Annotated in this window: 44 protein-coding genes, 2 tRNA genes, 2 rRNA genes and 1 pseudogene (2 of these 49 cut by a window edge); 20 read left to right on the top strand and 29 right to left on the bottom strand. The window is 60.0% G+C overall.

Annotated elements, in window-relative coordinates:
* The 5 genes from NF676_RS22815 to NF676_RS22795 form a co-directional block, all read left to right on the top strand.
* A 23S ribosomal RNA gene (locus NF676_RS22815) occupies window positions 1-2,013 on the top strand; it begins 881 nt to the left of the window's first position.
* Window positions 2,014-2,167: 154 nt separating this feature from the next.
* Window positions 2,168-2,283 (top strand): 5S ribosomal RNA (gene rrf, locus NF676_RS22810).
* A 148-nt stretch (window positions 2,284-2,431) separates the two neighbouring features.
* Complete coding sequence (locus tag NF676_RS22805) at window positions 2,432-3,091, top strand: paraquat-inducible protein A (RefSeq protein WP_056790348.1); 660 nt, start codon at window positions 2,432-2,434, stop codon at window positions 3,089-3,091.
* The gene (locus NF676_RS22800; RefSeq protein ID WP_056790346.1) at window positions 3,078-3,701 is read left to right on the top strand and encodes a paraquat-inducible protein A; all 624 of its coding nucleotides are present in this window, start codon (window positions 3,078-3,080) and stop codon (window positions 3,699-3,701) included. Before NF676_RS22805 ends, NF676_RS22800 begins: the two co-directional genes overlap by 14 nt.
* A complete protein-coding gene (locus tag NF676_RS22795; RefSeq protein WP_041480022.1) occupies window positions 3,694-5,997 on the top strand; it encodes a PqiB family protein in 2,304 nt (767 codons plus the stop codon). Before NF676_RS22800 ends, NF676_RS22795 begins: the two co-directional genes overlap by 8 nt.
* Before the next feature lie 176 nt (window positions 5,998-6,173).
* On the opposite strand, the gene mksF is transcribed toward NF676_RS22795, so the two are convergent.
* Genes mksF through mksB form a run of 3 tightly spaced genes read right to left on the bottom strand, consistent with a single transcriptional unit; the run spans window position 6,174 to window position 10,982 of the window.
* On the bottom strand, window positions 6,174-9,014 hold the full coding sequence (gene mksF / locus NF676_RS22790) for an Mks condensin complex protein MksF (RefSeq protein ID WP_041480021.1): 2,841 nt from the start codon (window positions 9,012-9,014) through the stop codon (window positions 6,174-6,176).
* Window positions 9,011-9,712, bottom strand: coding sequence for an Mks condensin complex protein MksE (mksE, locus tag NF676_RS22785; protein WP_016773189.1), 702 nt, complete (start codon window positions 9,710-9,712; stop codon window positions 9,011-9,013). Before mksE ends, mksF begins: the two co-directional genes overlap by 4 nt.
* Entirely contained in the window at window positions 9,702-10,982 is a 1,281-nt protein-coding gene (gene mksB, locus NF676_RS22780) for an Mks condensin complex protein MksB (protein ID WP_160768349.1), read from the bottom strand. Before mksB ends, mksE begins: the two co-directional genes overlap by 11 nt.
* Window positions 10,983-11,224: 242 nt before the next feature.
* Here mksB and NF676_RS22775 point away from each other — a divergent pair, with 242 nt between their 5' ends.
* The gene (locus tag NF676_RS22775) at window positions 11,225-11,971 is read left to right on the top strand and encodes an energy transducer TonB (RefSeq protein WP_252887986.1); all 747 of its coding nucleotides are present in this window, start codon (window positions 11,225-11,227) and stop codon (window positions 11,969-11,971) included.
* A complete protein-coding gene (rimI, locus tag NF676_RS22770; RefSeq protein WP_039761243.1) occupies window positions 11,964-12,416 on the top strand; it encodes a ribosomal protein S18-alanine N-acetyltransferase in 453 nt (150 codons plus the stop codon). Before NF676_RS22775 ends, rimI begins: the two co-directional genes overlap by 8 nt.
* A gap of 119 nt (window positions 12,417-12,535) precedes the next feature.
* Here rimI and NF676_RS22765 read toward each other — a convergent pair whose 3' ends face one another.
* The gene (locus NF676_RS22765) at window positions 12,536-12,940 is read right to left on the bottom strand and encodes a serine kinase/phosphatase (protein WP_252886803.1); all 405 of its coding nucleotides are present in this window, start codon (window positions 12,938-12,940) and stop codon (window positions 12,536-12,538) included.
* A gap of 140 nt (window positions 12,941-13,080) precedes the next feature.
* Between NF676_RS22765 and can the strand changes: the two genes are divergently transcribed.
* Entirely contained in the window at window positions 13,081-13,725 is a 645-nt protein-coding gene (can, locus tag NF676_RS22760; RefSeq protein WP_039761245.1) for a carbonate dehydratase, read from the top strand.
* A 9-nt stretch (window positions 13,726-13,734) separates the two neighbouring features.
* Here the strand turns inward: can and NF676_RS22755 are convergent, their stop codons facing one another.
* Both NF676_RS22755 and NF676_RS22750 read right to left on the bottom strand, forming a co-directional pair.
* Entirely contained in the window at window positions 13,735-14,259 is a 525-nt protein-coding gene (locus NF676_RS22755; RefSeq protein ID WP_095181644.1) for an SET domain-containing protein-lysine N-methyltransferase, read from the bottom strand.
* Between the two features lie 174 nt (window positions 14,260-14,433).
* On the bottom strand, window positions 14,434-15,606 hold the full coding sequence (locus tag NF676_RS22750; protein WP_252886802.1) for a hypothetical protein: 1,173 nt from the start codon (window positions 15,604-15,606) through the stop codon (window positions 14,434-14,436).
* 217 nt (window positions 15,607-15,823) lie between these two features.
* On the opposite strand from NF676_RS22750, the gene NF676_RS22745 reads away from it, so the two are divergent.
* Window positions 15,824-16,114 carry a nucleotidyltransferase family protein gene (locus NF676_RS22745; RefSeq protein WP_042609686.1) on the top strand — a complete coding sequence of 97 codons (291 nt, stop codon included), beginning with the start codon at window positions 15,824-15,826 and terminating at the stop codon, window positions 16,112-16,114.
* 60 nt (window positions 16,115-16,174) lie between these two features.
* Here NF676_RS22745 and NF676_RS22740 read toward each other — a convergent pair whose 3' ends face one another.
* Window positions 16,175-17,593 carry a short-chain fatty acid transporter gene (locus NF676_RS22740; RefSeq protein WP_252886801.1) on the bottom strand — a complete coding sequence of 473 codons (1,419 nt, stop codon included), beginning with the start codon at window positions 17,591-17,593 and terminating at the stop codon, window positions 16,175-16,177.
* A gap of 342 nt (window positions 17,594-17,935) precedes the next feature.
* On the opposite strand from NF676_RS22740, the gene NF676_RS22735 reads away from it, so the two are divergent.
* From NF676_RS22735 to NF676_RS22725, 4 genes and pseudogenes are all read left to right on the top strand, one after another.
* On the top strand, window positions 17,936-19,249 hold the full coding sequence (locus tag NF676_RS22735; protein WP_056790330.1) for an MFS transporter: 1,314 nt from the start codon (window positions 17,936-17,938) through the stop codon (window positions 19,247-19,249).
* Between the two features lie 114 nt (window positions 19,250-19,363).
* Window positions 19,364-20,092, top strand: a pseudogene (locus NF676_RS27885) (PAS domain-containing protein); the annotation flags it as partial.
* Window positions 20,072-20,680, top strand: a complete 609-nt coding sequence (locus NF676_RS27880) for a methyl-accepting chemotaxis protein (protein WP_431078563.1) — start codon at window positions 20,072-20,074, stop codon at window positions 20,678-20,680. The pseudogene NF676_RS27885 and the gene NF676_RS27880, both read left to right, overlap by 21 nt.
* A gap of 216 nt (window positions 20,681-20,896) precedes the next feature.
* A complete protein-coding gene (locus NF676_RS22725; protein ID WP_252886800.1) occupies window positions 20,897-21,496 on the top strand; it encodes a flavin reductase family protein in 600 nt (199 codons plus the stop codon).
* 54 nt (window positions 21,497-21,550) lie between these two features.
* Here NF676_RS22725 and ggt read toward each other — a convergent pair whose 3' ends face one another.
* The 6 genes from ggt to NF676_RS22695 all read right to left on the bottom strand — a co-directional run bounded on the left by ggt (window position 21,551) and on the right by NF676_RS22695 (window position 27,901).
* A complete protein-coding gene (gene ggt / locus NF676_RS22720; protein WP_252886799.1) occupies window positions 21,551-23,383 on the bottom strand; it encodes a gamma-glutamyltransferase in 1,833 nt (610 codons plus the stop codon).
* A 216-nt stretch (window positions 23,384-23,599) separates the two neighbouring features.
* Window positions 23,600-23,848 carry a bacteriocin immunity protein gene (locus tag NF676_RS22715; RefSeq protein ID WP_217851556.1) on the bottom strand — a complete coding sequence of 83 codons (249 nt, stop codon included), beginning with the start codon at window positions 23,846-23,848 and terminating at the stop codon, window positions 23,600-23,602.
* Window positions 23,849-23,898: 50 nt separating this feature from the next.
* A complete protein-coding gene (locus tag NF676_RS22710) occupies window positions 23,899-24,168 on the bottom strand; it encodes a bacteriocin immunity protein (protein WP_095181649.1) in 270 nt (89 codons plus the stop codon).
* Window positions 24,169-24,177: 9 nt separating this feature from the next.
* The gene (locus NF676_RS22705) at window positions 24,178-25,425 is read right to left on the bottom strand and encodes an S-type pyocin domain-containing protein (RefSeq protein WP_150638766.1); all 1,248 of its coding nucleotides are present in this window, start codon (window positions 25,423-25,425) and stop codon (window positions 24,178-24,180) included.
* A gap of 226 nt (window positions 25,426-25,651) precedes the next feature.
* Window positions 25,652-25,728: transfer RNA gene (locus tag NF676_RS22700), tRNA-Met, on the bottom strand.
* A 115-nt stretch (window positions 25,729-25,843) separates the two neighbouring features.
* A complete protein-coding gene (locus NF676_RS22695) occupies window positions 25,844-27,901 on the bottom strand; it encodes a methyl-accepting chemotaxis protein (RefSeq protein WP_252882683.1) in 2,058 nt (685 codons plus the stop codon).
* 347 nt (window positions 27,902-28,248) lie between these two features.
* Here NF676_RS22695 and NF676_RS22690 point away from each other — a divergent pair, with 347 nt between their 5' ends.
* Window positions 28,249-29,466: an MFS transporter gene (locus NF676_RS22690; RefSeq protein WP_039761258.1), complete on the top strand. Its 1,218-nt coding sequence runs from the start codon at window positions 28,249-28,251 to the stop codon at window positions 29,464-29,466.
* Between the two features lie 144 nt (window positions 29,467-29,610).
* Here the strand turns inward: NF676_RS22690 and ychF are convergent, their stop codons facing one another.
* The 8 genes from ychF to NF676_RS22650 all read right to left on the bottom strand — a co-directional run bounded on the left by ychF (window position 29,611) and on the right by NF676_RS22650 (window position 36,533).
* Window positions 29,611-30,711, bottom strand: coding sequence for a redox-regulated ATPase YchF (gene ychF / locus NF676_RS22685; RefSeq protein ID WP_016773202.1), 1,101 nt, complete (start codon window positions 30,709-30,711; stop codon window positions 29,611-29,613).
* A gap of 22 nt (window positions 30,712-30,733) precedes the next feature.
* Window positions 30,734-31,318, bottom strand: a complete 585-nt coding sequence (pth, locus tag NF676_RS22680; protein ID WP_016773203.1) for an aminoacyl-tRNA hydrolase — start codon at window positions 31,316-31,318, stop codon at window positions 30,734-30,736.
* Window positions 31,319-31,489: 171 nt separating this feature from the next.
* On the bottom strand, window positions 31,490-32,092 hold the full coding sequence (locus tag NF676_RS22675) for a 50S ribosomal protein L25/general stress protein Ctc (protein ID WP_056790308.1): 603 nt from the start codon (window positions 32,090-32,092) through the stop codon (window positions 31,490-31,492).
* A gap of 141 nt (window positions 32,093-32,233) precedes the next feature.
* Window positions 32,234-33,175 carry a ribose-phosphate pyrophosphokinase gene (locus NF676_RS22670; RefSeq protein ID WP_003171603.1) on the bottom strand — a complete coding sequence of 314 codons (942 nt, stop codon included), beginning with the start codon at window positions 33,173-33,175 and terminating at the stop codon, window positions 32,234-32,236.
* Between the two features lie 45 nt (window positions 33,176-33,220).
* Window positions 33,221-33,295 (bottom strand) — tRNA-Gln (locus tag NF676_RS22665).
* 37 nt (window positions 33,296-33,332) lie between these two features.
* Window positions 33,333-34,184, bottom strand: a complete 852-nt coding sequence (ispE, locus tag NF676_RS22660) for a 4-(cytidine 5'-diphospho)-2-C-methyl-D-erythritol kinase (protein ID WP_252886798.1) — start codon at window positions 34,182-34,184, stop codon at window positions 33,333-33,335.
* A gap of 3 nt (window positions 34,185-34,187) precedes the next feature.
* On the bottom strand, window positions 34,188-34,805 hold the full coding sequence (gene lolB / locus NF676_RS22655; protein ID WP_016773207.1) for a lipoprotein insertase outer membrane protein LolB: 618 nt from the start codon (window positions 34,803-34,805) through the stop codon (window positions 34,188-34,190).
* A gap of 3 nt (window positions 34,806-34,808) precedes the next feature.
* Complete coding sequence (locus NF676_RS22650; protein WP_130928618.1) at window positions 34,809-36,533, bottom strand: tetratricopeptide repeat protein; 1,725 nt, start codon at window positions 36,531-36,533, stop codon at window positions 34,809-34,811.
* Between the two features lie 182 nt (window positions 36,534-36,715).
* Between NF676_RS22650 and hemA the strand changes: the two genes are divergently transcribed.
* The 6 genes from hemA to NF676_RS22620 all read left to right on the top strand — a co-directional run bounded on the left by hemA (window position 36,716) and on the right by NF676_RS22620 (window position 42,075).
* Entirely contained in the window at window positions 36,716-38,002 is a 1,287-nt protein-coding gene (hemA, locus tag NF676_RS22645) for a glutamyl-tRNA reductase (protein WP_252886797.1), read from the top strand.
* Window positions 37,999-39,081 carry a peptide chain release factor 1 gene (gene prfA / locus NF676_RS22640; RefSeq protein ID WP_016773210.1) on the top strand — a complete coding sequence of 361 codons (1,083 nt, stop codon included), beginning with the start codon at window positions 37,999-38,001 and terminating at the stop codon, window positions 39,079-39,081. The genes hemA and prfA overlap by 4 nt, the downstream gene beginning before the upstream one ends.
* Window positions 39,082-39,912 carry a peptide chain release factor N(5)-glutamine methyltransferase gene (gene prmC, locus NF676_RS22635; protein ID WP_252886796.1) on the top strand — a complete coding sequence of 277 codons (831 nt, stop codon included), beginning with the start codon at window positions 39,082-39,084 and terminating at the stop codon, window positions 39,910-39,912.
* Window positions 39,906-40,661, top strand: coding sequence for a molybdopterin-synthase adenylyltransferase MoeB (locus NF676_RS22630; protein ID WP_252886795.1), 756 nt, complete (start codon window positions 39,906-39,908; stop codon window positions 40,659-40,661). Before prmC ends, NF676_RS22630 begins: the two co-directional genes overlap by 7 nt.
* Window positions 40,654-41,445, top strand: coding sequence for a glutamate racemase (gene murI, locus NF676_RS22625; RefSeq protein ID WP_252886794.1), 792 nt, complete (start codon window positions 40,654-40,656; stop codon window positions 41,443-41,445). The genes NF676_RS22630 and murI overlap by 8 nt, the downstream gene beginning before the upstream one ends.
* A gap of 111 nt (window positions 41,446-41,556) precedes the next feature.
* The gene (locus NF676_RS22620) at window positions 41,557-42,075 is read left to right on the top strand and encodes an acyloxyacyl hydrolase (protein ID WP_041480001.1); all 519 of its coding nucleotides are present in this window, start codon (window positions 41,557-41,559) and stop codon (window positions 42,073-42,075) included.
* A gap of 133 nt (window positions 42,076-42,208) precedes the next feature.
* Here the strand turns inward: NF676_RS22620 and NF676_RS22615 are convergent, their stop codons facing one another.
* The 8 genes in view from NF676_RS22615 to phrB are tightly spaced (at most 52 nt apart) and all read right to left on the bottom strand, a layout consistent with a single transcriptional unit that may run on beyond the window.
* Window positions 42,209-42,514, bottom strand: coding sequence for a YkgJ family cysteine cluster protein (locus NF676_RS22615; protein WP_024014290.1), 306 nt, complete (start codon window positions 42,512-42,514; stop codon window positions 42,209-42,211).
* Between the two features lie 52 nt (window positions 42,515-42,566).
* Window positions 42,567-43,058, bottom strand: a complete 492-nt coding sequence (locus NF676_RS22610) for a DUF2878 domain-containing protein (RefSeq protein ID WP_150741822.1) — start codon at window positions 43,056-43,058, stop codon at window positions 42,567-42,569.
* Entirely contained in the window at window positions 43,051-44,316 is a 1,266-nt protein-coding gene (locus NF676_RS22605) for an SAM-dependent methyltransferase (protein WP_236168897.1), read from the bottom strand. Before NF676_RS22605 ends, NF676_RS22610 begins: the two co-directional genes overlap by 8 nt.
* Window positions 44,303-45,118: a DUF1365 domain-containing protein gene (locus NF676_RS22600; protein ID WP_056790285.1), complete on the bottom strand. Its 816-nt coding sequence runs from the start codon at window positions 45,116-45,118 to the stop codon at window positions 44,303-44,305. Before NF676_RS22600 ends, NF676_RS22605 begins: the two co-directional genes overlap by 14 nt.
* Window positions 45,115-46,362 (bottom strand): NAD(P)/FAD-dependent oxidoreductase, encoded by a 1,248-nt coding sequence (locus NF676_RS22595; protein ID WP_252886793.1) that lies wholly within the window; start codon window positions 46,360-46,362, stop codon window positions 45,115-45,117. The genes NF676_RS22600 and NF676_RS22595 overlap by 4 nt, the downstream gene beginning before the upstream one ends.
* A complete protein-coding gene (locus NF676_RS22590) occupies window positions 46,359-47,141 on the bottom strand; it encodes an SDR family NAD(P)-dependent oxidoreductase (protein ID WP_252886792.1) in 783 nt (260 codons plus the stop codon). Before NF676_RS22590 ends, NF676_RS22595 begins: the two co-directional genes overlap by 4 nt.
* Window positions 47,138-47,560, bottom strand: coding sequence for a nuclear transport factor 2 family protein (locus NF676_RS22585; protein ID WP_071173575.1), 423 nt, complete (start codon window positions 47,558-47,560; stop codon window positions 47,138-47,140). The genes NF676_RS22590 and NF676_RS22585 overlap by 4 nt, the downstream gene beginning before the upstream one ends.
* Window positions 47,553-48,449, bottom strand: partial view of a deoxyribodipyrimidine photo-lyase gene (gene phrB, locus NF676_RS22580; RefSeq protein ID WP_252886791.1) — the 3' portion only. Its footprint extends 549 nt past the window's final position; 897 of the gene's 1,446 nt are visible here — the last part of the coding sequence; its start codon lies beyond the right edge, outside the window — the gene reads right to left on this strand; it ends in the stop codon at window positions 47,553-47,555. The genes NF676_RS22585 and phrB overlap by 8 nt, the downstream gene beginning before the upstream one ends.

Genomic DNA, 48,449 nt, shown 5'->3' with positions numbered 1-48,449 from the left:
ACTTACCAAACCGATGCAAACTCCGAATACCTACAAGTGCCGAGCATGGGAGACACACGGCGGGTGCTAACGTCCGTCGTGAAAAGGGAAACAACCCAGACCGTCAGCTAAGGTCCCAAAGTTATGGTTAAGTGGGAAACGATGTGGGAAGGCTTAGACAGCTAGGAGGTTGGCTTAGAAGCAGCCACCCTTTAAAGAAAGCGTAATAGCTCACTAGTCGAGTCGGCCTGCGCGGAAGATGTAACGGGGCTCAAACCATACACCGAAGCTACGGGTATCATCTTAGGATGATGCGGTAGAGGAGCGTTCTGTAAGCCTGTGAAGGTGAGTTGAGAAGCTTGCTGGAGGTATCAGAAGTGCGAATGCTGACATGAGTAACGACAATGGGTGTGAAAAACACCCACGCCGAAAGACCAAGGTTTCCTGCGCAACGTTAATCGACGCAGGGTTAGTCGGTCCCTAAGGCGAGGCTGAAAAGCGTAGTCGATGGAAAACAGGTTAATATTCCTGTACTTCTGGTTATTGCGATGGAGGGACGGAGAAGGCTAGGCCAGCTTGGCGTTGGTTGTCCAAGTTTAAGGTGGTAGGCTGAGATCTTAGGTAAATCCGGGATCTTAAGGCCGAGAGCTGATGACGAGTGTTCTTTTAGAACACGAAGTGGTTGATGCCATGCTTCCAAGAAAAGCTTCTAAGCTTCAGGTAACCAGGAACCGTACCCCAAACCGACACAGGTGGTTGGGTAGAGAATACCAAGGCGCTTGAGAGAACTCGGGTGAAGGAACTAGGCAAAATGGCACCGTAACTTCGGGAGAAGGTGCGCCGGTGAGGGTGAAGGACTTGCTCCGTAAGCTCATGCCGGTCGAAGATACCAGGCCGCTGCGACTGTTTATTAAAAACACAGCACTCTGCAAACACGAAAGTGGACGTATAGGGTGTGACGCCTGCCCGGTGCCGGAAGGTTAATTGATGGGGTTAGCTAACGCGAAGCTCTTGATCGAAGCCCCGGTAAACGGCGGCCGTAACTATAACGGTCCTAAGGTAGCGAAATTCCTTGTCGGGTAAGTTCCGACCTGCACGAATGGCGTAACGATGGCGGCGCTGTCTCCACCCGAGACTCAGTGAAATTGAAATCGCTGTGAAGATGCAGTGTATCCGCGGCTAGACGGAAAGACCCCGTGAACCTTTACTATAGCTTTGCACTGGACTTTGAATTTGCTTGTGTAGGATAGGTGGGAGGCTTTGAAGCGTGGACGCCAGTTCGCGTGGAGCCATCCTTGAAATACCACCCTGGCAACTTTGAGGTTCTAACTCAGGTCCGTTATCCGGATCGAGGACAGTGTATGGTGGGTAGTTTGACTGGGGCGGTCTCCTCCTAAAGAGTAACGGAGGAGTACGAAGGTGCGCTCAGACCGGTCGGAAATCGGTCGTAGAGTATAAAGGCAAAAGCGCGCTTGACTGCGAGACAGACACGTCGAGCAGGTACGAAAGTAGGTCTTAGTGATCCGGTGGTTCTGTATGGAAGGGCCATCGCTCAACGGATAAAAGGTACTCCGGGGATAACAGGCTGATACCGCCCAAGAGTTCATATCGACGGCGGTGTTTGGCACCTCGATGTCGGCTCATCACATCCTGGGGCTGAAGCCGGTCCCAAGGGTATGGCTGTTCGCCATTTAAAGTGGTACGCGAGCTGGGTTTAGAACGTCGTGAGACAGTTCGGTCCCTATCTGCCGTGGACGTTTGAGATTTGAGAGGGGCTGCTCCTAGTACGAGAGGACCGGAGTGGACGAACCTCTGGTGTTCCGGTTGTCACGCCAGTGGCATTGCCGGGTAGCTATGTTCGGGAAAGATAACCGCTGAAAGCATCTAAGCGGGAAACTTGCCTCAAGATGAGATCTCACTGGAACCTTGAGTTCCCTGAAGGGCCGTCGAAGACTACGACGTTGATAGGTTGGGTGTGTAAGCGCTGTGAGGCGTTGAGCTAACCAATACTAATTGCCCGTGAGGCTTGACCATATAACACCCAAGCAATTTGCTGACCTGAAAAGGCACCAGATTGCGGTGTGTGAAGACGAAACGAACCGAAAGTTCGAAATTCACAAACACCTAGCTGTCACATACCCAATTTGCTGAAGCGAGGCCATCTGGTCACGAGTCAGTACCCGAATTTCTTGACGACCATAGAGCGTTGGAACCACCTGATCCCATCCCGAACTCAGCAGTGAAACGATGCATCGCCGATGGTAGTGTGGGGTTTCCCCATGTGAGAGTAGGTCATCGTCAAGATTAAATTCCGAAACCCCAATTGCGAAAGCAGTTGGGGTTTTGTTTTGCCTGCGAGAAAGTTTTTCAGAGCTATGGCGAACAAAATTGCACAGTTATTTTCGAAGCAGAACACTAGAATAGCCCCATCTTTATCGGAGCCAGAGCCTGTATGTCAGAATCGGTTGACGCCCCCGGGCTGTCAGATTTACCGCTGGAAGACTTGATAGCCTGCCACGAGTGCGACTTGCTGATGCGCAAGCCGACACTTGCCCATGGTGAGAAAGCACTCTGCCCGCGTTGTGGTTATGAGTTGTACGCCCATCGCCATAACGTGGTGCAGCGCAGCCTCGCCCTGGTGATTGCCGCGTTATTACTTTACGTGCCGGCAAACTTTTTACCCATCATGCAACTCAATATCCTCGGGCAATCCTCGCAGGATACGGTCTGGAGTGGCGTAGTCGGCCTGTTCAGCACCGACATGCAAGGTGTGTCGATCGTCGTCTTCCTTTGCAGCATGGCCATACCGTTACTCAAGTTGTTGTGCCAGCTGTTTGTGTTACTGACGATTCGTTTCGATGTCGGCCGAAGCTACGGTTTGCTGCTCTATCGTATTTACCACCACCTTAGGGACTGGGGCATGCTCGAGGTCTACCTCATGGGCGTCCTCGTCGCGATCGTGAAGCTGGCGGATATGGCAGCAATCACCGTCGGCCTCGGACTGGCATGTTTCATTGGCTTGTTATTGGTGCAAGTCTGGCTGGAGGTGGTGATGTCACCGCATCAGATCTGGCAGGCATTATCAGGAGAGGATGCCCATGCGGGCGATTGATGCGGGCATTCTGGTGTGCACCGAATGCCACGAACTGAACAAGCAGGAAGCTGACGTCGACGAGCAGAGCTGTACCCGCTGCGGCGCGCAGGTTCACGCTCGCCGCCCCAACAGCTTGACCCGCACCTGGGCGCTGTTGATCACGGCAGCCATTATCTATGTTCCGGCGAATGTCTTGCCGATCATGACGGTCAGTTCTCTGGGCCAGGGTGAACCGAGCACCATCATGTCCGGCGTGATTGAACTGGTTCAGCACGGCATGATCCCGATCGCCACCGTGGTGTTCATCGCCAGCATTCTGGTGCCCACGTTCAAACTGGTTGGCATCGCGCTGCTGCTGTTTTCCGTGCAGCGTCGGCAGCCATTGTCGGCCCGTCAGCGTATCTGGATGTACCGTTTCATCGAGTTCATTGGCCGCTGGTCGATGCTCGATATTTTCGTGATCGCCATTCTCGTGGCGGTCGTCAACTTCGGCCGGATAGCCAGTGTCGAAGCCAATTTGGGCGCCGTCGCCTTCGCCTCTGTGGTGATTCTGACGATGCTCGCCGCAGTTACTTTCGATCCCCGACTGATTTGGGATAACACGGAGTCGGACGACGACCATGACTGATTTGCCTGTAGCGAAAACCCGACCGGCTTCGAACTGGTCGGCCATTTGGGTGCTGCCTCTGATCGCGCTGATCATCGGCGGCTGGCTCGGCTGGCGTGCTTATTCCGAGACCGGTATCGAGATTCAGGTGCGCTTTGAAAGCGGCGAAGGCATCCAGGCCAACAAGACTGAAGTGGTCTACAAAGGCATGCCGGTCGGCAAGGTCAAGACGCTCAAGCTCGACGATGAGGGCAACTCGAAAGGGGTGATCGCCACCATCGAAATGAACAAGGACGTCGAGCAGTACCTGAAGACCAGCACGCGGTTCTGGCTGGTCAAACCGAGCGTGACCCTGGCCGGTATCACTGGTCTGGAGACATTGGTCTCGGGTAACTATGTCGCGATCAGTCCCGGTGAAGGCGAGCCCGTGCGCAAGTTCAAGGCACTCGCCGAAGAGCCGCCGCTTTCCGACGCCAAGCCCGGTCTGCACCTGACCATCAAGGCCGATCGCCTCGGCTCGCTGAATCGCGGCAGCCCGGTGTTCTACAAGCAGATCAAGGTCGGTCAGGTCAAAAGCTACGTGCTGTCCGAGGATCAGAGCACCGTTGAACTTAAGGTGTTCATTGAGCCTACCTACGCCAAACTGGTGCGCAAACATACTCGTTTCTGGAACGCCAGCGGCATCAGCATCGACGCTAACCTGTCCGGCGTGAAAGTGCGCAGTGAATCCCTGGCCAGCATCGTCGCCGGTGGTATCGCGTTCGCGACGCCGGAGAATCGCAAGGACAGTCCGGCGACCGACCCGAGCCTGCCATTCCGTCTCTATGAAGACTTCGACGCTGCCGCTGCCGGCATTCGCGTGAAGGTCAAACTCAGCGATTTCGAGGGCCTGCAAGCCGGTCGCACGCCGGTGATGTACAAAGGCATTCAGGTCGGCAACCTGAAAGCGCTCAAAGTCGATCCGGACCTGAACAGTGCAACAGCCGAGCTGACCCTCGATCCGTTGGCCGAAGACTATCTGGTTGAGGGCACGCAGTTCTGGGTGGTCAAACCGTCGATATCCCTTGCCGGTATTACCGGCCTGGAAGCGCTGGTGAAAGGTAACTACATCGCCGTGCGTCCGGGCGACAAAGGCGCTGCGCCGAAACGCGAATTCGAGGCGCGACCGAAAGCACCACCGCTGGACCTGCGTTCGCCAGGCCTGCATCTGGTGTTGTTTACCGATTCGCTGGGCTCGATCGATGTCGGCAGTCCGATTCTGTACAAGCAGGTCAAGGTCGGTTCGGTGCAGAGCTACCAGTTCTCCCGAACCAAGAAGCAGCTGGTCATCGGCGTGCACATCGAGAAGGAATACGAAAACCTGGTCAACGCCTCGACGCGCTTCTGGAATGTCAGCGGCATTACCCTCACGGGTGGCTTGACCGGCGGCATTCAGGTCAAGAGTGAATCCCTGCAAACCCTGATGGCCGGCGGTATCGCGTTCGAAACGCCGCAAGCCAATGCGCCGTTGAAGAAACGTATCCCGCGCTTCCGTCTGTTCGCCGATCATGACGAGGCGAACAAGAAAGGTGCGGTAGTGACGATCAAGGTTGATCGCGCTGACGGCTTGAGCAGCGGTACGCCGGTACGTTTCAAGGGGCTGGATGTCGGCAAGATTGAAAGCGTCGATCTGACCGATGACATGCAGTCGGTAATCCTCACCGCTCGCATCACTGAAGTGCCGGAGAAGATCGCGCGAGTCGGCAGTCAGTTCTGGGTGGTCAAGCCGGAACTGGGTCTGATCAAGACGCAGAATCTGGAAACGCTGGTCACCGGCAAATACATCGAAGTCCAGCCGGCGGCGAAGAATCTCGGCCCGCAGAAGAACTTCGTTGCCTTGGCCGAAGCGCCGGAAGTCACCAGGCAGGAAGCGGGTCTGAGTCTGGTGTTGAGCGCCGCACGTCGTGGTTCGCTTAAGCCTGGCGTACCAGTGACTTACCGTGAGATCACCGTCGGAAAGGTGACAGGTTATGAATTGGGCCAGACAGCTGACCGTGTGTTGGTGCACATCCTGATCGAGCCGAAGTATGCGCCACTGGTGCGCAGCGGCAGCCGTTTCTGGAACACCAGCGGCGTGGGCTTCGATTACGGCTTGTTCAAAGGTGTGACGGTTCGCACCGAATCGCTGGAGACGCTGATTCAAGGTGGCATTGCCTTCGCCACACCGGATGGCGAGCGCATGGGCAATCCGGCGCGGGCCGAGCAGACGTTCCCGTTGTTCGACAAGTTCGAGGATGAATGGCTGACCTGGGCGCCGAAGATTCAGCTTGGTAAATAGCAGCGTCTGTTGAGACGCCTTCGCGAGCAGGCTCGCTCCCACAGGGGAACGCATTCCAATTGTGGGAGCGAGCCTGCTCGCGAAGGGGCCAGCCAAATCAACACAAAATCCAGGCGATAAAAAAGGGCCGCGATCTCATCAGATCGCGGCCCTTTTTTTGCTTCAGCTACCGCCGATCAAACCGCATCCAGCTCCGGCTCATCGGCCTGCACATTCAGCGTGGCCTTGACCACATCATGCCGGCGAATGTACTTCCAGTCCGCCTCATCGATGTAGATCCCGGCCGGGCCGCTGCCGCCTTCCAGGTCGATTGCGACACTGGCGCAGACCTGCGGCTTCACACTCGCCAGAATCGGCACGAAGCCCAGTTGCAGACTGGTCTCCAGCAACGCCGCCTGGTTCTTCTCGTCGATGTCCGCCGCTTCGTCGAGGTAGTACGGCAGACGCACGCGGCCGGCCAGATCGCGATCCATCAAGTGCAGCAACAAGTACATGTTGGTCAGCGCCTTGATGGTCATGGTCGTACCGTTGGAGGCCGCGCCGTCGATGTCGGTGTGGATGACTGGTTGACCGTTGACCTTGGTGATCTCGAAAGCCAGTTCGAACAAGTCCTTGAGGCCGAGCTGGTTGTGGTTCGCTGCCACCAGCCGCGCCAGATATTCCTTGGCCTCTTCGTTCTTGTTGTCCTGCTCGGCGCTCTGGCTGAGGTCGAACACCGACAGGGTTTCGCCTTCCTCATATTGCCCGGCGCTGTGGATGATCTGGTCGATGTGCTTGAGTGCTTCCTTGTTTGGCGCGAGGACGATGCGGAAGCTCTGCAGGTTGGAAACCTGCCGCTTGTTGATCTCGCGGTTGAACAGCGCCAGTTGATGCTCGAGGCTGTCGTAATCGCTGCGGATGTTGCGCAGAGTACGGGCGATGTCGGTGACCGCCGCGCGCCGCGCCTTGCCGAGGGTCAGGGCTTCATCGGTGCGGTGCGCGTAAGCGTTGATCAGCAACGACAGACGCCGCTCCATATCATCTTCGCTGTCGAACTTGGCCACACCTTTCAGACGCACCTGCGCGTACAGCGCTTCGATCTGGCCATCGGCACGCAGCAGGCCCTGCCAGCTGTCCTGATAGTCGTTGAGCAGCGGCAGCAGGTTGTCCATCGAATCATCGACCGGATCCATGAACGGCGTGCCGAACGGCAGATCCGCCGGCAGCAACTGACGACGACGCAGCGCATCGTCGAGCGTGCGTTGCTTGGCTTCCATGTCGGCGATCTGACGGCCGACCAGTTGCAGCTTGGCCGACAGTTGCTGGACGCGCTCGGTGAACGCATCGCTGGAGCGCTTGAGTTCGTCCTGCGCGGCTTCCATCTGCGCCAGTTGCTCGAGCTTGTCGCTTTCTTCGGCGCTCAGGGTTTGGGTGCGACGGAAATCTTCCAGCGCCTTCTGTGCGTCCAGCACCTGCTGGTACAGCGCTTCGGTCTGGGTCTTGCTCGCGGCGCGGTCGGCGGCCACGGCCTGCTGGGTTTTCAGTTGCTTGAGCTCTTTTTCCAGACGCTCTTTCTGATCGCGCAACGCGGCGCGGTCAGCCAGAGCCTGCAAGGCAGGCGGCTCAATGTGCGAGATGTCGATCGACAGGCCCGGCACTTCGAAGCGCTCGCCCTTGAAGCCATCAAGAATCAGCTCCACGGATTTGACCCACTCACCGTTCTCGTCGAGGGTGATGCCATGTTCGCCCAGCGGCAGGCTGAACAGCGCGCTGTTGAACAGACGCATCAGACGCTCGACGTCCTGTTGCGAGAACTCTTCGCGCAGGCGGGCATAGCTGTTGTTATCAGCGTGATCGAGTTGTTGCTTCACCGACTTCAGGCGTTTTTCCAGATCGCGCAGACGCTCTTCGAGATCTTCGGCGCTGAACTGACGCGACTGCGCCAAGGCACCGGCCAGTTCGTCGTGTGCATCCTTGGCGGCGAGCAATTGTTGCTCGAGCACTTTGACGTCATCGACCAGGGCAAAGCGGTTCTTCAGCACCGACAGCTCGCCGAGCCAGCGCTGGATACCGGAAATTTCCCGTTCCAGACGCATCAGTTCCTGAGTACCACCGCGTTGATCGTTCTGCAGATCGTCCTGCTCGCGACGGTAGTGCTCGGCCTGGATGGTCAGCTCTTCCTTGCGCGCCGTGGCGTAGTCCGACCAGGTGCCGAGCAAGGAGTCGAGCAGCGGCGACAGGCGATGCAGTTTGCCGCGCAGCACATCGCGCTGTTTCACGCCGTTGGCCAGCGCTTCAACCAACGGGCCGGCAGCGACCAGCGAGTTGTAGTCCTGCTCCATGCGCCGCACATCGCGGAAGGCTTCTTCGCAGGCAGCAATGTAGTCGACGCTGCCGGAACGCAAGCTGTGTTCGAAAGCATCGAGGAACAGTTGCTTGAGCTTGGCCGCGGTGATTTCGCGCATGTGCAGCAGGTTGATGAACAGCGCGCGGAAGGTCTTCAGGCTCTGCTCGCTGGTGGAGCGCAGCGGGATCAGCGTCAGGTCGAGCGGGATCGACGTATGGCCGCCAACCAGCAAGCGGCGCAGTTCATCCGGCTTGAGTTCGTAGGCTTTCAGGCCTTCTTTTTCCAGATTGCTGAACAGTTCTTTCTGGCGCAGGCAGGTGTCGTTTTTCTGGTAATGCGCCAGATCGAGCTTGCCGGCGTAAGCGAAGAACTGGTGACCGAAACCGCCGCCCGGGCCGCGACCGACCACGCCGATCACGTGCGGGCCGTGGGGCAGGTTGACTTCGACGAGGATGTAACTGGTGTCGGAGGCGAAGTAGAAGCGCCGCGATTGTTCGAGGCTGTACTTGCCGAAGCTCATGTCCGACATGCGCGCCAGAATCGGGAACTGCAAAGCGTTGATCGACGCCGACTTGCCGAGGTTGTTCGCGCCGTAAACCGACAGCGGTTCTTCCAGCGGAAACAGACCGAGGCTGTAACCGGCGGTGTTCAAAAGGGCAAAGCGGCGGATGCCGTAGCGTTCCTGGCTCATGCATCGGACTCCTGTTCTTCGGCAATGGCGCGGGCCAGTGCGTCTTCTTCGCTTTCTTCTTCAAATTCGGAAAGATCGAGCGGATCGTCGGTTTCGAGGAATTTCGCTTCAGCTTCTTCGTCGATCAGCACCGGCGCCGGCAACGGCAATACGCTGTGCACGCTGGCTGCCAGGTCGCGGTCCTGTTGTACCGACAGGCACACGTCGAGGAAACGGTGCATCGGCGGCAGGAAGCGGTAGACACCGTTTTCTTCGCCGGCGAAACCGAGCTGGGTCATGCGGCGCATGATTTTTTCTTCGAGTTCTTCAACAGTCTGCACTTCGGCCTGAATGAACAGGTCGCGGTACTTGTCCAGCAGCGACGGCAATTCTTCGCGGCCGAGGCTGCCGCCGTCGAGCACGGCAATCGGGTCGCGGCCCTGATCGGCCAGGTGCTCGACGAGGATGAAGGTGAACAGCGCCAGACGCTGGGCGGTCTTGTTCACCGCTGCGGCGGCCATGTCCGGCACGAAATAGTAGAAGCCACGGGTGTCGCAGACCAGTTCAAAGCCCAGCGCCTTGAACAGCGTGCGGTACTGATCCTGGAAGTTTGACAGTTGTGCGTACAGCTCAGGATCACGGCGGCTGACGTGGTAACCCTTGAACAACTCGCGGAAGATCGGCGCCAGTTGCGACAGTTCGGATAGATCAAGATGCATTTGGGATGCTCGCAGAATCCTCGGCGGCGGTATCGCTGGCCGAGAGCAGGGCGAAGGAGCGCAGGCTGACCTGGTGCTCGTGAGTATGGTATTCGCGGCGTTCCAGACGCTCGCGCTTGAAGCGTTTTTCCCGCGACAGGCGCGAGAACCAGTAAAGCAATTCGTCGGTGGCGCCGTCCGGTTCCTGCTCCAGCAGCCAGGTCATCAGGTCCGGCATCGGCAGGGACTCTTCGCAACGATCGACCATCTCGCGCACGGTGCGCGGTGCACGTGGGGCGTCGCCAGCCTTCTGGGTTTTGTGCGCCTTGGGGAAGCGCGCCGGTTTCGGCTCGAAACGCGCCAGCGCGTAGACGTAGGCTTCGACCTGACTGGCGCTGCCCAGGAAGGTGCTTTGCGGACGGGTGAACAGTGGCATCGCCGCTTGCGGCACGGCGTCGATCCCCTTACGCCGGATCGCCGCCAGCGCCAGTGCGGCGCCACGGGTCACGGCGTTGTGCCGACGCGCTTCTTCACGCAACGGCAGCAGCAGTTCGCGGGCATGACGCAGGGTCAGTTGCGCGCTGGTCTGCATTTCGAGGATGCGTGCGTGGGTGCGCAGGAGCATGTCGTCATCGACCAGATGGCCGAGGCGCTGCTGTTCGCTGAGCATCTTCAGCAGCACGGTTTCGACCTTGCGCACGCCTTGCTCGAAGGCACCATCGGCGTTGACCAGATCGATCATCGGCTCGACGTATTCGTCCCACGTCGCCAGGACTTCGGCGTAACGCTGACGCAGCGGAATCTGCCGGTCGCTGGTCTTCGCGCGCTCGGCCACGGCCACCAGCGCCTGTTCGTCGTTGTCGAGTTTCTTCAGTACGTCGCGCACGCGCATGTCGAGCAAGCGCAGCTGGCGCGCCAGATCGTTGCCGTCACGAACGTCGAAAGCGTCCTGGATATAACCGGCCAGACGCTCAAGGTGACGCAAATAGGCTTCGATTTCCAGGCACAGACCGAGGCGGTGTTCGCGGCGCAGGTAGGCGAGGAAGTCGTGGATCTGCGCGTTGAGCTCGAAACGGTTCGGGCTTTTCGCCACCGGAACCAGAATATCGAGGCGAATCCACACGTCGAGCAGGCTGGTGATGTCCTGAGGCGTGCTGTCGAGTTGTTGGGCGGCCAGTTGCGTGCGCAGTTCGTTGAGGCTCAGGGTGCCTTGGTCGAAGTGCTCGCACAGTGGCTCCAGAAGTGCCCAGTGTTCAGCGAGGGCGCGCAAGACGCGCTTGGGTTCGATCATCGGAATGGCCGGCTGGTTGGCGATTAAAAGCGGCGATTGTACTGCATCACAGGCGCGGCGATTCACTCTCGGGACGGGCTGTCGCATTCTTTGGCCAAAGGGCAGCGGCGCAGCGCAGCGCGGGGTATCGATCAACAGCGAGCGATCTTGTGCGAAGGGCGGTAGAATCAGCGCACTTTCCGTTATCCACAAGTGGCCGACCTTTGCTTATCGAGTCCCGCCGCCGCGCCTATTTGAACGCCATGCAGGTGGTCAACTGGCTGCCGCGCACCGAACTGCCTTTCGCCGCGCCTTCGCGGCCCGAGCTGCTGGAGATGCCCGAGCCCGAGCTCGAGGTACCGGTTGCTCCGGCGCCTCAGGCCGAAGCACCGGCGCAGCCTGCCGCGCGTCAGGCCGAGCGACCGAAAATCGAGGTGCCGCGTCCGTCGCTGGCCAGTACCCGCAACGGCGCCAAACCGGTGGAAGAGATCGACGAGACGCCGGTGGTGGTCAAGCCTGCGCCAGTGCCGCCACCGCGTTTTGCCCTGCAACTGCTGCGCGCCGGGCGTTGCTTGCTGCTGGTCGAGTTACCCACAGGCGAAGCGTTTCAAAGTCGCGATCCGGCCTACCTGCTGCTCAAGGATATGCTGCGCGCCGCCGGTTTGCCGGATGCGCCGCAAATCGTCGGTGAACCTGTGCGCTGGCCGTGGCTCAATCGCGGCACGCTGGATCAAGGCCCGGAAGCGGCGCGCGACTTCGTGCAGGGTTTCCTCTCGGTGCAGATGGAAGCAGCACCCTGCGCCTGTCTGTGGCTGATCGGCCTGCCAGCGCTGAAGTTTGCCGGGGAAGCGGACGCCGAAGCGTTCAATAGTGAATTGCAGATCGAAGGTCTGGGCCTGGCCTGGGCGATTCCCGGTCTGGAACTGTTAATGGAAGAGCCACAGCGCAAGGCCGCTGTGTGGCAAGCCATGCGTCGGCTGATGGCGCGCTGGAAACCATCCGATGAGTGAGGCTGTAACCTTTCGCCCGATGACCGAGGCAGATCTGGACGCTGTGTTGAAGATCGAATACGCCGCGTACAGCCATCCGTGGACCCGGGGGATTTTTCTCGATGGCCTGGGCAAATACCAGATCTGGCTGATGTTCGAAGGGCAGCAGCAGGTGGGCCACGGTGTGGTGCAGATCATTCTTGATGAGGCGCACCTGCTCAATATCACCGTCAAGCCGGAAAATCAGGGGCGCGGGTTGGGCCTGACGTTGCTTGAGCATTTGATGTCGCGGGCGTATGCGGCTGAAGCGCGGGAGTGCTTTCTCGAAGTGCGCGACAGCAATACTGCTGCTTTCAAGTTGTATGAGCGGTATGGCTTCAACGAGATCGGCCGGCGTCGCGATTATTATCCGGCGGTGGGTGGGCGTGAGGATGCAGTGGTGATGGCCTGTACCTTGGTGGATTAGGCCTGTAGGAGCTGCCGAAGGCTGCGATCTTTTGATCCTGTTTTTGTAAGATCCAAAGCAAAATCAAAAGATCGCAGCCTTCGGCAGCTCCTACAGGGGGCGAATTTCAAGTCAGCGGGTCAGCGCTTGCCATCCAGCGGATCCAGATTCGCCAGTTCCGCTTCATCCAGCCCGTCACCGCCGCCGATGTCGTTTTCACTGACCTCGCTCAAATCCCAATCCGCCGGATTGCCCTCGCCGAGTTCATCGGCATCGCGCGCGCCGTCCTCGCGAATCAACGTTTCCGGGCTCAGGTCATCGTCAGTCGGCTGATGATCATCCACCGAGGCACCGGTCATGCCAGCCTCACGCACTCGCTCAGCCGGCATCAATTGTTCACGTTCACGCTCGGGCAGTTCATCTCCGATCTTCGCGCTGGGCTCTTCGTCGTCGAAATCCAGCTCGTGCACCGAGCCCATGCGGTCTTCGTTATCGTCGATGGGTTCCGGTTGCACCGCATCATAAGGGCGTCGTGAATCAGTCATGGCAATTCCTCATACTGTGGGCCTTACTGAGTGGACTCACCGGGCGCGCGAGAATTCCAACGAAAACACTTTGCGCTGGCGGCGTGACTTCGACGGGTGGTCGTCTATCAAACCTGCGCATCTTTCTTGAGGCCTTATCCATGCACGATCTACAAGACCTGATTGATAACAACGAGCGTTGGGCTGACGCGATCACCAAGGAAGACCCGGACTTCTTCGCCAAACTGGCGCGCCAGCAGACCCCGGAATATCTATGGATCGGCTGCTCCGACGCGCGCGTGCCGGCCAACGAAATCGTCGGCATGCTGCCGGGCGATCTGTTCGTACACCGCAACGTCGCCAACGTCGTGCTGCACACCGACCTCAACTGCCTCTCGGTGATCCAGTACGCGGTGGATGTGCTCAAGGTCAAACACATCCTCGTCACCGGCCACTACGGCTGCGGCGGCGTGCGCGCGTCGATGCAGGATCGCCAGTTCGGCCTGATCGATGGCTGGCTGCGGTCGATCCGCGATCTTTATTACGAAAAGCGCGAAGAGCTGGCCAAGCTGGCGACCGAAGAAGAGCAGGTCGATCGCATGTGCGAACTCAACGTGATCCAGCAAGTGGCCAACGTCGCGCATACCAGCATCATCCAGAACGCTTGGCATCGCGGACAGCCGCTGTCGATCCACGGCTGCATCTACGGGATCAAGGACGGCCGCTGGAAAAGTCTCAATACCACCATAAGCGGTTTCGAACAGTTGCCGCCGCAATACCGCTTACGTCCGGTCGGCGCCCCGTAACCACGGCGTTCAGTTACGGCCTGGATGCCGCCAGCGCTGTAAAAAGCGCTGGCCTTCAGGCGTGGGTGGATCGTCGTAACCGGTGATCCACCCACGGCAGCGCGACGAGCCGCAATCGCAGGCGAACTGGCGTAGCAGTTTGTCTTCGGTCGATGCGTAATCGATGCTCAGATGTTCGCCGCTATGGATATCTTTCAAGGCCCACAGCCACAACTCGCTCATGTCGAGAAATACATTCGGATCGCAGGCGTGCTCGAGCACACCGCAAAAGCGCGGATCGTAAACGTGGATGCCGGTTTGCAACTGACGGGTCTGTCGACAGCGATAGGGCAGCAATTGCCCGGAAACCCGGCACATTCGGCTAATGCGCAGAAACTCGCGGCGCGCGACCACCGCCGTGGCCATGCCACGTTCGTCGTGGATAATCTGAAAGTCCTGGCAGGATGGAAAGCCCAGTCGCACCGGAAGTCCGGCGAACGGATAGATGCCTTCTGTATCGCGTGGAAGGTGCCGGCCCATGGCTTGATTGTTCATAACGATCCTTGTTGTTGAGTGTTGCCTCCGGGTTGTGCCCATGCCCCGCCAGGCGAGGCATGATTGGATCCAAGCGTCGCGCAATTGAAGGTAGCGGTCTACTGTCAAACCTGACAGGCGCGATCACCGCTGGCCCGCGTCAGCATTGGCTGACACGGGGGACTCCAGTAGCGATTACAGAGTTGGTGCGGGCACGGCGGCCGCAGGCAGTGGCGCTTTCAGCTGTTGCAGCTGTGTCTTGATGCGTGGCGTGGCGCACTTGGCAGCCGCTTGTTCAGCGCTGAGGTTGCGGATCGAGGTATAGAACAACTCGCAGGTTTTGACCTTTTGCGTCACCTGCCATGTTTGCGTGCAACTGTTCAGCGTGGCCTGCGCATCGCTGCCCGGTTTGCTGCCCATTGCCGCCTGCCAGCAGGCAGCACTCAAATCCTGGCCCATGACTTTCAAGCCCGCCGCGTCTGCCTTCGCCTGGGCATCGTCGCCGGTATAGCTTTTCGGATCGGCGGCGTACCAGATATAGCTCGGATGATTCGAGCCGAGCACCGGCACATTCACTCCTTCGGCCGGACTGATGCTCGCCAGCCCCAGCACCCCCAAGGTCGGCCCGTATTGTTCCTTGATCCAGTTGCGCACCGGCGCCCCGAACGCAACCATCGGCAGCGTCGCGCCGCTGGCGGTCTGGCTGAACTGCTTGACCAGCGTGGTCTGGTAATCCTTGAAGTAGTCGTAGACATCCTCCAGATCCCCGCCGGCATTGGACGGCGCGGCGATCGGCGCGATGTCGATGATGGTCTGGTAAGCCGGCGTCTGCCCGGCGGGGATGCCGTTATCGGTCAGCAACGTCGCCCAGCGATCGGTGGTGTTCGAGCGCAGATAGTCCTGCGCCTGGGTCAGCGAGTAGTCAGGCGGGAAGTGCAGCAACTCGACGCTCTTGCGATTTTCCAGGGCCATGCCCAACGGCAGGAACAGATACCAGCTGTAGGCCCATTTGCCATCGGCATTCAGCTTGCTGGCGCCGGCATAAGCCAGGTCGCCGGCGTCGAGTAACGCCGACAGCGGCTTGTCATAGCCGTCCGGCACTCCGGTGATCTCGGCGTAAAGCTGATCGTTGTCGGTTTTCACCAGCACCTTGGCATCGGCGTAACCGTCGCGCTGGACGCTCTGGCTCAGGTAGTGAGCAACGGTCTGCTCCAGCGTCCAATTGCGAAAGCAGATCACGCTGCAATTGTTGGGGTAGGCGAAGAGGCGGGTGACGCGCTCGGTGCTGCCCAGTTTTACGTCGACATCGGCGTGGACGGCGGCGCTTAGCGTCAGTGCAACGAGGGTAAGTCCTGCGAGTTTGAACATGCTCAGATCCTTTTCAGCGTGGGTTCCCCTCGATTTGGGGGCGCTTCATAGTGGATCAGTGGTGTTTGACAGAAAAGCGGTTGAGTGTGGATTCTTGCCTGAATGCGGTATTACCCAAGCAGCGCACATATTGTTACGGCTGTGCCAACAAGCACGCTGCCTGGTGCGCGTCCGCACTGCTAGACTGCAGCGACATCGAATTTTCCAAGGGTGAGTCATGAAGCCTTCTACTGCTCTCGACATGCAAAGGTCCGCCGTCCGCGAAGTGATCGGGCGCTTTCGCGTGGCCAACCCGCGTGTATTTGGTTCAGCATTGCTGGGGACGGATCTGGACGGCAGCGATCTCGATCTGCTGGTTGACCCACTGCCCGGCACGACGCTTTTTGATCTGGGCGGACTTCAGGTTGAGCTTGAAGACCTGCTGGGTGTTGCGGTCGAGGTGCTGACCCCCGGCGACCTGCCAGTGAAATTTCGTCAGCAGGTGCTTGATCAGGCGCGACCCGTCTAAAGCAGCGATCAAACCAAGTTTTGAGAGCACCTGCCCTTGAGCAGGTGCGTTTTTATCGACTTACGGCATCACCGGCGGCGTATACGCCAATGTCGTCCCCAGCGCCCACAACAACAGCAGCACCAGCGGCGTGTGCACCAGCAGTTGCACAAACGAGAAGCCTATCAAATCCCGCGCCTTCAACCCGAGCACGCCCAGCAGCGGCAGCATATAGAACGGATTGATCAGGTTCGGCAGGGCTTCGGCGGCGTTGTAGATCTGCACCGCCCAGCCGAGGTGGTACTGCAGGTCATTGGCGACTTGCATCACGTAGGGCGCTTCGATGATCCATTTACCGCCGCCGGACGGGATGAAGAAACCGAGAATCGCCGAATACACGCCCATCAGCAGCGCATAGGTGTCGTGGGAAGCGATGCTGACAAAGAAAGTCGAGATGTGATGCGCGAGGGTTTGCGCGTCGGCGCCTTTGACCGTGGTCATCAGCGCGGCGATCGAGCCGTACAGCGGAAACTGGATCAACACGCCAGTGGTGGTCGGCACCGCACGGGCCACGGCATCGAGGAAGCTGCGCGGGCGCCAGTGCAGCAGCGCGCCGAGCATGATGAACAGGAAGTTATAGGTGTTCAGGCCGGAAATCGCGGTAATCGCTGGTTTGGTCGAGAACTCGTGAAACAGCCATCCTGCTGCGAGCAGCACCAATACGATGATCAGCAACGGGCTGTGTTCCAGCCATTCGCCGGGGCGAGTGCGCGGTTGCAGCTGCGGCAGGTTGAACGCCGGATCGATGCCGCAGGCCTTGGCGTCGCGTGCCGAATTCGGCCCGGGCGCGGTGGCGTAGGCGATGATGATCGAGATCACGATCAGCGCCAGCAGCATGACTCCGGATTGCCAGAGAAAAATGGTTTCGGTGAACGGGATTACGCCAGTGATCGACAGGATCGACGGCGGCAGGCTGCCCGGGTTGGCCTGCAACTGTGCGGCCGACGATGACAAGCCCAGCGCCCACACCGCGCCGAGGCCCAGGTAAGCAGCGGCACCGGCGGCGCGGTAATCCATCTTCAGATCGGTGCGGCGGGCGAGGGCGCGTACCAGCAGCCCGCCAAATACCAGCGACAGACCCCAATTGAGCAGGGAAGCGACCATCGAAATCAACGCTACCCAGGCCACGGCGGAGCGGCCGTTTTTCGGGATGCGTGCCAGTTTGTCGATCAGTTTGACTGCGGGCGGAGAGCTGGCGACGACGTAGCCGCCGATCACCACGAAGGCCATCTGCATGGTGAACGGGATCAGGCTCCAGAAGCCGTCGCCGAAGGCCATCGCTGCAGCGGTGGGTTTGGCGCCCATGGCCAGAGTGGCCAGCGCAACGATGATCACGGCCAACGCGGCGAATACCCAGGAATCGGGAAACCAGCGTTCGGCAAAACTGGAACAGCGCAGGGCAAAGCGCGCGGAGCGGCTATCTTCGATATCAACGGCCACAGGAAGTACCTCGGATTTTTTATGGTTATTTTGATCCGTGGGAGCAGTCGCCCGGCTCGACAGCCACAGAGACCCCTGTGGGAGCGAGCCTGCTCGCGAAGACGTCGGCACATTCAGCATCAGGTTCTCTGAACTGACGCTTTCGCGAGCAGGCTCGCTCCCACATGGGCGGCTGGTCGTTGTTGGCGTGGTCCCTTGGACAGGCGCTAACAGTAAATCAAGCGCCGCCCTTTTGTTGAGCAGGTTTTCGCAAACCGAGACTATGGTCTGACGGGTTGTCGATCCGTGCTTTTGCGTAGACCATGGGCGCCTTGGTTTTTGCCGATGCCTGAGTTCTTTGTCATGACTGCCAATTCTCCAGCCCGACCGGCGCCGTTCAGCCGTGCCGACTACAAGACCCTCGGCCTTGCTGCGCTTGGCGGGGCGCTGGAAATCTACGATTTCATCATCTTCGTATTCTTCGCGCTGACCCTGAGTCAGTTGTTCTTCCCCCCGGAAATGCCCGAGTGGCTGCGTTTGCTGCAAAGCTTCGGCATCTTCGTCACCGGTTATCTGGCGCGGCCGTTGGGCGGGATTCTGATGGCGCATTTCGCCGACCGTCTGGGCCGCAAAAAGGTGTTCAGCCTGAGCATCCTGATGATGGCCCTGCCGTGCCTGCTGATCGGGATCATGCCGACCTACGCACAGATCGGCTATTTCGCACCCTTGCTGTTGCTGGCGCTGCGCATCCTGCAAGGCGCTGCGGTGGGGGGGGAGGTGCCGAGTGCCTGGGTGTTCGTCGCCGAGCATGCGCCGACCGGCCATCGCGGTTACGCCTTGGGCTTTCTGCAGGCCGGCCTGACGTTCGGTTACTTGATCGGCGCACTCACTGCGACCTTCCTGGCACAGGTTTTCACGCCTGCCGAAATTCTCGATTACGCCTGGCGCTATCCGTTTCTGCTCGGCGGCGTGTTCGGCGTGGTGGGCGTTTACCTGCGCCGCTGGCTCAGCGAAACCCCGGTGTTCATGGCCATGGAAGCGCAGCGCGAGGCGCGGGTCGAACTGCCGTTGCGCACGGTGCTGCGTGAACATCGTCTGGCCATGCTGCCGGCCATGTTGCTCACGTGTGTGCTGACCTCGGCGGTGGTGGTGTTCGTGGTCATCACCCCGACGATGATGCAGAAAACCTTCGGCATGACCGCCAGCCACACTTTCGGCCTCAGTGCCTTGGGCATCGTTTTTCTGAATATCGGCTGCGTGATCGCTGGGCTGCTGGTCGACCGCATCGGCGCCTGGCGCACGGTCATGCTCTACAGCTTGTTGCTGCCGCTGGGCATTGGCGTGTTGTATGGCTGTCTGATCATGGGCGGCCATTGGATCGGCATGGCCTATGCGGTCGCCGGCCTGGCTTGTGGGGTAGTAGGTGCGGTGCCTTCGGTGATGGTCGGGTTGTTCCCGGCGCGGATTCGCGTGTCGGGCATTTCCTTCACCTACAACATTGCCTACGCCGCCTGGGCAAGTATCACACCGCTGTTGCTGATTGGTCTGATGCCGTGGAGTCCATGGATCTGCGTGATCTTTTGTGCCGTGATGGGCGCTGTGGGGATTGTGACGGCGGCGTATTTCGGTGCGCGCATGCCACGTACCGGACCGTGTCAGGCGGCCGGCGCTGCCTGATCCGCAAGCGCCGGATTATTTTCGACTGACGGGTCTGGAGCTGGCTTAAGAAAAGCTGCGCAAGGCCGATGGCTAGGTTGTATCCGCTAACTACCCTGCCATCGGTGCTTTCCCATGTTCAATAAACGCTTGAAGCAAGAGCTGGCCGCTCTCCGCGAAGAACTCTCCAGCCTTGTACAAGTGAAGGAAAGCCTGGAAAGCGAAATGCTCGCGCTGACCCTTGAGCCCGACGGGCGGATTCGTTCGGTCAACCAGAATTTTCTCGATGAAATGTTCTACAAGAGCCAGGACCTGATCGGCCGGGCAATCGAAGACATCGTCCCGGCCCACGTCAAAACCGACGAATTCCATCAGCGCTTCAAGAACTCGATGAGCCGTGGCGAGCATTTTGCCGGCGCCGTGCGCCTGTTGCGCGGCAATGGCGACGAGGCGTGGCTGCGTTCCATCGTGCAACCGGTACGCTCGTCCGATGGCCGGATCAGACACATTTCCTTCTACGCCAGCGACCTGACCCGCACCATCGAGGCCTCCCGCGAGCATGAGAACCTGATCGGTGCGCTGGTGCGTTCCACCGCCGTGATTGAATTCGACCTCAACGGCAATGTGCTCAGCGCCAATGATCGCTTCCTCAACGGCATGGGTTACAGCCTGGCGCAGATCAAGGGTAAACATCACCGCACGTTCTGCGCCCCGGAAGAGTACAACAGCGCCGAGTACCAGAACTTCTGGCGGCGCTTGAACAGTGGCGAATTCGTCGCAGGCCGCTTCAAGCGTATCGACAGCCATGGTCGTACGGTGTGGCTGGAAGCGTCCTACAACCCGGTGGTCGATGCCAACGACAGACTGTACAAAGTGGTGAAGTTCGCCACGGTGATTACTGATCAGGTCAACCGCGAGCAGGCGGTTGCCGACGCGGCCAGCATCGCTTACAGCACCTCGCAACAAACCGACAGCACCGCGCAACGGGGCACCACGGTCGTCACCGAAGCGGTGAACGTGATGCGTGATTTGTCGCGTCACATGCAAGCCGCCGGCGAAGGTATCGAGGCGCTGAGCGAGCAGTCGCTGGTGATCGGCACGATCGTCAAAACCATCAGCGGCATTGCCGAACAGACCAACCTGCTGGCGCTCAACGCTGCCATCGAAGCCGCCCGGGCCGGCGAGCAGGGCCGTGGTTTTGCCGTGGTCGCGGACGAGGTCCGGCAACTGGCCTCGCGCACCAGCCAGGCGACGGACGAAATCGTCGGCGTGGTACGGCAGAACCAGGAAATGGCCCGCAATGCCGTGGCGCTGATGACCGACGGCAAGCTTCAGGCCGAACAGGGCCTGGCGCTGGCGGCGGAGGCGGGCACGGTGATCGTCGAGATTCAGGACGGTGCGCAGAAAGTGGTGGATGCGGTGGGGCAGTTTGCCAATCAGCTCTCTCACTGATACCGCACTGATCGTTCCCACGCTCTGCGTGGGAATGCCGCCCGGGACGCTCCGCGTTCCTTCGCTGGCGTGACGCAGAGCGTCACAGGATGCATTCCCGCGCGGAGCGTGGGAACGATCACCGAGGGGCAGCGCCGCATCTGCTCGCTCCCACAGGTTCTGTGTTTCGCCAGTGACAGCGCTACAATCGGCTCCTTTTCCTCCGGAGCAAATCCCATGAGCGTTTCCCACCGCCGTCCGGTGCCTCTGAACAAAGCCTACCGCCTGCTCAACCACGGGCCGACCGTGCTGGTCAGCGCCGCTCACGACGGCCAGCGCAACATCATGGCCGCCGCCTGGGCCATGCCGCTGGATTTCGAACCGCCGAAAGTCGCCGTCGTCCTCGACAAATCCACCTGGACCCGCCAGTTGCTTGAAGCCTCCGGGACCTTTGTGCTGAACGTGCCTTGCGTCAATCAGGCCGATATCGTGCAAACCGTCGGCAACACCTCCGGCCTGGAAATCACCCGCGACCAAGGTCAGGACAAGTTTCAGGCGTACGGTCTGCAAACCTTCGCTGGCGAACAGGTTGAAGCGCCGCTGCTCGAGGGCTGTGTCGCCTGGCTCGAATGCCGCCTGCTGCCGGAGCCGCGCAATCACGAGCAATACGACCTGTTCCTTGCCGAAGTCATCGCCGCCCACGCCGATGAGCGCGTGTTCAGCGATGGGCGCTGGGATTTCGAAGGGCAGGATGGATTGCGTACCTTGCACCACGTGGCGGGGGGGCATTTCCTGAAGATTGGGGATGGGGTGGATGGCAAGACGTTGGCGGTCTGATTTATTCCTGGGAGAAGGCCTGCTGCTCGACAGGCCTTTTATCAATGCAGTGTTTCAGTCCCCCAACGCTTCTCCCTCACGCCGAGGATCGGCCCCCCCCGTCAAGGTCGCTTTGCCCTGCGCATCCTTCACCCGCACGATCGCTTGGGTGCCGCTGGTCATGTCGATTTCACTGACCGTGTGCCCTTTGTCTTTCAACGCCTGAATCAGCGCCGGGCTGAACTGTCCCTGTTCCAGTTCGGTGGGGCCATTGCGGCTGCCGAAGTTGGGCAGGTTGATCGCATTTTGTGCATCGAGGTTCCAGTCGAGCAGACCGATGGTGGTTTTGGCTACGTATTCGATGATTTGCGAGCCGCCGGGGGAGCCGACCGTGGCGACAAATTCACCAGTGTTGCGATCAAAGATCAGCGTCGGCGCCATCGACGAGCGTGGGCGTTTGCCCGGTTCGACGCGGTTGGCGACTTTCTGCCCGTTCTCTTCGGGGATGAACGAGAAGTCGGTCATCTGGTTGTTCAGCAGAAAACCCTGAACCATCAGGTGCGAGCCGAACGCGGCTTCGATGGTGGTGGTCATCGATACTGCGCCGCCGAGATCATCCACCGCCACCACTTGCGAGGTCGAGATGCGCAACGGCGAGCGGTCCGGTGCGTAGGCAACCTGCACGCCCGGCGGTGTGCCCGGTTTGGCGCTGCCCATGCTGCGCTCGCCGATCAGGCTGGCGCGGCTGGCCAGGTAGGCCGGATCGAGCAGACCTTTGACCGGTACCGGGACGAAGTCGGTGTCGGCCACGTATTGCGCACGATCGGCATAGGCCAGACGTTCAGCCTCGGCGATCAGGTGCACTGCTTGCGGCACCGGTTCGATGCCGGCCGGCTTATCGGTTTTCGTTGGTTTGAGCGGGGTCAGCGACAGGCGTGGGTCGCGAGTCTCCAGCGCCTGCAACGTGCCGAGAATCTGCGCCACGGCGATCCCGCCCGACGACGGTGGCGGCATGCCGCAGACCTGCCAACGCTTGTAGTCGGTACACAGCGGCGCGCGCTCCTTGGCCTGATAACGCTGCAAATCGTTCAGCGACAGGCTGCCGGGGTTGGCGTGCTGTTGAACCCTGGCGACGATCTCTTCGGCGATCGGACCTTTGTACAGCGCATCGGCACCTTCGCTGGCGATACGTTTGAACACGGCAGCCAATTTCGGGTTTTGCAGGCGTGTGCCGACAGCTTTGACGCTGCCATCGTCATTGAGGAAGTACGCGGCCATGTCTGGCGACTGGCGTATCAGTGGATCGGCAGTCAGCAGCGAATGCAGGCGCGGGGAAATCGCAAAGCCTTGCTCGGCCAGTTTGATCGCTGGCTCAAAAAGCTTCGCCCAAGGCAAGCGACCGTGTTGTCGATGCGCCAGCTCCAGCGCCCGCAATACCCCGGGCGTACCGACCGAGCGCCCGCCGATCTGCGCTTGCGTAAAGGCCATCGGTTTACCGTCAGCCTTCAGGAACAGCTTCTCGGTGGCCCCGGCCGGCGCCGTTTCGCGGCCGTCATAGGTGCGCACCTGCTTGCCATCCCACAACACAATCATCGCCCCGCCACCGATCCCGGAAGACTGCGGCTCAACCAGCGTCAACACCGCCTGCATCGCAATCGCCGCATCAATCGCCGAACCACCCTGACGCAACATCTCCCGCCCGGCTTCGGCCGCGAGTGGATTGGCAGCAGCGGCCATGTGTTTATTGGCGTGTCGGGTTTGCAGATCAGTGCGGTAACCGGAAGCGGCTTCCGGTGCCAGCGGCAACGAAGAAGAGGGCGGGGCGTTGCATGCGGTGAGGGTCAGAGCGCTGACAAGCAGTGTCAGGGCTGGCAGGCGAAAGCGCTTCAAGGGCTGGGCTGGAAACACGCGGGCTCTCCGTCCGTGGGGTAGAAGTCTTCGGGGACTTTATCGAGCGGGCCGGCGGGGTGCAAACTGCGTGGGGATTACAGCCCTCCCGCTCAGCGGCCGCGCCAATCGATCGGCCGAAAACGATGCCCTTGTGGGAGCGAGCCTGCTCGCGAAAGCGGTAACTCAGGCGATGCGATTTTCTTGAGAGTGATGCAGGGTTAGTGAGTCAGAAACTCATTGCTTGAAGCCCGGCAGACCATGGGTAGAGCGCCACTTTTTCACGATTTCGGTAATGCCCTCGGCTGTTTGTTGTTTCATATCCTCGGGCCAATAGATAAGGTCAGTGCCCGCTGGGTGCTCACACAGACGTACAAATTCAAACAACAGCGGATCGAGAATCTCGTCTGGGCTTGTGTTGGCTGCAAGAACAGATTGCACAAATTTCAAGAATTCTGCTTCGGTGTAGTCGGATATGTTAGTCATGACATTCCCAAGTTGTAGTTCCACAGTTCAAATGAAACGGGCGGCAGGATTCATGTCTTGAATCCGGGTAGTCGATTCGCTTCGCGCCATGCCATGACTGTACGAGCTATTCCGGCAGATGTTGTATCTGCTCCGGGCTCGGGGTAGTAGATCAGATCCATCCCGCTCGGATGTCCTACTATCTTGTTGAAGTGCATAATCAATGCATCTGCACGGAGATCTGTCGGCGCTATATCCTCCTTTCTTATTTCATCTATGAGATCAATGAAATCCTGCTCGGTATAGTCGGAAAAGCTGCTTTTGATGAATGGGTCGCTCATGCTATGCCCTTATTTACGGTGTACGTCGACATGGTTTTTGGGTGTGTAGACCCTTAGGTTATCTACGTTGTAGATATCACCACCTTCGGATATCGGTTCCACATGATGAATCTCATGAGAGATCCTTTTCCCTGCTGCATCACCTAAGCGGGCGCGGGGCGCATTTCCGTTGCGCATACGTCGTAGATTATCTTCGCTGACCTGTTGTGCCACTGCGCTGTCTTTTGAGGCAACGGCCCAAAAAGCCCGCCTAAACGAATCAAAACTAGAATATTCGCTCCCTCTGAGTTTATCCGCGATGCTGGTCGGAATAGGGGCGCCACCCTGAGCTTGAGCATGGTCAAGCCAAATACCGCCCACATCCTCACCCACCCCCGTAACGATCCCAGGCGTCTGCCTCGCCGGCCTTGAATAAACCACATACAACGACTTCAGCCCGGTGTCCGCCGGGAACACCAGAATACAATCCTCGGCCGTTACATCCTCGCCCGGCAGTCCCTCAATCTGGCTATCGGTGTTGTCCGGGATCGGGTGGACGAGGATCGGGTCGAGTGCCTCACCGTGGTCGGGATAAACCAGCGGAGGCATCGATCCCAACGGCCCGCGTTGCGGCGTCCAGAGAATGGTGATGCCGTTGAGCTTGGCCTCCATGGCGGTCTTGTCGGCGTTCCACTTGACGTTCACCGTGCGTACGGCGTCGTCGCCAGAGGCGCCGGAGTGGATGCCGTAGACCCGCAGAACACCTTCGGCATCACGACGAAACTGGAAACGCACGCGCGTGGTGGCGCGGCTCATGCGGCGTAGTTCTTCGTCGGTGTGAAGCGTGCCGTCGGCCATTTTGCTCGGCAGCATTCCCAGCACAAACACGCTGGCCGGCCCGCCGGCGCCACGGATGGCCCAGTTCAGGCGCTGTTGCAAAATCCCGCCGCCGGCCAGACGCCCCAAAGCCAGGTCGGCGCCTATTGCCGTCGCGACAGCGGTGCTGGCGGATGGCATGAGCATGGCGCCGGCGACCATGATCTTGCCGAAGTTGCTGGCTGGCTCCTCGGCAGTGCCAGCGTCCGTGCGACACCAGTTGTCCGGCGTGCAGGACTTGGCAAAGACCCTGTCTTCGCGTGGCTTGGGCGCAGGCCACTCATCCTTCTCGATGTACACCGGCTCCGGCGCTTTCGGTGGAAGCAAAGTAAACCAGGCCCTGCCACCGCTATACGGATTTAATAACCAGTCATCGTCGAGAAGGTATTTGTATTGAGGCATGCCAACTCCCTGTATGGCGCTGAATCGAGCCAGGGGAGCTTGTCGGTATAGGAGCGATTCGGGGAGAGAGCGACAGGTGGCTGATGCTACGAAAGATCCGTTTCGTACCAGAGATCTACTTTTTTCTTACGGAGGCATCTGAATTGCATGCAGGGAGCGGGAGGAAAAGGACTTTTCTCGAGGCATAAAAAAACGGCCTACCTTTCGGTAAGCCGTTTTTAGTACTTGGTGGCTACACAGGGACTTGAACCCCGGACCCCAGCATTATGAATGCTATGCTCTAACCAACTGAGCTATGTAGCCAAGTGGCGCGCATTATTCCCCTGAAATGGCAAAGCGTCAAGCGTAAATCGAAAATATTTCTTCCTGTTTTCAACTGCTTATCCTCCAGCCCCGAAAATCGGGGCCGGGGAGGGCGTCAGCGCAGTTGGAATCTGGCGGTATTGGCGCTCAGGGCCTCGCTACCCTGGCTCAAGGTGTCCGCCGCGAGGTTTACGGCGCGTGCACCTTCAAGCAAACGCACCGCCGCTTGATCGACCTGCTGGATATTGCCGCTGACTTCGTCGGCAGTGCTGGCCTGTTCTTCAACCGCTGTGGCGATTTGCGCCAGGGTGTCGGTGACACTCTGTACGGCGCTGGCGATTTCTCCCAGGCGTTCGCCGAGTCCGGTGACCGCTTCGGCATCCGATTGCGCCTGACCACAGGCGGCTTCCATCAGGCTTACCGCTTCGTTGACCGTGGCGCGCAGGCTGTCGACGGTGCCGGCGATCTGCGCGGTGGACGATTGCGTGCGTTGCGAGAGGCTGCGCACCTCGTCGGCGACCACGGCAAAGCCGCGACCCTGTTCGCCGGCGCGGGCGGCCTCGATGGCGGCGTTGAGCGCGAGCAGGTTGGTCTGCTCGGCGACGCCGCGAATGGTGTCCACGACCAGTTGAATCTGCTGGCCTTGCTCGCTGACCCGGCCGAGCGCGGCGGCGGTGTCGTTCAGGCGCTGATTGAGCTGCTGAATGCTCGCCGTGGTGCGTTGGCTGTCGCGGCTGCTGTCGGCGGCGATGCGCCGGGTTTGCTGGGCGCTGCCGGAGGCCTGTTCGCAACTCTGCGCGACGCCTTGCGAGGTGGCGGCCAATTGCGTGGCGGCAGCGGCGATCTGGCTGATCTGCAATTGCTGCGCTTCGACTTCGCTCAGGGCGCCGCTGGAGTGTTGGTTGAGGCTGCGTACCGCGTTGCTCAACTGCGAGGTCTCGTGGTCGACGCCAAGCATGCTGCTGCGCAATTGCACCACAGCGACGTTGAGCGCGGTGCTGATCGCTGCCAGCTCATCGCGCCCCACCACCGGCACTTGCAGGCTCAGGTTACCGTCGCGCAAGGCTTCGGCGAGCAAGGTGATGCCGCTGGCGCTACGGCGAATCGAGGCTTGCAGGCAGACAAACAGATACAACGCGGCCAACAGCAAGCAACCGAAGATAGCAGCGACAAGAATGAACTGGCGGATCGCCGAGCTGTAATACGCATCGAGCCGCTGATCCAGCGCGACCAGGGATTGCTGGCGCAGGGAAGCGAGGTCGGTGAGCAGCGCGTCGAGGCTGCGTTCGAAGTCCTCTGGCTTGAGGTTGATGCTGCCGCCAAACACACCGTCGTCGAGGACTTTCAGGCCGCTGTCGAGGTGTTTCAGGCTGTCGTGATACTGGCCGGCCCAGGCTTGCAGCTCGGCTGGCAGACGCGCCTCCAGCAGGCCGGCGGTTTTCACCAGTTGCTCTCGGGCGTCACCAATGCGGCTGCGCAGGTCGCGCAACTGCAGGCGGCTCTGCAGGGTGAACTGCCCGGAGACCACCGAAGCCTGGCCGACCGCGGCGAGACGGCCGACACGCTCGATCAGGTCCGGCGCGTGCTGCGTGGAAATCTGCGTCAGCAGGTAGGTTTCCAGCCACGGCGCGAGGGTCAGGCGATTGTCCATGACGATCTGCTCGCGCAAGGCTTGCAGCGCGCCCAGGGCATTGGTGAAGCGGTCATAACCGTCCGGCCACCAGCCGACACTGCTCAGGCTTTTCGAATCAAGGCCATTGAGTGCGGTTTGCAGCGCCTGAAAGCGTTCGAGGATTGCGCCGTCGGCGCCTTGCTGATTCAGGGCATTGCCCAGCTCGGTGGTGGCTTGCAGCACCGCCGGTTGCACGCCGTCGAAGGCAGCCATGGCGGCGAGGGTGGCCGGTGTCGGCTGACGATTGGTCTCGGTGGCGCGCCAGCGGGCGGCGCGGTCGCGTTGCGCGGCGAGCAGGTTGTCCAGCGCATCCAGCGCGAGCAGCTGACGCACGCCGGCACGTTCGCCCGAGATCAGATTGAGCTTCTCGCGATAGTCATGGCCGATCATCAACAGGCTGCCGGCCAGCGGCAGAATGAACAGCAGAAACAATAATTGGAATTTACCTGCGAAGCCAAACCGCCCCAGCAAATTGATCCCCGGTGAAAGGAAAGCCTGCATGCCTCATGACTCCTCTGGACACCACGCACCATTGGCGTGCATCGCGAACCTTTCGGCTGCGACCTGTGCCCTCTAAAAGGCCTCGAAAGTTCACCCTCGCCCGCTCTGTAGGCCGGCTCTGTAGCGAAACTTCCCATTGTCGAGCGCCTTTGTAAGGCGATCGTGTTCAAGGGCAGAAGCAAGGCAAGATTCAGACCATGGCGTTGAGCTATCACCTTCGCCACCAGCTCCTACGCGAGATAGGAATGTTGGTTAGTTAGCTGGCTAAGGGGATAGCGCTGGCGCACCGAAAAATGGCACATTGACGCACCTGCCTGCGGGCACCCATCTGCTGTCCGGAATTTTCCATGGCTATCAGCAACGTCCAGACCGCCGCTGCCTCGGCGACCGCTGCTCCGCAAAGCAGCCCCTTGGTGATGCGCATCATCGGCGCGGTGGCGCTGGCGCATCTGATCAATGACCTGATCCAGTCGGTGCTGCCGTCGATCTACCCGATGCTCAAGGCCAACTATGGCCTGACGTTTACCCAGGTCGGCCTGATCACCTTGACCTTTCAGTTGACCGCGTCGCTGTTGCAGCCGTGGGTCGGGTATCACACTGATCGCCACCCCAAACCGTGGCTGTTACCGGCAGGCACGGTGTGTACCTTGATCGGCATTCTGATGATGTCGGTGGTCGGCAGCTTCCCATTGATTCTGCTGGCGGCGGCGCTGATTGGTATCGGCTCGTCGACCTTTCACCCGGAAGCCTCGCGTGTTGCGCGGCTGGCCTCGGGCGGCCGGTTTGGTCTGGCGCAATCGACCTTTCAGGTCGGCGGCAATGCCGGCTCCGCGTTCGGCCCATTGCTGGCGGCGGCGATCATCATTCCCTTCGGCCAGGGCAATGTGGCGTGGTTCGGTCTGTTCGCGGTGTTTGCGCTGTTCGTGCTGTACCGCATCAGCCGCTGGTACGCCAATCACCTGAACCTGTTCAAGCTCAAGGCCGGCCAGGCGGCGACGCACGGCTTGTCGAAGGGCAGGGTGACCAGTGCGCTGGTGGTGCTCGGGCTGCTGGTGTTCTCCAAGTATTTTTACATGGCCAGTTTCACCAGTTATTTCACCTTCTACCTGATCGAGAAGTTCGACCTGTCAGTGGCGAGTTCGCAATTGCACTTGTTCCTGTTTTTGGGCGCAGTGGCGGCTGGGACGTTCTTCGGCGGGCCTATCGGCGACAAGATCGGGCGCAAGGCAGTGATCTGGTTTTCCATCCTGGGGGTGGCGCCATTCACCCTGATCCTGCCGCATGTCGATCTGTTCTGGACCAGCATTCTCAGCGTGGTGATCGGCTTCATTCTGGCGTCGGCATTCTCGGCGATCGTGGTGTACGCGCAGGAACTGGTGCCGGGTAATGTCGGGATGATTGCCGGGATTTTCTTCGGCCTGATGTTCGGTTTCGGCGGGATTGGCGCGGCGCTGCTCGGGCATCTGGCGGATGTGCACGGGATTGAGTACGTGTATTTCCTTTGCTCATTCCTGCCGTTGTTTGGTGTGTTGGCGATCTTTTTGCCGCGTACTAAAAAAGCTTGAGATCAAAAGATCGCAGCCTTCGGCAGCTCCTACAGGGGATAGATGTACATCTGTAGGAGCTGCCGAAGGCTGCGATCTTTTAACAATCTTTCGGGCACAAAAAAGCCGCGTATCAAACGCGGCTTTTTCTTGTGCGGCTGTTGCTTAGACGTTGAAGCGGAAGTGCATCACGTCGCCGTCCTTGACGATGTAATCCTTGCCTTCCAGACGCCATTTGCCTGCTTCTTTGGCGCCGGCTTCGCCCTTGTACTGGATGAAGTCGTTGTAGGCGATGACTTCGGCACGGATGAAGCCTTTTTCGAAGTCGGTGTGGATCACGCCGGCGGCCTGTGGTGCGGTGGCACCGACCTTGACGGTCCAGGCGCGGACTTCTTCGACACCGGCGGTGAAGTAGGTCTGCAGGTGGAGCATTTCGTAACCGGCGCGGATCACGCGGTTCAGGCCAGGCTCTTCCAGGCCCAGGGCCTCGAGGAACATGTCCTTCTCTTCGCCGTCGTCGAGCTCGGCGATTTCCGCTTCGATCTTGTTGCACACCGGAACGACCATGGCGCCTTCTTCTTCGGCGATGGCCTTGACCACGTCCAGGTGCGGGTTGTTCTCGAAACCGTCTTCGGCAACGTTGGCGATGTACATGACCGGTTTGGTGGTCAGCAGGTGGAAGCCCTTGATCACGGCTTTCTCATCCGCGCTCATGTTCTTCATCAGGCTGCGTGCCGGTTTGGCTTCGGTGAAGTGCGCGATCAGTTGCTCAAGCAGAGCCTTCTGAACCACGGCGTCCTTGTCACCGCCCTTGGCGTTGCGCGCGACTTTCTGCAGTTGTTTCTCGCAGCTGTCGAGGTCGGCGAAGATCAGTTCCAGGTCGATGATTTCGATGTCGCGTTTCGGGTCGACGCTGTTGGACACGTGGATCACGTTGTCGTCTTCGAAGCAGCGCACCACGTGAGCGATAGCGTCGGTTTCGCGGATGTTGGCCAGGAACTTGTTGCCCAGGCCTTCACCTTTCGAGGCGCCGGCGACGAGGCCGGCGATGTCGACGAATTCCATGGTGGTCGGCAGGATGCGCTTGGGATTGACGATGGCCGCCAGCGCTTCCAGGCGCGGATCCGGCATCGGCACGATGCCGCTGTTCGGCTCGATGGTGCAGAAGGGGAAGTTCTCCGCCGCGATACCGGATTTGGTCAGGGCGTTGAACAGGGTGGACTTGCCGACGTTAGGCAGGCCGACGATGCCGCAATTGAATCCCATGGTGTTTCCCCTCGGGTAAAAGTCAGGCCTTCTGGCTGTGCAGGTTTTTCATCGCGCGGTTCCATTCCCCGGCGAGGATATCCGGCAGCACGCCGAGGGCAAAGTCGATGCTGGCATCGAGTTTTTCCTGTTCGGCGCGTGGCGCACGACCCAGGACGAAATTTGAAACCATACTGGCAACGCCCGGGTGGCCGATGCCAAGCCGCAGGCGGTAGAACGTATTCTGATTGCCCAGTTGCGCAATGATGTCGCGCAACCCGTTGTGACCGCCATGGCCGCCGCCCTGCTTGAGCTTGGCAACGCCCGGAGGCAAGTCGAGTTCGTCATGCGCCACGAGGATTTCTTCAGGCTTGATGCGGAAGAAACCGGCGAGTGCCGCCACGGCCTGGCCGCTGCGGTTCATGTAGGTGGTGGGAATCAGCAGACGAACATCCTGACCCTGATGCGAGTAGCGCCCGGTCAGGCCGAAATATTTGCGATCGGCCACGAGATTCACATTCTGTGCGTGGGCGATGCGCTCAACAAAAAGGGCCCCTGCGTTATGCCGGGTCTGTTCGTATTCAGCGCCTGGATTTCCCAGGCCAACGATCAGTTTGATGGCAGTCACGATAGGGGCCCTTCCTTGGAGTGGTGGATAACATCGCCGCGATCGGGGAAAGCGGCGAAAGTGGACGAAAAATGCTCATTTACCATGGATGTAAACTCCGCGTTCTCGCCCGCTTTCTCGCTACGTTCCAGTCCGCGATGTTACTTGCTCACTCCGGCATGACAGAGTGAATTACTCTGCTTCGCCTTCTTCGGCAGGTTCTGCAGCAACACGTGGAGCGTGGACGTTGGCAACAGCCTTGTCATCGCCGTGTGCCAGAGCAACGAACTCAACACCTTTAGGAGCTTTGAGGTCCGACAGGTGAATGATGGTGCCGATTTCTGCTTTCGAAAGATCGACTTCGATGAACTCAGGCAGATCTTTTGGCAGGCAGGTCACTTCGATTTCAGCAACAACGTGCGAAACTTCGCCGCCTTTCTTCACTGGAGCTTCTTCGCCAACAAAGTGTACAGGCACGATGGCGGTCAGTTTCTGGCCGGCAACAACGCGTACGAAGTCAGCGTGCATCACGTGGCCTTTGGCCGGGTGACGCTGCAGAGCCTTGATGATGACGTTCTGCTTGGTGCCACCAACGTTCAGCTCGATGATGTGGCTGTAAGCCGCTTCGTTTTCGAGCAGTTTGGCAACTTCTTTGGCCAGCATGCTGATGGATTCAGGGGCTTTGTCGCCACCGTAAACAACAGCTGGAACCAGAGCGGCGAGACGACGCAGGCGGCGGCTCGCACCTTTCCCCAGGTCGGAACGCACTTCAGCATTCAGAGTAAAATCGTTCATTTTGTATCTCCAAAATAGCCATGACCGAGTGGCGTTTGCGACCAGCGCCGAACACGGTATGGGCAAAAAAGCCCCGCCCCGACAGGAATGCCGGGGCGGGGCGCTTTTCGTCAACGAGACATTTCGCGAAGGGCAGGGCCCTTAACGGAACATCGCGCTGATCGATTCTTCATTGCTGATGCGGCGAACCGCTTCGGCAACAACCGGTGCGATATCCAGTTGACGGATACGTGCACAGGCTTGTGCTGCAGCGGACAGCGGGATGGTGTTAGTGACCACCAGCTCGTCCAGCACGGAATTTTCGATATTCTCGATGGCCCGGCCCGACAGCACAGGGTGTGTGCAGTAGGCAAAGACCTTGGCTGCGCCATGCTCTTTCAGGGCCTTGGCCGCGTGGCACAGGGTGCCGGCGGTATCGACCATGTCATCGACCAGAATACAGGTACGCCCTTCGACATCACCGATGATATGCATCACTTCAGAGTGATTGGCTTTCTCACGGCGTTTGTCGATGATCCCGAGATCGACGCCCAGCGACTTGGCAACAGCCCGTGCACGCACGACGCCACCAATATCCGGGGACACGATCATCAGGTTTTCGAAGCGCTGATCTTCGATGTCATCCACCAGAACCGGGGAGCCGTAGATGTTATCTACCGGAATATCGAAGAAGCCTTGAATCTGGTCAGCATGCAGATCAACCGTGAGAACACGGTCGATGCCGACTACGGTAAGCATGTCAGCAACGACTTTCGCGCTGATAGCCACACGTGCGGAACGCGGACGGCGATCCTGACGGGCATAACCAAAATAAGGAATAACAGCAGTGATACGAGTAGCTGAGGAGCGGCGGAAGGCATCAGCCATCACTACCAGTTCCATCAGGTTATCGTTGGTCGGAGCGCAGGTCGGCTGAATAATGAAGACGTCTTTACCGCGAACGTTTTCATTGATCTCGGCTGTGATTTCGCCGTCGGAAAACTTGCCGACAGAGATGTCACCGAGAGGGATATGCAGCTGACGTACGACACGCCGAGCCAGATCGGGGTTGGCATTCCCCGTAAAGACCATCATCTTGGACACGCGCAGTACCTAGAGGCTGAGGGTAACCTGGATGAGTAGAGAAAATGGCAGGGGCGGCTGGATTCGAACCAACGCATGGCAGGATCAAAACCTGCTGCCTTACCGCTTGGCGACGCCCCTGTATCTGTTGCTTTCAAGTGCCGGGCACTTGATTCCTTTAGAGCAGACTTTGCAGCTTGCGATGCAACATCGAAACGTTGCTTCCTTTCGCTACAAACCCTGTAAGGGTCTCTGTCAGAAGGGCCGAGACTTTATCAGCTTCAGCTTTGCTTGGGAAGCCCCCAAACACACAACTTCCAGTTCCGGTGAGCTTTGCTTCGGTAAATTTACCTAACAAATCCAATGCGTTACGTACCTCTGGATAACGCCTTGCTACCACCGGCAAGCAGTCATTTCGACTGTTTCCCTCGGGAACGGGGCGCACTTTAATGGGCGGTGTGTTACGTGTCAACAAAGGATCGGAAAAAATTTCTGCCGTACTAACAGCGACTTGCGGCACGAGCACCAGATACCACGGTTCTTCGGGGTCGACCGGGGTCAGTTTCTCGCCGACGCCCTCGGCAAATGCCGCATGGCCACGGACGAACACCGGTACGTCGGCACCGAGTGACAGGCCCAGTTCCGCCAGGCGATCTTCATCCCAGCCCAGTTGCCACAAATGGTTGAGCCCGAGCAGGGTCGTCGCCGCATTCGAGCTGCCGCCGCCAATGCCGCCGCCCATGGGCAGGACTTTGTCGATCCAGATGTCGATGCCGAGCGCGCAGGCGGATTGTTGCTGCAACATTTTCGCTGCGCGCACGATCAGATTGCTGTCGTGAGGCACGCCGGCGAACTCGGTGTGCAGTTGAATCACGCCGTCATCGCGCAAGGCGAAAGTGATTTCATCGCCATAATCGAGGAACTGAAACAGCGTCTGCAATTCGTGATAACCGTCTTCACGGCGACCGAGAATGTGCAGCATCAAGTTGAGTTTGGCCGGCGAGGGCAGGGTCAGGCGTGCAGCGGTCATGCTTTATTGCCCCAACTTGCGCGGTTGCCAGGTTTTGATCACCAGCGTCACGTCAAGGTCGGTGCCGTGCAGCTTGATGCGCTCGGGCAGCCAATAACCATTCTGTTCGGTGTAGGCGGTGTATTCGACTTTCCAGCCGTCCTGCTCAAGGCTGGCCAGACGGCTGTCGGCGTCCAGATTCAAGCGACTCTTGCTTTCCGGGGCTGGCAGGCCGCGAACCCACCAGGCCAGATTCGACACCGGCAATTTCCAGCCCAGTTGCTCTTCGAGCAAGGCTTCAGGAGATTGCGATTCGTAGCGGCCCTGGTTGGCGACTTCCAGCGATACCTTGCCCGGGCGCCCGGTCAGACGTGCCGCACCACGACCCAGCGGGCCGGACAGGCGAATGTCGTAGTAGTCCTGACGCTGCAGCCAGAACAGCGTGCCGCTGCCGGAATCTTTCGGCGCGCGGATGCCGATCTTGCCGTCGATCTGCCAGCCATCGAGGCCGGTCAGTTGCTGTTTGTTTGCCGCCCATTGGGCCGGGCTGCCGTGGCCCTCGACCGATTCGCGAGTGCCGAAGCCCGAGCAGCCGGCGAGGAGGGCGATGAAGCTGAAAACAATAACGTGGCGCAAAAGCATGGTTTAAAGATTCTCGGATCCGGTCAGGCGCTTGATGGTGCTGCGCAGAATGGTGCTGTCGGGCTGATCCTTGAGGAACTTGCCCCACACTTGTTTGGCTTCGCGCTGATTGCCCTTGGCCCACAGAACCTCGCCAAGGTGCGCGGCGACTTCGTGGTCAGGGAAACGCTCGAGCGCCTGGCGCAGGTATTTCTCCGCGTCGTCCAGATTCCCCAAGCGATAGTTCACCCAGCCGAGGCTGTCGAGAACTGCCGGGTCTTCCGGGTTGATCTGGTGCGCCTGCTCGATCAGCGTTTTCGCTTCAGCGTAGCGGGTGGTGCGATCGGACAAGGTGTAGCCCAGAGCATTGAGCGCCATGGCGTTGTCCGGGTCGCGCTTGATGATCAGGCGCAGGTCTTTCTCCATTTGCGCCAGATCATTGCGTTTCTCCGCGAGCATGGCGCGGGTGTAAAGCAGATTGAGATCGTCCGGGTATTTCTGCAGCGCTTGTTGCAGAACCTTCCAGGCCTTGTCGTCCTGTTTGTTGGCCGACAGGGTTTCCGATTCGATCAGATACAGCTGGATCGCGTAATCCGGTTGCTCGTCACGCTCGGCCGCCAGCTTGCTCTGCGCTTCGGCGGTTTTGCCGTTGCTCATCAGGATATCGGCCTGACGCAGCTGTGCCGGCAGATAGTCATTGCCCGGGCCGACCTGGGCGTATTCGATGAGCGCGCCTTGCGGGTCATTGCGTTCTTCGGCAATCCGGCCGAGATTCAGATGCGCTGAATCGACGTGGCTTTCGCGAGCGATCAGGTCTTCCAGATAGCCCTTGGCTTCATCCCACGCCTTGGCTTCCAGGCACACCAGTGCCAGCGAGTAACGCAGTTCATCGTCTTCCGGGTATTGCTGAACGAGCGTGGAGAATTCGGCCTTGGCGTCGTCCATGCGGTCCTGTTCTACCAGCATGCGCGCGTAAGTCAGGCGCAGGCGTTTGTCTTCCGGGTATTTCCTGATGCTTTTCTGCAACAGCGGCAGCGCTTCGTCGCCACGGTTGAGCAATTGAAGCAGGCGCGCACGCAGCAGGATAGGTGCGATTTCGCCGTCTTCCGGTGGGTTGTCTTCGAGCAGAGTCAGCGCGCCTTGATTGTCGCCGTCTTGCTGGAGCAGCAGAGCCTTGCCGAAAATCAGCTGATTGTTGTTCGGGTGGCGCTCAAGCAAACGGTCGAAGCTTTTCATCAGGCCGTTGCGGGTTTCCTGATCGGTGTCGGCGGCCGACAGCGCGAGGAAATCGAAATGGGTGTCGCCCTTGCCCTGCAGGACTTTCTCCATGTAGACCATGGAGTCGTCGTAACGCCCGGCGCGGGCCAGTTGCACGGCGGCGGCGCGTTGCGCTTCGAGATCGTCCGGGGCATTGCGGGCCCAGATCAGCGCGGTGTCGAGGGCCGGTTGATCGGCGCCCAGATATTCGGCGATGCGGAACGCACGCTCGGAAACGCCCGGATCCTGGGTGTTGATGGCCTGGGTCACGTAATTGTCCAAGGCAATGTCGAAACGATTGCGCTGGCCAGCGAGTTCGGCGCTCAGCAGGCTGAACACGGTTTCCTCGCTGAACGAGCCGTAAACCTTGGGCTTTTCAGGTGCGGGCGTGGTGTCTTCGACCGGCGGGGTGCCATCCGGCGCAACGGGCGCCATGGCCTGGCAGCCGCTGAGGAAGACAAAAGCGAGGAGCAACGCGGAAGATCTATTCATATAGGAAGAGGACGACTAACCTGCGGTCGGATCATCATGACACAAGCCTTCGGCCAAACATAACCGAGACTCAATTGTGGCCATTATAGGGGCTGACGATTGGGACAATAGTCAGCGGTAGTTGTTCTGAATCTTTCGAAGTAGGACAATTGCCGGCTTCACGTCACCACCAGCGACCTTGAATGGCCTTCCTTGCACTCGGTATTAACCACAAGACTGCTTCAGTAGACGTCCGCGAGCGCGTGGCCTTTACCCCTGAGCAGCTGGTGGAGGCCTTGCAGCAGCTCTGCCGACTGACCGACAGCCGCGAAGCCGCGATCCTCTCCACCTGCAATCGCAGTGAGCTTTATATAGAACAGGATCAGCTGTCGGCCGATGCCGTGCTGCGCTGGCTGGCCGATTATCACCATCTGAGTCTCGACGAGCTGCGCGCCAGTGCTTACGTGCATGAAGACGATGCGGCTGTTCGTCACATGATGCGCGTCGCCTCCGGGCTCGACTCGCTGGTGCTGGGCGAACCGCAGATTCTCGGTCAGATGAAATCGGCCTACGCCGTGGCCCGCGAGGCCGGCACCATCGGTCCGCTACTGGGGCGGTTGTTCCAGGCGACGTTCAATGCCGCCAAGCAGGTGCGTACCGATACTGCGATTGGCGAGAACCCGGTGTCGGTGGCGTTTGCTGCGGTGAGCCTGGCGAAACAGATTTTCAGCGATCTGCAACGCAGCCAGGCGCTGCTGATCGGTGCCGGCGAGACGATTACGCTGGTCGCGCGCCATTTGCATGAGCTGGGGGTCAAGCGCATCGTCGTCGCCAACCGCACGCTCGAGCGCGCCAGTCAGTTGGCCGAGCAGTTCGGCGCTCACGCGGTGCTGCTCTCGGACATCCCGGCGGAGCTGGTGCGCAGCGACATCGTCATCAGTTCGACCGCCAGCCAGTTGCCGATCCTCGGCAAGGGTGCGGTGGAAAGTGCGCTGAAGCTGCGCAAGCACAAGCCGATCTTCATGGTCGACATCGCGGTACCACGAGATATCGAGCCAGAAGTCGGCGAGTTGGACGACGTTTACCTGTACAGCGTCGACGATCTCCACGAAGTGGTCGCCGAGAACCTCAAGAGCCGTCAGGGCGCTGCGCAAGCGGCGGAGGAGATGGTCTCGGTCGGCGCCGACGATTTCATGGTGCGCCTGCGCGAACTGGCGGCAGTCGATGTGCTCAAGGCCTATCGTCAACAGAGCGAGCGCTTGCGTGACGAGGAATTGCAAAAAGCCCTGCGTCTGCTGGCCAACGGCGGCAACGCCGAAGACGTGCTCGGGCAACTGGCCCGTGGCCTGACCAACAAACTCTTGCATGCGCCCAGCGTGCAATTGAAAAAGCTGTCTGCCGAAGGCCGCCTCGATGCGCTGGCCATGGCCCAGGAACTCTTTGCCCTTGAGGGCTCACCGGATAGTTTTTCGGATAAAAAACCGCAATGAAAGCGTCACTGCTCAACAAGCTGGACATTCTCCAGGACCGTTTCGAGGAACTGACCGCGCTGCTCGGCGACGGTGAAGTCATTGCCGATCAGGCCAAATTCCGCGCCTATTCCAAGGAGTACGCCGAACTCGAGCCGGTAGTGGCCGCCTATAAAAAGCTGCTCGGCGTACAAAGCGATCTTGAAGGCGCGCAGGCGCTGCTCAAGGACAACGACCCGGACATGCGCGAAATGGCCGTGGAAGAAGTTCGCGAAGCCAAGGAGTTGCTGGTCACGCTGGAATCCGATCTGCAGCGCATGTTGCTGCCTAAAGATCCGAATGACGGGCGCAACGTCTTCCTCGAAATCCGCGCCGGCACCGGTGGCGACGAGGCGGCGATCTTCTCCGGCGACCTGTTCCGCATGTACTCGCGTTATGCCGAGCGGCGTGGCTGGCGCGTCGAGATCCTCTCGGAAAACGAAGGCGAACACGGTGGCTATAAAGAAGTCATCGCGCGCATTGAAGGCGACAACGTTTACGGCAAGCTGAAATTCGAGTCCGGCGCGCACCGCGTTCAGCGCGTACCCGCCACCGAATCCCAGGGTCGGATCCACACCTCGGCGTGCACCGTGGCAGTGTTGCCGGAGCCGGACGAGCGCGAAGCGATCGAGATCAACCCGGCGGATCTGCGTGTCGATACTTACCGTTCCTCTGGCGCTGGTGGTCAGCACGTCAACACCACCGATTCGGCGATCCGCATCACCCACATCCCGACCGGCACCGTCGTCGAGTGTCAGGAAGAACGTTCCCAGCACAAGAACCGTGCCCGGGCGATGGCGTGGCTGTCGGCGAAACTCAACGATCAGCAGAACGCAGCGGCGGCCAACGCGATTGCCAGTGAGCGCAAGTTGCTGGTCGGCTCCGGCGATCGTTCCGAGCGCATCCGCACCTACAACTACGCCCAGGGCCGGGTCACCGACCATCGCGTCAACCTGACCCTGTATTCGCTGGATGAAATTCTCGCCGGTGGCGTTGAAGCCGTGATCGAGCCGTTGCTGGCCGAATATCAGGCTGACCAACTCGCAGCGATAGGTGAATAAATGACCATCATCGCCAGCCTGTTGCGCGCTGCCGAGTTGCCGGACTCGCCGACTGCGCGTCTGGACGCTGAATTGCTCCTGGCCGCCGCATTGGGCAAGTCGCGCAGCTTCCTGCACACCTGGCCCGAGCGCATCGTGCCGAGCGAGGCTGCGCTGACCTTTGCCGAATATCTGCAACGCCGCCGCAGTGGCGAGCCGGTGGCCTACATTCTCGGCCAGCAGGGCTTCTGGAAACTCGATCTGGAAGTCGCGCCGCACACGCTGATTCCGCGCCCGGACACTGAACTGCTGGTGGAGGCAGCCCTTGAGCTGCTGCCGGCAACCCCGGCCAAGGTCCTCGACTTGGGCACCGGCAGTGGCGCGATTGCTTTGGCTTTGGCCAGCGAACGCCCGGCGTGGAAAGTCACCGCCGTGGATCGTGTGCTTGAAGCCGTGGCCCTGGCCGAACGCAACCGCCAGCGTCTGCACCTGAACAACGCCACGGTGCTGAACAGCCATTGGTTCAGCGCCCTTGAAGGCCAGCGCTTTCAACTGATCATCAGCAACCCGCCGTACATTGCCGCCGCCGATCCGCATCTGGTCGAGGGCGATGTACGCTTCGAACCGGCCAGTGCGCTGATCGCCGGTGAAGATGGCCTCGACGATCTGCGCCTGATTGTTGCGCAGGCGCCGGATCATCTTGAAGCCGGCGGCTGGCTGATGCTCGAACACGGCTATGATCAGGCCGAAGCCGTGCGTGATCTGCTGCTTACCCGTGGCTTTGAAGAAGTCCATAGCCGCACCGATCTGGGCGGCCATCAACGCATCAGTCTGGGGCGCCTGCCGTGCTGAATGATCAGGAATTGCTGCGCTACAGCCGGCAGATTCTGCTGCAACACATCGACATCGACGGGCAGCTGAAGCTCAAAGGCAGCCGCGTGCTGATCGTCGGCCTCGGCGGTCTCGGCGCGCCGGTGGCGTTGTATCTGGCGGCAGCGGGCGTCGGCGAATTGCATCTGGCGGATTTCGACACGGTCGATCTGACCAATCTGCAACGGCAGATCATTCACGACACCGACAGTGTCGGCATGTCCAAGGTCGACTCGGCGCTCAAGCGCCTGGGCGCGATCAATCCGGAAATTCAACTGGTCGCTCATCGCCAGGCGCTGGACGAGGATTCTCTAGGTGCAGCGGTGGCGGCGGTGGATCTGGTGCTCGATTGTTCGGACAACTTTTCCACGCGCGAGGCGGTTAACGCCGCTTGTGTTGCCGCGTGCAAGCCACTGGTCAGTGGCGCGGCGATTCGTCTGGAAGGGCAGTTGTCGGTGTTCGATCCACGACGTGCCGACAGCCCTTGCTATCACTGCCTGTACGGTCACGGCAGCGAAGCCGAACTGACCTGCAGCGAGGCCGGCGTGGTCGGGCCATTGCTCGGTCTGGTCGGCAGCTTGCAGGCGCTGGAAGCGTTGAAGGTGCTGGTCGGCTTTGGCGAACCGTTGGTGGGGCGGTTGTTGCTGATCGATGCCCTGGGTTCGCGATTCCGTGAGCTGCGGGTCAAGCGTGATCCGGGCTGCAGCGTCTGTGGCGCCCGCCATGCGTGAAGCGCCGATCGGCGTGTTCGATTCCGGGGTCGGCGGCTTGTCGGTCCTCGGCGAAATTCAGCGCTTGCTGTCCAACGAATCGCTGCTTTACGTCGCCGATTGCGGGCACATTCCTTACGGCGAGAAAACCCCGGAATTCATCCGCGAGCGTTGCAGCGTGATGGCTGGGTTTTTTCGCGAGCAGGGGGCCAAAGCTTTGGTGCTGGCGTGCAATACCGCGACCGTGGCGGGGGTTGCCGATCTGCGTCGCGATTTCCCCGACTGGCCGATTGTCGGCATGGAACCGGCGGTCAAACCGGCCGCAGCGGCCACACGAAGCGGCGTGGTTGGCGTCCTGGCCACGACCGGCACGTTGCAGAGCGCGAAGTTTGCCGCGTTGCTCGATCGCTTCGCGGCTGACATAAAAGTCATCACCCAGCCCTGTCCGGGACTGGTCGAACTGATCGAAACGGGTGATCTGCACAGCGCCGAATTACGCACTTTATTGCAAGGTTACGTCGCTCCATTGCTGGCGCAAAACTGCGACACGATCATTCTTGGCTGTACCCATTATCCCTTCCTCAAGCCGCTACTCAGGTCGATGATCGCCGACGATGTCAGCCTGATCGATACCGGAGATGCCGTGGCCCGGCAGTTGCAACGCTTGCTCGCCGAGCGTGATCTGCTGGCGCAACGTCCGAGCCAGCCGGTGAAGTTCTGGACCAGCGGCGATCCGCAATCTCTCAGAAAAATCCTACCGTTGCTGGGCCAAACTGCGTCGAATGTGCAAAACTTCGACTTGTAAAAAAAATGTGAAATAACTAAAAAAACGCTGAACTTCTGACCAAGCGCGGATTTCTATAGCGACAGCAGCAACTAAAAACCAAACGATCGTTCCGGAAAAGGAAGTTTCAAAGTGAAGCGACTATTCTGCTTGGCCGCGATTGCGGCCGCACTGATGGGGCAAAGCATTACTGCACAAGCCGCTGGCGTTGAATTCGCCGTCGGCGGTACCAGCGATTCGACAATGACGTATCGCTTAGGCATGAATTTCGACTGGGACAAGAGCTGGCTGCAGAGCGACGTGGGTCGCCTGACCGGCTACTGGAGCGGTGCCTACACGTACTGGGAAGGTGACAAGACTTCCAGCAACAACAGCCTGTCGTTCTCGCCTGTATTCGTTTACGAGTTTGCCGGTCAGTCGGTCAAGCCATACGTGGAAGCGGGTATCGGCGTGGCGTTCTTCTCCAACACCGAATACGAAAGCAACAACCTGGGCGGCTCCTTCCAGTTTGAAGACCGCATCGGTGTCGGCCTGCGTTTCAACGGCGGCCACGAAGTCGGCATCCGCGCCACGCACTACTCCAACGCCGGCCTGTCCAGCGACAACGATGGTGTAGAAAGCTACGCGCTGCATTACACAATGCCGCTGTAATCCGCCTACGCGGAACCAACGTGGGAGCGAGCCTGCTCGCGAAAGCAGAGTGTCAGTCACTTCAAATGGTGGCTGACACACCGCCTTCGCGAGCAGGCTCGCTCCCACAGTTGTTTCTGCGCCGTCAAAGAAATCAGCGGTAGGCTGTAGCAATTCCCCGGCGCTCTTCGATGCACTCCGGCGCGCCCATTTCAAACTCGCGGCAAATCAGCGGGCGTCGTTCATAGATCGTGCACATCATGCTGTCGCGATCCAGTGCCGCGCACCAGCCGTCGTCCAGACGCAGCATCACTTCGCCGCCCCATTCATCGGTATCGATAAAGCGATCAGGCACGCCGGTGTCGGTGATCAGCATCACTTCGAGCTGGCAGCAGCACGCCGCACAGGTCGAGCAGGTGACCGCCGGTTCGGCGATTTGTGTGTGAGGGATGGTTTTCATCGTGGCAGTGTAAGGCAGTGATCGCGGTGGGTGTGAAAGCGCTGACGGACGCTCACGGCGCCAGACGCCGTGCCATCAAGTGCAACAGCGGGAACAGCCCTGCCCAGAGCAGCCCGATAACGATCAGCGTCGACACTTCGCCGTAAGGGAAATGCACGCCGGCCAGGCGTCCGCCACCGTAGTACGACAATGCCCCGCCCACCGCGCCAAGTCCGCTGGCCAGCCACCATGGCCGCGCGCTCCAAGCCAGGCAGTGGCGCAACGTGGTGGCGAGCAGTGCCCATAGCAGCATCAGCCACAACGGAATCAGCGGTGACGCGTCTGCAAAGCGGAACACGTCGAGGTAACGCAAGACGCTGTCCACCGCCGTGCCGACAATCACCACGCACAGAATCAAACGACCTTCTGCCGCCCAACTGCTGATCCAGCGCAGATGAATCACCAGCGCCGCCAGTGCCAGCAACAGCCATAAACTGTTGCCGCCGAGCACGCAGGCCAGCCAGCCGAGCTGAAACAGCACGGCATTGGCGATTCGCTCACGCATCGAAGCGTCCGAGCAGGGGAGCGGTCATCGCCGCCGGTTTGGCCAGCAGCAATTGCGCGGTGCCGATGGTGCGTTCGAGGAATCCGCCCTCGCAATAGCACAGGTAAAACTCCCACAAACGCAGGAAATAATCGTCGTAGCCCAGCTCGCTCAGGCGACCATGGGCGAGGCGAAAGTTCTCGTGCCACAGGCGCAGTGTCTTGGCGTAATGCAGGCCGAAATCTTCCATGTGCAGCAGGTTCATGTCGGTTTCGCGGCCGACCACATCGAGCATCTTGTGCACCGAGGGCAGGGCGCCGCCGGGGAAGATGTAGCGCTGGATGAAGTCTACGCTGCGCTTGGCCTGTTCGTAGCGTTGTTCGCGAATGGTGATCGCCTGGAGCAGCATCAGGCCGTTGCTTTTGAGCAACTGCGCGCATTGCTTGAAGTAGGTCGGCAGGAACCGATGGCCGACCGCCTCGATCATCTCGATCGACACCAGTTTGTCGTACTCGCCGCTGAGGTCGCGGTAGTCCTTGAGCAGCAGGGTGACGCGATCCTGCAAGCCGAGTTGTTCGATGCGCTTGGCAGTGAACGCGAACTGCTCTTTCGACAGCGTCGTGGTGGTCACGCGGCAACCGTAATGCTGTGCTGCGTAAAGGGCCATGCTGCCCCAACCGGTGCCGATTTCCAGCAGGTGGTCGCTGGGTTTGAGCGCGAGTTTCTGGCAGATGCGCTCGAGTTTGTTCAGTTGCGCCTGTTCCAGGGTGTCGCTCGGCGAAAGGAACTGGGCGGCGGAATACATCATGGTCGGGTCGAGAAACTGTTCGAACAGTTCATTGCCGAGGTCGTAGTGCGCGGCGATGTTTTTCTGCGACCCCTTGCGCGTGTTGCGATTGAGCCAGTGCAGGCCTTGCACGAAGGGCCGGCCCAGACGCGCCAGGCCACCTTCCATGGCATCGAGTACATCGAGATTGCTGACGAACACGCGCACCACAGCAGTCAGGTCCGGCGAACTCCAATAGCCGTGGATGAATGCTTCGCCGGCGCCGATCGAGCCGCTGCTGGCGACCATGCCCCACAGGGCCGGGTCGAGCACATGGACTTCCCCGAGCAGAGCACTGCCCGGCGTACCGAAGAGCATTTGTTCGCCATCCTCGACGACCATCAATTGTCCGTGTTTGAGCTGGGCCAATTGGCGCAACACGCCACGGCGCAGCAGCGAGCCGGTCAAACCGTTGGTGCTGAAGCGACCGAGCGGCAGGCTAGAGGATTTCATGGTGCGGCTCCTTCGGAGGCACAGTGGCGGTTTTAAAGCTGCCGTCGGCAGCCTGGTGAGGGAAGATCGGCGCGCGCTTGAGCAGCAGTCGCAGTGCTTGCCAATAAATCGCCAAGGCGGTTTTTGCGGTCATCCACGGGAAGCGCCGCAGATAGCGATGCAGGCTGCGACGATCGAGCGGTTCGCGGCGCAGATTCAGTGTGGCGTCGAACAGTTTCTCGCTGCCCTGCCAATCGGCCATGTGCACACCCAGGCTTTGCGCGGCCGGGCTGAAGCTCATGCGGTATTCGAGGTCGCGGGGCAGAAACGGTGAAACGTGAAACGCCTTGGCTACAGCAAAATGTTGGTGGAAATCCACCAGACTGGTCGGCGTCTGCGCCGGCAACACGTAATGAAAACGCTCGCGCCATGGCGTATTGGTGACTTCACAAACGATCGCCGCCAGTTGTCCGTCGGCTTCGTGGCAGTAGAAGAAACTCACCGGATTGAACGACAGGCCCCAACTGCGCGGCTGAGTCAGCAGGCACACCGCGCCTTGTGGTTCATGACCGATGGCTGCACCGACCTGCTGGCGCACCGCGTCGATCAGGCGCATGCCCTTGCCGGTGAAGGCTTTGAGGTAATCGGTTTCGCGAAACGAGAACGGCGCAAAGCGGCTGCGCCCCGCCAGCGGCGACAAGGCCAGCACGGCGTCCTGTTCGCTCAGGTCGAGATAGAGCAGGCCAATGCGGTAGCGGAATTCGTGGCGGCGCGGCGCAAAACGTCGGTGGCCAATCACGCCGCTATACAGTGCGCTGTTCACAGGGTTTCACCGAACGCGGCGGCTACGCGCAGCCCGCTGACCACGCCATCTTCATGAAAGCCGTTGGCCCAGTAGGCGCCGCAATAATGCGTGTGCTGCTCGCCGTCGAGTTCGCCCCAGCGGTTTTGCGCGGCCGCTGCGGCGAGGGTGTATTGCGGGTGAGCGTAGGTATAGCGGGCCAGCACTTTATCGGGGCTGATGCCGGCAGTCTGGTTGAGGCTGACGCAGAACGTGGTGTCGCTCTCGATGCCCTGCAGGATGTTCATGTTGTAGGTGACCGCCGCGCGGGTATGGCCGGCGCCGCCGAGGCGATAGTTCCAGCTGGCCCAGGCCAGTTTGCGCGTAGGCAGCAGGCGCGTGTCGGTGTGCAGCACGACGTCGTTGTCGGCGTAGAGCAGGGCACCGAGAATCGAACGCTCGGCGTCGCTCGGGTTGGCCAACAGCCTCAGGGCCTGATCGCTGTGACAGGCGAACACCACCTTGTCGAAATGTTCGAGGCCGGCCGGGCTGTGGATAACCACACCATGCTGATTGCGCTCGACGCGGCTGACCGGGCAGGTCAGGCGAATCCTGTCGCTGAACGAAGCGGTCAGCGGCGCGACGTAGGCACTGGAACCGCCTTCAATGACCTGCCACTGCGGCCGATCACTGACCGACAACAGGCCATGATTCTTGAAAAAACGCAGGAAAAACTGCAGCGGGAAATTGAGCATTTCCGCCATCGGCATCGACCAGATCGCCGCGCCCATCGGCACGATGTAGTGCAGGATGAAGCGCTCGCCGTAGCCGCCGGCCTTGAGGTAATCATCGAGCGTGGTATCGGCGGCGATGCGCAGTTCCATCAGGTCGCGCTGGGCTTCTTTGTTGAAGCGCAGAATATCGCGCAGCATGCCCCAGAACCCCGGCGACAACAGATTGCTGCGCTGGGCGAACAGGCTGTTGAGGTTGTTGCCGTTGTACTCCACGCCAGTGTCCGGGTCGGTTACCGAAAAGCTCATTTCGGTCGGCTTGAACGCCACGCCGAGCTGGTTGAGCAAGCGAATGAAGTTCGGGTAGGTCCAGTCGTTGAACACGATGAAACCGGTGTCGATGGCGAACGATTGCCCAGCCACGCTGACCGGTACGGTGTGGGTATGGCCGCCGACCCAGTCACTCGCCTCGAACACGGTGATGTCGTGGCGGCGGTTCAGCAGGTAGGCGCAGGTGAGCCCGGCGATACCGCTGCCAATTACGGCGATTTTCATATCGGGTCCCGCTGCGGAGGGTTCTTGCGCACCATGCGTTTGCCGATCGCCAATTGCGCGCGGGCCGGCAATTTCGACAGCGGCCACAGCGCGGCCATGAACAGCCCCGGGAAGGCAATTTCCAGCGGACGGTCCTTGAGTTTGGCGAAGATGTGCCGCGCCGCTTTATCTGCGGGCCAGCTCAGCGGCATCGGGAAATCGTTCCTCTCGGTCAGCGGCGTTTCGACAAAACCCGGGCTGATGATGGTGACTTCAATGCCTTCATCCGCCAGATCGATGCGCAGCGATTCGAACAGGTAACGCAGCCCGGCCTTCGATGCGCCATAGGCTTCGGCCCGTGGCAGCGGCAGGTAAGTCACCGAGCTGGCCATGCCGACCAGATGCGGCGCCGAGCCTTTGCGCAACAGCGGCAGGGCGGCTTCGATGCAATAGCTGCTGGCGAGCAGATTGGTGCGCACCACGTGCTCGATGATCGACGAGTCGAACTGGCGCGCGTCGACATATTCACAGGTGCCGGCGTTGAGAATCACGCTGTCCAGCGAACCCCAGGCCTCGGTGATCTGCTCACCGATTTCGCGCACGGTCTGACTGTTGGTCAGATCGCCGGGCACCACCAGCACCTGGCCCGGATAACGCTGGGACAAGACCTTGAGCGGCGCGGCCGAGCGCGAGCTGACCGCCAGGTGCGCGCCGCTTTTCAGAATGTCCTCACACAAGGCTGCACCGATGCCACTGCTGGCGCCGGTCAACCAATACCGCCGTGGAGGTGTACGACTCATCCCATTCTCCTTTTCAGCCAGGCAATCACCCGGCCCAATATTGGCAAGTGTTCATACAGCAGCGCCCCGGCATCGAAATAATCCCGATGGCGATAAACCTTGTCGCGCCAGAGCAGGTGCGAGCAGCCACCGACCCTGATTTCCCGACCGTTGGCCAGGCGCGGATGGCGATAACTCATGACCCAGCGCAGGTAACCCTCACCTTCGCGGATCTGGTCAAAGCCGTGAAAATCGAAACGCAGATCGCTGACGTTGGCGTACAGCTCACTGAAGTAATCCCGCAGTTGTGCCAGGCCCTGAACTTCGTGCAGCGGATCGGTGAAATGAATGTCGTCGCTGTACAGCTCGCCGAGGCGATGCAGGTTGTCTTTGTTCAACCCGCAAAACTCGCGGGCGAAGCTGCGCAGGAATTCACTCATCGCTGCCGCCCACAGGCTGGCGCGACGGCAGGTTCTTGAACGCCGTCAGCGCACGCTCGCGTGAGGCGCTGAGGTTGACGATCGGGGCCGGATAATCGGCCACGCCGAACAGTCCTCCGGCTGCCGCCGGATTGTGCACTTCCTTCTTGTTGAGCCCGGCCAGTTCCGGCAACCAGTGCTTGATGAACACGCCTTCGGCATCGAATTTTTCCGACTGGCTCAACGGGTTGAAGATACGGAAGTACGGCGCCGAGTCGGTGCCGGTCGATGAGCTCCACTGCCAGCCACCGTTGTTGGCCGCCAGGTCGCCGTCGATCAGGTGGCGCATGAAAAAGCGTTCGCCCTCGCGCCAGTCGATCAGCAGGTTTTTGGTCAGGAACATCGCTACGACCATGCGCAGGCGATTGTGCATCCAGCCGGTTTCCAGCAGTTGACGCATCGCCGCGTCGATGATCGGCAGCCCAGTGCGTGCCTCTTGCCAGGCCTTGAGTTCTTCCGGCGCATCGCGCCAGGCCAGCGCTTCGGTTTCCGGGCGAAAGGCGCGATGCCGGGAGACACGTGGGTAGCCGACCAGAATATGTTTATAGAACTCGCGCCACAGCAGCTCGTTGATCCAGGTCACTGCGCCGACCTTGCCGCTTTCGAACTCGCCCTGATTGCTTTGCAGTGCAGCGTGCAGGCACTGGCGTGGCGAGATCACGCCGGCGGCAAGATACGCCGACAATTGGCTGGTGCCAGGTTTGGCCGGGAAGTCGCGTTCACTGCGGTAGTAGTCGATCTGCGCGTCGGTGAAGGTATCGAGGCGGCGTCGCGCCTCTTGCTCGCCGGCCGGCCACAGGGCGCGCAGGGATTCGCTCGGTGTGGCGAAACCTTTTACCGCCTCCGGAAT

Source organism: Pseudomonas siliginis (genome assembly GCF_024072275.1).
Taxonomy (GTDB): Bacteria; Pseudomonadota; Gammaproteobacteria; order Pseudomonadales; family Pseudomonadaceae; genus Aquipseudomonas; species Aquipseudomonas siliginis.
This window is presented reverse-complemented; position numbering and strand designations above follow the sequence as displayed.

Bases quoted from the DNA above. Each gene is read 5' to 3' on its own strand.
- NF676_RS22650 (WP_130928618.1), bottom strand. From the start codon at position 36,533: ATGAATAGATCTTCCGCGTTGCTCCTCGCTTTTGTCTTCCTCAGCGGC.
- NF676_RS22585 (WP_071173575.1), bottom strand. From the start codon at position 47,560: ATGAGTGAATTCCTGCGCAGCTTCGCCCGCGAGTTTTGCGGGTTGAAC.
- NF676_RS22615 (WP_024014290.1), bottom strand. From the start codon at position 42,514: ATGAAAACCATCCCTCACACACAAATCGCCGAACCGGCGGTCACCTGC.
- NF676_RS22735 (WP_056790330.1), top strand. From the start codon at position 17,936: ATGACTGCCAATTCTCCAGCCCGACCGGCGCCGTTCAGCCGTGCCGAC.
- mksE (WP_016773189.1), bottom strand. From the start codon at position 9,712: ATGCATCTTGATCTATCCGAACTGTCGCAACTGGCGCCGATCTTCCGC.
- mksF (WP_041480021.1), bottom strand. From the start codon at position 9,014: ATGAGCCAGGAACGCTACGGCATCCGCCGCTTTGCCCTTTTGAACACC.
- NF676_RS22595 (WP_252886793.1), bottom strand. From the start codon at position 46,362: ATGAAAATCGCCGTAATTGGCAGCGGTATCGCCGGGCTCACCTGCGCC.
- NF676_RS22715 (WP_217851556.1), bottom strand. From the start codon at position 23,848: ATGACTAACATATCCGACTACACCGAAGCAGAATTCTTGAAATTTGTG.
- NF676_RS22710 (WP_095181649.1), bottom strand. From the start codon at position 24,168: ATGAGCGACCCATTCATCAAAAGCAGCTTTTCCGACTATACCGAGCAG.
- rimI (WP_039761243.1), top strand. From the start codon at position 11,964: ATGAGTGAGGCTGTAACCTTTCGCCCGATGACCGAGGCAGATCTGGAC.
- NF676_RS22745 (WP_042609686.1), top strand. From the start codon at position 15,824: ATGAAGCCTTCTACTGCTCTCGACATGCAAAGGTCCGCCGTCCGCGAA.
- NF676_RS22795 (WP_041480022.1), top strand. From the start codon at position 3,694: ATGACTGATTTGCCTGTAGCGAAAACCCGACCGGCTTCGAACTGGTCG.
- NF676_RS22765 (WP_252886803.1), bottom strand. From the start codon at position 12,940: ATGACTGATTCACGACGCCCTTATGATGCGGTGCAACCGGAACCCATC.
- lolB (WP_016773207.1), bottom strand. From the start codon at position 34,805: ATGCTTTTGCGCCACGTTATTGTTTTCAGCTTCATCGCCCTCCTCGCC.
- NF676_RS22705 (WP_150638766.1), bottom strand. From the start codon at position 25,425: ATGCCTCAATACAAATACCTTCTCGACGATGACTGGTTATTAAATCCG.
- prfA (WP_016773210.1), top strand. From the start codon at position 37,999: ATGAAAGCGTCACTGCTCAACAAGCTGGACATTCTCCAGGACCGTTTC.
- NF676_RS22755 (WP_095181644.1), bottom strand. From the start codon at position 14,259: ATGAACAATCAAGCCATGGGCCGGCACCTTCCACGCGATACAGAAGGC.
- NF676_RS22805 (WP_056790348.1), top strand. From the start codon at position 2,432: ATGTCAGAATCGGTTGACGCCCCCGGGCTGTCAGATTTACCGCTGGAA.
- mksB (WP_160768349.1), bottom strand. From the start codon at position 10,982: ATGATCGAACCCAAGCGCGTCTTGCGCGCCCTCGCTGAACACTGGGCA.
- NF676_RS22590 (WP_252886792.1), bottom strand. From the start codon at position 47,141: ATGAGTCGTACACCTCCACGGCGGTATTGGTTGACCGGCGCCAGCAGT.
- hemA (WP_252886797.1), top strand. From the start codon at position 36,716: ATGGCCTTCCTTGCACTCGGTATTAACCACAAGACTGCTTCAGTAGAC.
- NF676_RS22695 (WP_252882683.1), bottom strand. From the start codon at position 27,901: ATGCAGGCTTTCCTTTCACCGGGGATCAATTTGCTGGGGCGGTTTGGC.
- ispE (WP_252886798.1), bottom strand. From the start codon at position 34,184: ATGACCGCTGCACGCCTGACCCTGCCCTCGCCGGCCAAACTCAACTTG.
- NF676_RS22610 (WP_150741822.1), bottom strand. From the start codon at position 43,058: ATGCGTGAGCGAATCGCCAATGCCGTGCTGTTTCAGCTCGGCTGGCTG.
- NF676_RS22675 (WP_056790308.1), bottom strand. From the start codon at position 32,092: ATGAACGATTTTACTCTGAATGCTGAAGTGCGTTCCGACCTGGGGAAA.
- NF676_RS22750 (WP_252886802.1), bottom strand. From the start codon at position 15,606: ATGTTCAAACTCGCAGGACTTACCCTCGTTGCACTGACGCTAAGCGCC.
- NF676_RS22775 (WP_252887986.1), top strand. From the start codon at position 11,225: ATGCAGGTGGTCAACTGGCTGCCGCGCACCGAACTGCCTTTCGCCGCG.
- NF676_RS22605 (WP_236168897.1), bottom strand. From the start codon at position 44,316: ATGAAATCCTCTAGCCTGCCGCTCGGTCGCTTCAGCACCAACGGTTTG.
- ychF (WP_016773202.1), bottom strand. From the start codon at position 30,711: ATGGGATTCAATTGCGGCATCGTCGGCCTGCCTAACGTCGGCAAGTCC.
- NF676_RS22690 (WP_039761258.1), top strand. From the start codon at position 28,249: ATGGCTATCAGCAACGTCCAGACCGCCGCTGCCTCGGCGACCGCTGCT.
- can (WP_039761245.1), top strand. From the start codon at position 13,081: ATGCACGATCTACAAGACCTGATTGATAACAACGAGCGTTGGGCTGAC.
- prmC (WP_252886796.1), top strand. From the start codon at position 39,082: ATGACCATCATCGCCAGCCTGTTGCGCGCTGCCGAGTTGCCGGACTCG.
- NF676_RS22800 (WP_056790346.1), top strand. From the start codon at position 3,078: ATGCGGGCGATTGATGCGGGCATTCTGGTGTGCACCGAATGCCACGAA.
- NF676_RS22725 (WP_252886800.1), top strand. From the start codon at position 20,897: ATGAGCGTTTCCCACCGCCGTCCGGTGCCTCTGAACAAAGCCTACCGC.
- murI (WP_252886794.1), top strand. From the start codon at position 40,654: ATGCGTGAAGCGCCGATCGGCGTGTTCGATTCCGGGGTCGGCGGCTTG.